At 63.3% G+C, this 57,671-nt stretch carries 36 protein-coding genes (1 of these 36 running past the window's edge); 28 read left to right on the plus strand and 8 right to left on the minus strand.

Annotated elements, in window-relative coordinates; translation table 11 throughout:
- Positions 1-66: 66 nt before the first annotated feature.
- Positions 67-1,461, minus strand: a complete 1,395-nt coding sequence (locus D2E23_RS09870; RefSeq protein ID WP_126030741.1) for an NAD-dependent succinate-semialdehyde dehydrogenase — start codon at positions 1,459-1,461, stop codon at positions 67-69.
- 423 nt (positions 1,462-1,884) lie between these two features.
- Here D2E23_RS09870 and D2E23_RS09875 point away from each other — a divergent pair, with 423 nt between their 5' ends.
- The gene (locus D2E23_RS09875) at positions 1,885-2,658 is read left to right on the plus strand and encodes a sulfite exporter TauE/SafE family protein (RefSeq protein WP_240541617.1); all 774 of its coding nucleotides are present in this window, start codon (positions 1,885-1,887) and stop codon (positions 2,656-2,658) included.
- Positions 2,659-3,035: 377 nt separating this feature from the next.
- Here D2E23_RS09875 and D2E23_RS09880 read toward each other — a convergent pair whose 3' ends face one another.
- Entirely contained in the window at positions 3,036-5,090 is a 2,055-nt protein-coding gene (locus D2E23_RS09880; RefSeq protein WP_126030743.1) for a hypothetical protein, read from the minus strand.
- 557 nt (positions 5,091-5,647) lie between these two features.
- On the opposite strand from D2E23_RS09880, the gene D2E23_RS09885 reads away from it, so the two are divergent.
- Both D2E23_RS09885 and D2E23_RS09890 read left to right on the plus strand, forming a co-directional pair.
- Complete coding sequence (locus D2E23_RS09885) at positions 5,648-7,525, plus strand: glycoside hydrolase family 13 protein (protein WP_126030744.1); 1,878 nt, start codon at positions 5,648-5,650, stop codon at positions 7,523-7,525.
- A 354-nt stretch (positions 7,526-7,879) separates the two neighbouring features.
- A complete protein-coding gene (locus tag D2E23_RS09890; RefSeq protein ID WP_126030745.1) occupies positions 7,880-9,055 on the plus strand; it encodes a LacI family DNA-binding transcriptional regulator in 1,176 nt (391 codons plus the stop codon).
- 12 nt (positions 9,056-9,067) lie between these two features.
- Here D2E23_RS09890 and D2E23_RS09895 read toward each other — a convergent pair whose 3' ends face one another.
- Positions 9,068-9,253 (minus strand): hypothetical protein, encoded by a 186-nt coding sequence (locus D2E23_RS09895; protein WP_126030746.1) that lies wholly within the window; start codon positions 9,251-9,253, stop codon positions 9,068-9,070.
- A gap of 461 nt (positions 9,254-9,714) precedes the next feature.
- Here D2E23_RS09895 and D2E23_RS09900 point away from each other — a divergent pair, with 461 nt between their 5' ends.
- Positions 9,715-11,343 carry an MFS transporter gene (locus D2E23_RS09900; RefSeq protein WP_126030747.1) on the plus strand — a complete coding sequence of 543 codons (1,629 nt, stop codon included), beginning with the start codon at positions 9,715-9,717 and terminating at the stop codon, positions 11,341-11,343.
- A 34-nt stretch (positions 11,344-11,377) separates the two neighbouring features.
- Here the strand turns inward: D2E23_RS09900 and D2E23_RS09905 are convergent, their stop codons facing one another.
- Positions 11,378-12,793, minus strand: a complete 1,416-nt coding sequence (locus D2E23_RS09905) for a glycoside hydrolase family 88 protein (protein ID WP_206432037.1) — start codon at positions 12,791-12,793, stop codon at positions 11,378-11,380.
- A 589-nt stretch (positions 12,794-13,382) separates the two neighbouring features.
- On the opposite strand from D2E23_RS09905, the gene D2E23_RS09910 reads away from it, so the two are divergent.
- The 6 genes from D2E23_RS09910 to ilvC (D2E23_RS09940) all read left to right on the plus strand — a co-directional run bounded on the left by D2E23_RS09910 (position 13,383) and on the right by ilvC (D2E23_RS09940) (position 26,512).
- Positions 13,383-17,957, plus strand: coding sequence for a 3-keto-alpha-glucoside-1,2-lyase-like domain-containing protein (locus D2E23_RS09910; RefSeq protein ID WP_126030748.1), 4,575 nt, complete (start codon positions 13,383-13,385; stop codon positions 17,955-17,957).
- Between the two features lie 208 nt (positions 17,958-18,165).
- On the plus strand, positions 18,166-19,851 hold the full coding sequence (locus D2E23_RS09915) for a SpaA isopeptide-forming pilin-related protein (protein ID WP_126030749.1): 1,686 nt from the start codon (positions 18,166-18,168) through the stop codon (positions 19,849-19,851).
- Between the two features lie 494 nt (positions 19,852-20,345).
- Positions 20,346-21,305, plus strand: coding sequence for a class C sortase (locus D2E23_RS09920; RefSeq protein WP_241227279.1), 960 nt, complete (start codon positions 20,346-20,348; stop codon positions 21,303-21,305).
- A 630-nt stretch (positions 21,306-21,935) separates the two neighbouring features.
- The gene (locus tag D2E23_RS09930; RefSeq protein WP_126030752.1) at positions 21,936-23,297 is read left to right on the plus strand and encodes an MFS transporter; all 1,362 of its coding nucleotides are present in this window, start codon (positions 21,936-21,938) and stop codon (positions 23,295-23,297) included.
- A gap of 324 nt (positions 23,298-23,621) precedes the next feature.
- Positions 23,622-24,674: a ketol-acid reductoisomerase gene (gene ilvC, locus D2E23_RS09935; protein WP_126030753.1), complete on the plus strand. Its 1,053-nt coding sequence runs from the start codon at positions 23,622-23,624 to the stop codon at positions 24,672-24,674.
- A gap of 785 nt (positions 24,675-25,459) precedes the next feature.
- Entirely contained in the window at positions 25,460-26,512 is a 1,053-nt protein-coding gene (ilvC, locus tag D2E23_RS09940; RefSeq protein ID WP_093960918.1) for a ketol-acid reductoisomerase, read from the plus strand.
- 182 nt (positions 26,513-26,694) lie between these two features.
- Here ilvC (D2E23_RS09940) and D2E23_RS09945 read toward each other — a convergent pair whose 3' ends face one another.
- On the minus strand, positions 26,695-27,852 hold the full coding sequence (locus tag D2E23_RS09945; RefSeq protein ID WP_164520776.1) for a CdaR family transcriptional regulator: 1,158 nt from the start codon (positions 27,850-27,852) through the stop codon (positions 26,695-26,697).
- Positions 27,853-28,070: 218 nt separating this feature from the next.
- Between D2E23_RS09945 and D2E23_RS09950 the strand changes: the two genes are divergently transcribed.
- The 3 genes from D2E23_RS09950 (at position 28,071) to D2E23_RS09960 (ending at position 33,767) form a co-directional block, all read left to right on the plus strand.
- Entirely contained in the window at positions 28,071-29,381 is a 1,311-nt protein-coding gene (locus D2E23_RS09950) for a GntP family permease (protein WP_126030755.1), read from the plus strand.
- 89 nt (positions 29,382-29,470) lie between these two features.
- On the plus strand, positions 29,471-30,649 hold the full coding sequence (locus D2E23_RS09955; RefSeq protein WP_126030756.1) for a glycerate kinase: 1,179 nt from the start codon (positions 29,471-29,473) through the stop codon (positions 30,647-30,649).
- Positions 30,650-31,031: 382 nt separating this feature from the next.
- Positions 31,032-33,767 (plus strand): S9 family peptidase, encoded by a 2,736-nt coding sequence (locus D2E23_RS09960; protein WP_241227281.1) that lies wholly within the window; start codon positions 31,032-31,034, stop codon positions 33,765-33,767.
- Between the two features lie 201 nt (positions 33,768-33,968).
- Here D2E23_RS09960 and D2E23_RS11655 read toward each other — a convergent pair whose 3' ends face one another.
- Positions 33,969-34,106: a hypothetical protein gene (locus D2E23_RS11655; protein ID WP_164520777.1), complete on the minus strand. Its 138-nt coding sequence runs from the start codon at positions 34,104-34,106 to the stop codon at positions 33,969-33,971.
- Positions 34,107-34,350: 244 nt separating this feature from the next.
- Here D2E23_RS11655 and D2E23_RS09965 point away from each other — a divergent pair, with 244 nt between their 5' ends.
- The 5 genes from D2E23_RS09965 to D2E23_RS09985 all read left to right on the plus strand — a co-directional run bounded on the left by D2E23_RS09965 (position 34,351) and on the right by D2E23_RS09985 (position 43,499).
- The gene (locus D2E23_RS09965) at positions 34,351-37,335 is read left to right on the plus strand and encodes a prealbumin-like fold domain-containing protein (RefSeq protein ID WP_126030758.1); all 2,985 of its coding nucleotides are present in this window, start codon (positions 34,351-34,353) and stop codon (positions 37,333-37,335) included.
- Between the two features lie 22 nt (positions 37,336-37,357).
- A complete protein-coding gene (locus D2E23_RS09970) occupies positions 37,358-39,415 on the plus strand; it encodes an isopeptide-forming domain-containing fimbrial protein (RefSeq protein WP_126030759.1) in 2,058 nt (685 codons plus the stop codon).
- 121 nt (positions 39,416-39,536) lie between these two features.
- Positions 39,537-40,673, plus strand: coding sequence for a hypothetical protein (locus D2E23_RS12050; RefSeq protein ID WP_126030760.1), 1,137 nt, complete (start codon positions 39,537-39,539; stop codon positions 40,671-40,673).
- 128 nt (positions 40,674-40,801) lie between these two features.
- On the plus strand, positions 40,802-42,337 hold the full coding sequence (locus D2E23_RS09980) for an amino acid permease (protein WP_126030761.1): 1,536 nt from the start codon (positions 40,802-40,804) through the stop codon (positions 42,335-42,337).
- A 91-nt stretch (positions 42,338-42,428) separates the two neighbouring features.
- Positions 42,429-43,499: an AEC family transporter gene (locus D2E23_RS09985; protein WP_126030762.1), complete on the plus strand. Its 1,071-nt coding sequence runs from the start codon at positions 42,429-42,431 to the stop codon at positions 43,497-43,499.
- A gap of 144 nt (positions 43,500-43,643) precedes the next feature.
- On the opposite strand, the gene D2E23_RS09990 is transcribed toward D2E23_RS09985, so the two are convergent.
- On the minus strand, positions 43,644-44,939 hold the full coding sequence (locus D2E23_RS09990) for a zinc-dependent alcohol dehydrogenase family protein (protein ID WP_206432038.1): 1,296 nt from the start codon (positions 44,937-44,939) through the stop codon (positions 43,644-43,646).
- Between the two features lie 241 nt (positions 44,940-45,180).
- On the opposite strand from D2E23_RS09990, the gene D2E23_RS09995 reads away from it, so the two are divergent.
- The 4 genes from D2E23_RS09995 (at position 45,181) to D2E23_RS10010 (ending at position 49,747) form a co-directional block, all read left to right on the plus strand.
- On the plus strand, positions 45,181-45,870 hold the full coding sequence (locus D2E23_RS09995; protein WP_164520778.1) for a response regulator transcription factor: 690 nt from the start codon (positions 45,181-45,183) through the stop codon (positions 45,868-45,870).
- 33 nt (positions 45,871-45,903) lie between these two features.
- Entirely contained in the window at positions 45,904-47,367 is a 1,464-nt protein-coding gene (locus D2E23_RS10000; RefSeq protein ID WP_126030764.1) for a hypothetical protein, read from the plus strand.
- Between the two features lie 454 nt (positions 47,368-47,821).
- On the plus strand, positions 47,822-48,373 hold the full coding sequence (locus tag D2E23_RS10005) for a hypothetical protein (protein WP_126030765.1): 552 nt from the start codon (positions 47,822-47,824) through the stop codon (positions 48,371-48,373).
- A 462-nt stretch (positions 48,374-48,835) separates the two neighbouring features.
- Complete coding sequence (locus D2E23_RS10010) at positions 48,836-49,747, plus strand: alpha/beta fold hydrolase (protein ID WP_164520779.1); 912 nt, start codon at positions 48,836-48,838, stop codon at positions 49,745-49,747.
- A gap of 322 nt (positions 49,748-50,069) precedes the next feature.
- Here D2E23_RS10010 and D2E23_RS10015 read toward each other — a convergent pair whose 3' ends face one another.
- The gene (locus D2E23_RS10015; RefSeq protein ID WP_126030767.1) at positions 50,070-51,542 is read right to left on the minus strand and encodes an amino acid permease; all 1,473 of its coding nucleotides are present in this window, start codon (positions 51,540-51,542) and stop codon (positions 50,070-50,072) included.
- 342 nt (positions 51,543-51,884) lie between these two features.
- Here D2E23_RS10015 and D2E23_RS10020 point away from each other — a divergent pair, with 342 nt between their 5' ends.
- The 6 genes from D2E23_RS10020 to D2E23_RS10045 all read left to right on the plus strand — a co-directional run.
- A complete protein-coding gene (locus tag D2E23_RS10020) occupies positions 51,885-52,346 on the plus strand; it encodes a MarR family winged helix-turn-helix transcriptional regulator (RefSeq protein ID WP_126030768.1) in 462 nt (153 codons plus the stop codon).
- A 134-nt stretch (positions 52,347-52,480) separates the two neighbouring features.
- On the plus strand, positions 52,481-54,280 hold the full coding sequence (locus D2E23_RS10025; RefSeq protein WP_126030769.1) for an ABC transporter ATP-binding protein: 1,800 nt from the start codon (positions 52,481-52,483) through the stop codon (positions 54,278-54,280).
- A gap of 56 nt (positions 54,281-54,336) precedes the next feature.
- Positions 54,337-56,178 (plus strand): ABC transporter ATP-binding protein, encoded by a 1,842-nt coding sequence (locus tag D2E23_RS10030; protein WP_126030770.1) that lies wholly within the window; start codon positions 54,337-54,339, stop codon positions 56,176-56,178.
- A gap of 534 nt (positions 56,179-56,712) precedes the next feature.
- The gene (locus D2E23_RS10035; RefSeq protein WP_241227280.1) at positions 56,713-57,066 is read left to right on the plus strand and encodes a type II toxin-antitoxin system RelE/ParE family toxin; all 354 of its coding nucleotides are present in this window, start codon (positions 56,713-56,715) and stop codon (positions 57,064-57,066) included.
- A complete protein-coding gene (locus D2E23_RS10040; protein WP_206432039.1) occupies positions 57,044-57,355 on the plus strand; it encodes a helix-turn-helix domain-containing protein in 312 nt (103 codons plus the stop codon). Before D2E23_RS10035 ends, D2E23_RS10040 begins: the two co-directional genes overlap by 23 nt.
- Positions 57,356-57,529: 174 nt before the next feature.
- Positions 57,530-57,671, plus strand: the start of a protein-coding gene (locus D2E23_RS10045; RefSeq protein ID WP_126030772.1) for an aldo/keto reductase. 860 nt of this gene lie beyond the right edge of the window; only the first 142 of its 1,002 coding nucleotides appear in the window; the start codon lies at positions 57,530-57,532; the stop codon falls past the right edge of the window.

Raw genomic sequence — 57,671 nt, forward strand, 5'->3', positions numbered from 1 at the left:
CTCCGCGAACCGCGGATCCTGCGGGACGCACGCCCGCGCCCGCATCGTCGTAACGTCTGCCGCGCGCTACCCGTTGATCACGACCTTCTGGTTCACGAACTCCTTGAGTCCCAGATCGATCAGTTCGCGGCCATATCCGGAATTCTTCACGCCGCCGAACGGGATGTCCGGACCGGACGCGCTCGCACGGTTGATCGTCACCATGCCAGTGTCGAGTCGCCGCGCGATCTCCTGCGCATGATGCACATCCGCGCTGAACACCGAACCGCCCAGGCCGTACGGCGAATCATTCGCGATGCGGATCGCATCCTCCTCGTCGGCAGCGCGATACAGCTGCGCCACCGGTCCGAAGATCTCCGTACGCGCGGCGGGCGTGCCCTCCGGAATATCCGTGATCAGCGCCGGCGGATAGAACGCGCCCTCGCCGGGCGTACCATCGGCGTGCCAGCCGGGCACGTCCGCCAGATACTCGACCGACGCGCCCTGCGCCACGATATCCGCCACCTGACGCTCCACCTGAATACGCGCGCCCACGCTCGACAGCGGCGCCAGCGTGGTCGCCGGATCCGCCGGATCGCCGGCCACGAGCTTCGCGGCCTCCGCGCGGTACCGTTCCACGAACTCGTCGTATACGTCGTCGACCACGATGAACCGCTTCGACGAGACGCACACCTGACCCGCGTTGCGGCAGCGTCCACGCACGGCCCACTCCGCCGCGGCCGCCACATCCGCATCCTTCAGCACAATGAACGCGTCCATGCCACCCAGTTCGAGCGTGCTCTTCTTCAGATGCTTGCCGGCCAGCGACGCGATCACCGCGCCCGCATGCTCCGACCCGGTGAGCGCCACGCCACGCACGTACGGGCTGGCGATCACATGCTCGGTCAGCTCGTGCGGCAGATACAGGTTCGTGAACACGCCGTCCGGCGCACCCGCCCTGCGGAACAGGTCGGCCATGAGCGCGGCGCACTGCGGCACGTTCGACGCATGCTTAAGCATCACCACGTTGCCGGCCGCCAGCTGCGGCGCCGCCACGCGAATCACCTGATAGTACGGGAAGTTCCACGGCTCCACGGCGAAGATGATGCCCATCGGATCGTTCACCAGCTGCACGTTCGTGTCGCCGAACCCGGCGGTCGGCAGCAGCTTCGGTGCGAGCAGCGTTTCCGTGTGCTTCACGTAGTAGCGCAGAATCGCCACGCATACGTTGACCTCGGCCATGGCCTCGCTCGTGATCTTGCCCATCTCCAACGTGAGCATCGACGCGAACGCGCCGCTCTCGTGCTCGAGGATGTCCGCCGCGGCCGACAACACCTTCGTACGCTCCGCGACCGGCTCGTCGCGCCACCATTCGAACGCGTGATGCGCCACGTCGAGCGCGGTGTCCACCTCCTCGAACGTGGCCATGGGGAAGGTCTTCAGCGTTTCCCCGGTGTATGGATTGGTCGTTGCGTATGCCATTGCGGTCTCCTCTCTGAGAACCTGCCGTGCGACTGCCGATCGTTGCCGACAATGTTGCTGATATTGCCATACCGTCGGCGTCGATACGTTGCCATTATCTCTCGGGCCGGGGGATTCGGGAAGGAATGTCGTGGGGGATTGGGGCAGGATTTACCGGGGATTTACAGTGCGAATGCGGCATTTCGGCCGGGGTGGGCGACCGGCATCGGCGATTGCGACGACCGAATGACCGACGTGAAATCCGCCCGATCGGAGGGAACGACGGAGAGTAATGTGTCCGACGTGAGTGAGGCAATGAACGAAAAGAACGTTATGAACAACGAAACGGTAAACGGCGTGACGTTTGTGAAGTCCGACAAGCCGGCAGACAATGGCGAGGGCTCCGCCACGCTTGGCGAGGGACGGCCCGCGAGCCACGTGTGGATGATGCTGGTGGGCGTGGGCATTCTGTCCGGATTCCTGTCGGGCCTGTTCGGCATCGGCGGCGGCACGGTGATCGTGCCCGCGCTGGTGTTCCTTGGACTGTCGCAGCGCCACGCGGCGGCCACGTCGCTGGCCGCGATCATCCCGACGTCCATCACCGGCGTGATCTCGTATGCGACCGGCAACGACGTGGACTGGATCGCCGCGCTGCTGCTCGCATGCGGACTTGTGGTCGGATCGCAGATCGGCAGCTGGCTGCTCGCGCGACTGCCCGAAGTGGTGCTGCGCTGGGTGTTCGTCGTGTTCCTGGTGTTCGTGATCACGTCGCAGATCGTGTTCACCCCGTCGCGCGACCATACGATTCACATGACCGTGGTCACCGGCGTTCTGCTCGCCCTGCTCGGCGTGGGCATCGGCACGCTCGCCGGCCTGCTCGGCATCGGCGGCGGCGCGGTGATGGTACCGGCGCTGTCCGTGCTGTTCGGCGCGAGCGATCTGATCGCGCGCGGCACGTCGCTGCTCGCCATGTTCCCCAGTTCGATCGCTGGCACCATCGCCAACACCAAGCGCAAGCTCGTACACCTGCGCAACGGTCTGACCATCGGCATCACCGCGGCCATCATTGCGCCGTTGGGTACGCTTGCCGCCGGTGCGGTTTCGCCGCGCATGGGCGCCAACCTGTTCGCGCTGTACCTGTGCGTGCTGCTGGTGCGCAGCCTGTGGACCGCGGTGAAGATCACCCCGGGTCTGCGCGAGCGCTTCGTGCGCAAGTAGGGAGTGTGCCCGGCGTTTTGGCATATGGGTAGGGGCCATGACCATGCCTATCGGGCATATGGTGGTGGCTTTCATGCTCATATAGGGTGATATCCCCGCTTTGCTAGGTGGTTCAGCCTTGTTGCGCGAGTCTAACCCCTGTTCGCTAGGTCCTTGCCAAAGAAGGCCTTCCCGATAGGATTTCGGTTTGTGGATTTTCGGGATAGTTTTTGCAGAATGGCTGCTTGTCTTTGATCGTATGGGGCAGTTGGCTACTCAGCCAACAACCTAGCGAACGATGGTTAGACCCCGCATGAGGCGAAAAAGAACCTAGCGAAGGGCAGATATCCGCCGGGCGAGGTCTCCCGGGCGTATATCTGCCCTACCGCTGGCTGGTCCTACTGCTGGTTGGACTGCGTTGAGGTGCCGGTGCTGCCCTGTGCGGTAGAGCCTTGACCGCTGCCGCTCTGGGAGGAGCCGCTGTTGCCGCTGCTCGACTGGTTGTTCTGGTTGCTGTTGCTGCTGTTGCCGCTTTGGCTCGGATTCTGGGTCTGGTTCTGGCTCGAACCCTGATCGCCCTGCTGGCTCTGCTGCGTGGTATCGCCCTGCGTCGAGCCGGTGTTGTTCTGCGTCGGGTTGTTCGTGCTGTACTGGCGGCGGTTGTAGCTGTTGCCTGAGTACCGGTTGTTCGACGAGCTGCCGGAACCGTTGCCGTTCGAGCCGTTCGAGCTGCTTGAACCGTTCGACGACGAGCTGTTGGATGAGGAACCACTGCTCGACCGCCGTCTCGTGGAGCTGCTGCCCGAACCGGACGAACCGGATCCGCTGCCCACCGTCGACTCCTCGCTCGGCATGGAATCCTCCACGTTCGTCTTGGCCGTCTCCAGCGCGCTCTTCGCCTTCTCCAGCTCGGCCACCGTGGCGCCGGACTTCTTCTCCACCTTCTGCGCCTCATCGATCGCGGACTTCAGCGTGGAGCGCGTCACGTCGTCAACCACGCCATCGCTGTTCTCGTACGCCGTCTGCGCGCCAGGCAGCAGCGCCGTGATCTGCTGTTTGAGCGTGCTGATCTTCTGCGCGTCCTGACTTGCAGACACCTTCTTGGCGGCCGCGTTCACGTTCTTGGCCGCCTTGTTCGCGGCGGCGGCGAGCTTGGCGTTCGCATCCGCGGCCGCCTGCAGTTCCGCCGTGGGCATGGAGTTGCGGCAGTCCCGTGCCGTGCCGGACACGTTCGAGTCGCTGATCGTCTGCTTGAGCGCGCTGACCGTTGTCGCATCGGACACGTCTCCGGCCGCGGTGGACGCCTCGTCCTGCGCGTTCTTGATGGCCGTGCTCAGCTGCTTCTTGGCCTTGTCGTAGTCGCTCGACGACGTGGAGCAGTCCGTCATTGCCGTGGCGTGGGCCTGATTGTCGCTTATGTGCTTCCAGACGAGTGCGCCGGCGATGATTAACACGATGGCCGCGATGGCTGCGACCGCCATGCGCAGGCGACGCTTGCGCTGCTTGGCGCCGCCTCTGAGACCGCGCTTCTTGCCGGTGCGCTTCGCTCCGGCGGTTGGGGGATTTGCGCCCGCACCATTCGCATTTGCTTCGGCACCCGGCTCGATCTTCGGCATGATCACGGTCTCCGATGATGCATCGGGGCCTGCCGTATCGGCTGCCGCTCCGGTTGTGTGTCCGTCGTCAGTAACGACCGTGGTGGGCTCGTTCGTCGGCTGATGGGCTTCCTCGGTCGGCGCGAACGCCGGCGCGACGGGCGTGGTGGCGCCGTCCGCCACGTCGCCCGCAGCCGCGATCGGCGTGCTGAAATCATCCAATGTTGCGGACAGGTGGTCCAACTCCGCCGGCAGATTGCCGATCACCGCGGTGTCGGCATTCAGATCCGACTCCAACGAATCGGGGATGCTATTCGCCCCGGTTGACGCAAAGACGGATTCGTCCGGGGTCGCATCGGTGGCGGCCGGCGTGCCCGGAGTCTGTGTAGCCGTGACCGGTGTGTCCGAAGCCGCGTGCGACGAGATTGCAGTCGGTGCGGCCGGTCCATCCATCGATGGTGCGGTCGTCGTTTCATCTGCGCCGGACGTTGCGGAGCCGGCGTTCGGCACGGTATCGACGGTCGTTGCGGAAGATGTGGAGTCGTTGGCCGGCGATGATGTGATGTTCGTCGTCGCTCCCAGTGTTCCCAGATCTGGTATCGCGTGACGGTCGGCCTTATCATGATCGGCTTCCGTAGATGATGACGTGTCGATTGATGATGCGCCGTCCGGTTCGGGAAACGTCAGATCGGGAATGTCCCACGAGCCGGACAAAAGATCAAAGGAGTCGGACGATGACGTACCGGCGTCTGCCGCGTCGTCGTGTTGTGCCTTGATGCCATTACTGTCGTTTGCCTTGCCGTCGATGCCATCGTTGTCGATATCGTCGCGATCTTCGCTGTTTCCGCTGCCGGTCATGTCTTCACTTCCCCACATAACCGGGTCGGCCGTTCCTCGTGCGGTCGCCCGTCCCTCGTGTCGGATTCCAAGTGCCTCATCTTAGGCCCGTTTTGTGCCGGAGACACGAGTGTTTCGCAGAAAGATCGTCTGATCGGCGCGCCTCGCCGAGGTCTTAGGCGAATCAAGCCTCCTTTCTGGCTCACCTCTCTTTGAGGGGAGCTGTCGGCGGAGCCGACTGAGGGGAGTGCCGGCTCATGCTTCGGCTGGTTCCCTCCCCTCAGTCCGCCGGCGGCAGCCAGCTCCCCTCCCATGGAGGGGAGCCAATCGGGATGCATGCTGTCTGTGCGACGAACAGCTTCCCTCGGCGAGGGGGCCAAGGACTGTGCCGCTTCCCGCGGTCGGCGTTTTGAACGTTAAAATGATCACGGTGGTACGTTCGTCCATATCGCGACGGACGCGTGACGGACGGCACCGCCAACGAACGCCTCGTCAACGATCGTCAGCAGTCGACGATCGACGTGAAACGGGCGGACGCGGACGACAGACAGCACGAAACAGGACAGACAGGAGCGACAATGACGACCGAACAGCGCAAACCGCTACCCGACGCGATCCGTACGAACGGCGCCGAACAGAACCCGTGGTGGTCCAACGCGGTGGTCTACCAGATCTACCCGCGCAGCTTCCAGGACACCAACGGCGACGGCTACGGTGATCTGCCCGGCATCACCAGTCGTCTCGACTATCTCGCCGATCTGGGCGTGGACGTGATCTGGCTGTCACCCGTCTACAAGTCCCCGCAGGACGACAACGGCTACGACATCAGCGACTATCAGGACATCGACCCCATGTTCGGCACGCTCGACGACATGGACGAACTGCTCGCCGAAGCACACGACCGCGGCATCAAGGTGGTCATGGATCTGGTGGTCAACCACACGTCCGACGAACACGCATGGTTCCAGGCGTCGCGCGACAAGAACGATCCGCACGCCGACTGGTACTGGTGGCGCCCCGCCAAGGAGGGCCACGAGCCGGGCACGCCGGGCGCCGAACCGAACCATTGGGGCTCGTACTTCGGCGGATCGGCATGGCAGTACGACCCCAAGCGCGGCGAATACTACCTGCACCAGTTCTCCAAGAAGCAGCCCGACCTCAACTGGGAGAACCCCGAAGTGCGCGCCGCCGTGTACAAGATGATGAACTGGTGGCTCGACCGCGGCATCGACGGCTTCCGCATGGACGTGATCACGCTGATCTCCAAGCACGTGGACGCCAACGGCGAACTGCCGGGCGTGGGCGCGAACACCGACTCCGACGGCCCGATCGGCCCCGACGGCTACTCCAGCCCCAACCCGTTCTGCGCCGACGGCCCGCGCCAGGACGAGTTCCTCGCCGAAATGCACCGTGAGGTGTTCGACGGCCGCGAAGGCACGATCACCGTGGGCGAGGCGCCGGGCATCACCGCCGAACGCAACCAGCACATCACCGACCCCGCCAACCGCGAGCTCGACATGCTGTTCCTGTTCGACCACGTGGAGCCGGGCGGCGGCCAGTCCAAGTGGACCGCCGAACCATGGAAGCTCGCGCACCTCAAGCACTGCCTCGCCGGACATCAGCATGCGGTGAAGAAGACCGGCTGGACCAGCCTGTTCTTCAACAACCACGACCAGCCGCGCGTCGTCTCGCGCTGGGGCGACGACTCCACCGACGAGCTGCGCGTGCGCTCCGCCAAGGCCATCGCCCTGCTGCTGCACATGCACCGCGGCACCCCGTACGTGTACGAGGGCGAGGAGCTGGGCATGACCAACGCCTACTTCGATTCGCTCGACCAGTACCAGGACCTCGAGTCGATCAACATGTACCATCAGCTCACCGAGGCCGGCGTGATGACCCCGGAGGCCATGATGGACGCGCTCAAGGCCATCAGCCGCGACAACGCGCGCACGCCCATGCAGTGGGACGCCACCAAGTACGCCGGATTCACCGCGCCGTACGCGCCCACCGCCCCGTGGCTGCCGGTCAACGAGAACCGTGACGTGGTGAATGCGAAGAAGGAGCAGCGCGACCCCGACTCCGTGTACAACTTCTACAAGAAGCTGATCGCGCTGCGCCACGAGAACCCGGTGGTCGCGGCCGGCGAGTGGGAAATGCTCGACGCCGACGATCCGCAGGTGTACGCGTTCGTGCGCACGCTGCGCGAGGACGGCGTCGGCGGCGGCATCGACGGGTCCGGCGAGCGCAGGATCGTGGTGGTGGTGAACATGTCGAGCGAGTCGGCAAAGATCCCGGCCGAGGCCGCGGATGCGCTTGGCCTTGGTCTCGCGGGCACCACGCTGGGCGGCGTGAGCGCCGACCGCATCCTGATCAGCACCTATCCGACCGAGGACACCGCGGCCGACCTGCTCTTCGGCAAGCTCGCCCCCTGGGAGGCCTTCGCCTACGAGCTGTAGGACCGACTGTACCGGCTCCCCTCCAGAGGAGAGGGGAGCTGGCGGCGTTAGCCGACCGAGGGGAGGGGTCAGCTCCTCGCAGGTTCGATATTCCGCTGGTGAACGGATATCGGAGGTGAACGCTCGGGGCACCTCATCAGTCAGCCTGGCGGCTGACAGCTTCCCCTCGAGGGGAAGCGGGGGAGCTGTGCTTTCCGTCTTCTTCACCACCATTGCCCATCCGTTACAATGAATCGTTGGCGGATGCGATTTCCCGCCGACGATGTTGACGTGCGGTGAAACGACGCGATCCCCATCCGACACCGATCGGACTCCGATCGCGCCCGGGCGAATCATGCTTGCAGGAGGTTGCGAATGGTCGGAATGCGTGACGTGGCACGCAGGGCCGGAGTCTCGTTGAGCACCGTCTCCCTGGCGGTGAACGGCACCGGATACGTGGCCGAATCCACACGCGCACGCATCGAGGCGGCCATGGCCGAACTCAACTACGTGCCGAACGAACTGGCCCGCAACCTGTTCCGCGGTCGCACCAATCTGATCGGCGTGACCATCCCCACCGTCGCCCACCCGTTCTTCGCGCAGCTCACCGCCAGCCTGCAACGCCATCTGCACGACGCCGGCCTGCGCATGATGCTGTGCTCCACCGCCGACCAGGAGCGCGGCGAAAGCGAATACATCGACATGCTCAAGCGGCAGATGATGGACGGCATCATCATCGGCTCGCACACGAACCAGCGCCCCGAATACTGGCAGGGCATCGGCCGGCCGATCGTGGCGTTCGACCGATTCCTCGGTGAGGAGATCCCCTCCGTCTGCTCGGATCACGTGCAGGGCGCACATTTGGCCGCGCGGCAGTTCCTCGAATCCGGCGTACGGCATGTGGTGGAGATCGGTGGTCCGCGCTCGCAGTTCCATGATCTGTCCGAGGCGCAGACCGCGGACGGCAGTTTCGAGTCGGTGCTGTCGGCGGCCGCCGACGTGGCTGCGGACGTGGCGGCGGATGTGAATGATACGACGTTCCCCACGGTGCGCTATCACCTGACGTTCGAACGGGAGATGGCGGCGGCCGGCGTGCGGTGCGACTACGTGGCCGTGGAACATGTGAGCGATACGTCGCTGTTCGAGCGTGCCGCCGAGGAGGTGTTCCGCCGATTCCCCGACGCGGACGCGATCATCGCGCCCGATCTGGCGGCCGCGCATTGCGTGCGTCTGGCGCTGCGAGAGCTGCGTGACAATCACGACACCGGCCGTCGTATTCCCGACGATCTGCAGATCATCGCCTACGATGGCACGCCGGTCGCCGATCTTGCGGGATTGCGCATCACGTCGGTGCATCAGGATCTCGACGCGATCGCCGTGAAGCTGGTGGAACGCATGAAGGAGGCCATCGCCGACGATCACGCGTCCGCGTCGGCCTCGTCCGCCGATGAGGTCGCCGGCGCCGATGGCGTCTCCGAAGCCCCGACTTCAGTCGCCGCATCCTGCGATCTGGTGCCCCTCACCCTGGTGCGCGGCGAGACCACGCGCTAGGCACTGATCGTGTCAGTCATGCTTTATTCCGGGGAAGCCAAAGAGCCCGGCGGCAGCGGCGATCGTCAATAGCGAGAACGTCAGCCACAGAAAGTCGGTGGTGAGGAACACGATGATGCCGACGATCAACGCCACCCAGATCACCGCCACGCGAATCCATCCCCGTCGGGCGTGGTCGTTCGGTTTCTTCATTGTCATCTCGAGCCTCCTTGCTGCGCCGTCATCTTCCATGTAATCAGGGAGTTGAGACTCATACAATGGCTATCCGCCGTTCCTTAGGTGGATTACCGCTGCTGTGCAGGTCTAACTCTCGTTCGGTAGGTACTTGCCAAAGTAGACACATCGTCCTCGCGCTCCGATGTCATGTACTTGAAGATAGTTGTTGTTAAAAAGCTATCTCGACTGACTTCCGGCGTAGGTGCCTCTATGTCCCGAACCACCTAGCGAACGAGGGTTAGACCAGCGCCGAGGCGCTCAACCACCTAGCGAACGGGGAATAGGTCCAAAATCGGCCTCGTGCCGCCGAAACCCGCATCGTTTGGACAAGTGCACGGTCTAATATGCGAAGCGGAAGTAGGGAGTACGTGCGCGCGAGAGTGGTATGCGCGTGTGCGTGACGTGCGCATGAGCGTGCGGAAACGAGAAGGAAAGAAAGACCCATGAACGAGGATTTCAAACGTCCGGGCATCGATGACAAACCCGACCCCGACAAGGTGCTGACCGCCGAAGACAAGGCGTCGATCGCCCGTCTGGCCGTACTGCCGGAATCCGCCGAACCGGAGGCGAGCCGTACCGAGGCCGCCGTGCAATCCACCAAACTCGCCGCCGAGGCCGCCGCCCCCATGGCCGCCGCGGCATCGATCGCCACGGTTGACGCCGCCGTGCCCGATCCGAACTCCGCGTTTCTCGACATGCGCGACCCCATGGTGGCCGCCGACGGCACCCGCCCGAACAAGCTCGCCATCACGCGCCTGACCATCGCATTCACGCTCAGCGCCGTGCTGTGCGCCATCCCGTGGATGGCCCTGAATTCGGTGGTGGTCCCGGAGATCCTCGACCGCCTCGATCCGGCCGGCCGCGAAACCATGTTCGCCGCGATCAACGCCGTGGGCGCGGTTGTGGCCTTGGTCTCCAACGTGCTGTTCGGCGCGCTGTCCGATACCACGCGCACCCCGTTCGGCCGCCGTACCCCGTGGATCGTGGGCGGCGGCGTGCTCACCGCGCTGTTCACGCTGCTGCTTGGCGCCACGCACGCGTTCCCGGCGATGCTGTTCGCTTGGTGTGGCATGCAGTTCGGCTACAACATGATGCTCGCCCCGTTCGTGGCCGCCATGGCCGATCGTCTGCCCGACAAGGTTCGCGGCCGTGTCTCGCGCTGGTACGGCACCGGCATCGCCGTCGGTCAGATGCTGGGCCTGATCGTGGGCGCGGGAGTCCTCGCCAGGGTCGGCGCCACGCCGCTGAACGCGCCGGCAGGCCCGGGGGCCAATGCGGTCGCCAATCCGCTCGATCCCGCCGATCTCGCCGTGCTCGGCTCCGTCTTCGTGCCCTCGGCCATCCTGTTCGCGCTCATCGGCCTGGTCGTCGTGCTGATCTGGCCGCGCGAACCCTCCAGCGTGGAGCAGGCCAACACGCGCTTCGACATGCACGCGCTGCTCGCCGACTTCCGCCCGCCGCATCACGCGCCCGACTACTACCGCATGCTCGTGGCCCGTACGCTCATGATGGCCGGCTACGGCATGATCCCCATGTACGAGCTGTACATCCTCAAGTACTATTCGCTGGCCCGCGTGATCGCCGGACCGGGCGCGTTCGTCACGTCCGCGCCGGCGCTGCTGCCGGTCGCCGTCGTCATTGCCGTCATGGCTGTGATCGCGTTCGTGGCGTCGCTGATCGCCGCGTTCGTCGCCGGCCCGCTGGTCGACAAGTTCGGCGTGAGCCGCAATCTGGTGATGGTCTGCTGCCTGCTGTGCCTGATCGGCGTGATCCTCCCGTGGATCCTGCCGAGCGGCCTTGGCATGTGGCTGTTCGCCGCGATCGCCGGATTCGGCTACGGTCTGTACAACGCCGTCGATCATGCGCTGAGCATGACCGTGCTGCCCGACCCGTCAGACGCCGGCCGTGATCTTGCCGTGCTGAACCTGACGAACACGCTGAGCGTGGTGGTCGCCGCCGTGGTCGGTGCCGTCGCGGTGGTGTTCGGCGGCTACTCGTGGCTGTTCATCAGCGCGCTGATCATGATCGCCGTGGCGGTCGTGCTGTTCTCCTCGCTCAAGTCCGCTCATTGAGTTCCGTTGATCGCACGGTCGGACACCGAACCGCCTACCACCACAGGTCGGCGGCGATGCCCTTGAGTCGCAGCACGGCCTCGAGGAAGAAGTAGTCGGCGTACACGATCGGAATGTGAATGCGTTCGGGGTCGTGATACTCCACCGAGCACAGCTGCACCAGACCGTCGCGGTCGGGATCCCAGTCGCAGGCACGGTCGTCCACGGCGTGCAGCATAAACATCGCGTTGGCAAGGCACCAGTCGGGCGTGAGTTCGGTGGCCGACCCGGTCTCGGCGGCATCCGAATCGGTTTCGCCGGCCTCCTTCAATGCGCGGGCCAGCTCCAGCAGTCCGTCGGCGGCCACGCACGATGCGATGGCGTCGTAGTAGAGCGGTTCGTCGGGCTGACGGAAGTCCAGTCGCGCCAGACCGTCCGTGACCTTCACCTGTTCCACGAAATACCGCGCCACGCGGCACGCGGCGTCGAGATACCGACGATCGCCGGTGTGACGATAGGCGAGCGCGAATCCGTAGATCGCCCAGCTCTGGCCGCGGCTCCACGACGATCCCGCCGCATATCCCTGACCGGCGGGCGCACCTACGAATTCCCCGGTCTCCGGGTCGAACTGAACGATGTGGTTGCACGAACCGTCGTCGCGCACGATCGTGCGCAGCATGGTGTCGGCGTGCATGCGTGCGATGGACGCGAAGCGCGGATCGTTGGTTTCGCGGCTCGCCCAGAACAGCAGCGGCAGGTTCATCAGCGAGTCGACGATCGCCCATCCTTCGCGGCCCGGCTCGTTCCATGCGCGGATGAAGCGTCCCATGGGGTTGAATCGGCCGGCGAGCATGGTGGCGGCGTGCAGCGCGTGCGTGCGTGCGGTCGGGTTGCCGGTGATGCGCCAGTCGGCCACGCCCGACAGCAGCCAGACGAATCCGAGATCGTGGTCCACGCGTTCGTAGTCGGCGAGCACCTGGTAGAGCACGGTCTCCTCGATCTCGCGTGCCGGCGCGGCGAACGCGAACGAGCATGAGGGCAGTCGGGACAGGCTGCCCGGTTCGTGCGGGTCGCGTAGATCGGCAAGACGGTCCTTCGGGTCGGCCGGATCGTCGCCGGAGACTCGGACGCGTTCGGAACGGCCGAACAGCACGGCGTTCGAGGAATGATCGACGGTCGTGTTCACGGTCCCGTCCGTCGTGCCTTGGGGCGCTTTCTTGTCGAGGCAGGCGGTGGCGACGGTCATCTGCCAGAGGATGCCGGGCCAGAATCCGTTCACCCACCAGCCGGGGAACACTTCGGCCATGTTCTCGTCGTAGCGGCCGTCGTGTGCGATGTACGGGATCTGCGCTCCCACGCGTTCGCGTTCGGCGGCGAACTTCTCGACCAGCCGGTCGGTCGTCGTATTGATCCATGTGGATTCCCCATCAGGCAGCTGTGCACCGAACACGCCGCGTGCGTCGAACGTCATCGTCCCTCCTTTGGGCCGTTATTCACATCACATCATCACGCGCACTTCCGTTGTGGATGGTCCATTGTGCACGTGAACATCCTGCCAGACATTGTACAATCAATTCAGATCAAAGTTGATCATTTTTGATAGTTATGTAAATCGTTTACCGGTAATCGTTGTCGATAATCGATATTTGCCGGATGGTTTCGACGTTGTGTGCGCCGCCCACCTTCCTTTTGGTTGCACCGAGAACGAGGATTGACATGACGGGGTGGCGGAGCCGTCCGTATGGCACCCCTAACTCCGCCGTGTCATGAACTCTGTTTGCGCAAACATGCGTAGATATGATCGTTCTGCCCCGCCTGCCATGCCTCACCCCCCACTGCCCCCTACCTCCGCAAACGCCTGTAATTTGAACGCACAGCGACATTGTGCTGTTTGCCAAAGTGAATGTTTTACGACTATCCTGAACGCTAACGATTACTGACGATTGAGGTTGATCGGCTCTGATCGTAATGAAAGACGAAGGCACATTGAGGAGCGTGTCTTCGCCCTACACGAGGAGGTGAAGTATGCGTATGCATACCAATCAGGGGAGGGGGATCGTATGAGCAAGCATAAGCCCAGGCGTTTCTCCTCTCCCAAGAAACTTGCGGTGGCCGTCGCATCCGTGGCGATGTTCGCCCCGTTCGTGGCGGTCGGAACGGCATCCGCCGCGCCGACCGACCCGGTCGAAGTGGTGGTCAACGGCAGTGACGTCGCGGCCGCCGCCAAGAACCGCAACGGTCTGACATTCAAGGGCTTCGGCGTGCTGAGCGCCAACTCCACCAGCGCCCTGCTGATGGACTACAAGTCCCAGAACCCCGAGGCCTACTGGGATCTCATCACCACGCTGTTCGGCGGGGACAACCCGATCATGAACACCGTGAAGATCGAGATGGGCAACGACCAGAACAACTCCACCGGTCCGAACGCCGCCACCATGCGTTCCTCCGACGAGTACCCGGACGTGGCGCGCGAGCCCGGCTTCCAGCTGGCGGCCGACGCCATGAAGGTGAACCCGAACGTCAAGGTGAGCATCCTGCGCTGGCGCAGCCCCGCCTGGGTCAAGAGCAACGACGACGTCTACAAGTGGTACAAGAACACGATCCTCGCCGTGTACCGCCAGTATGGCTACATGGTCGACTCCGTGAACCCGCACATCAACGAGACCGGCCCGAACTTCAGCTGGACCAAGGACTTCGCCAACCGCGTGAAGACCGATGAGGTCGGCTTCATCGGCGCCGACACCACCAAGGATCTCAACGGCAACGACGTGCCCGCGTGGAGCAGCGACGAGGAGAAGGCCGCCTTCCACAAGATCCGCACCGTCATCTCCGACGAGGTGAGCACCGGCTCGTTCGGCGACGACATGATCAGCGATCAGGCGCTGCGCGACGCGGTCGACATCGCCGGCTACCACTACAACACCGCCGATCAGGGCAACAACTTCAAGACCCTCGCCGACAAGTACGACAAGGAGATCTGGAACTCCGAGGCCCAGGCCACATTCTCCGTGGGCGCCGACCGGCCCAACAACACCATGAACCTCGGTTCGGGTGAGGGCAACGGCACCAACAACGGCAAGTACGACGGCACGTCCGGCACCGGCATCGGCGGCACCAACTCGCCGCTCGAGATGGCGAACACCTTCGTCAAGGGCTTCACCAGCTCCCGCCGCACCAACTTCGTGTACCAGCCCGCCATCGGCTCGTTCTACGACGGCTTCCAGTACTCCTCCAAGGAGCTGGTCTCCGCCCGTGACCCGTGGAGCGGCTGGCTGCAGTACGACACCGGTCTGAGTGTGCTCGAACACGTCTCCGGCTTCGCCAAGACCGGATACGAGACCAACGCCGACGACGTGGACGCCGACGGCATCTGGCGCGGCATCCCCGCCGCCTCCAGAAGCGACATCACCGACGGCAACCCGCCGGGACGCGGTACCGGCAGCAATCGTTCCCGCGGTGGCGCCACCAGCTACATGACGCTGGCCGCCCCCGACAAGTCCGCCTTCTCCACGGTGATCGTCAACGACAGCCAATACACCAAGACCTACAAGATCAAGGCCACCGACATGAACGTCGGCGACACCATGGAACTGTGGGAGACCAAGGCCTCCGGCGCATCCGGCAGCTACGCCTCCAACTACATGAAGCCCGTGGCCGAGACCAAGGCCGACGCCGACGGCTACTACACGTTCACCATCGCCCCGTGGTCCATCGCCACCGCCACCACGCTCGACAAAGCGACCAAGAACGCCGACGGCGCCCTCGTCGCCAAGGACGGTCAGGGCAGCCGCGTCGCCGCGTCCAAGGAATACACCAACGGCGCCGACCAGGCAGTGCTCGACACCGACGAGTCCGGCGACGAGAACGGCGTGACCTGGGACAATACCCTGTACGCCGACGACTTCGACTACAGCGGCAAGACCGTACAGTCCTACGATCCCAAGTCCGGCAAGATGATCACCGAGGACTTCCTCAAGTCCCGCGGCGGCGACACCGGCGCGACCCCGCTCTACACGAACGACACCAACGGCGCGTTCGAGGTCGTCAAGCGTTCCGACGGTAACTACGTGCTGCGTCAGCAGCTCTCCGCCGGCATGCAGAACGGCGGCTGGAACGGCGGCGCATGGAACAGCGGCGATCCGATCACCACGATCGGCGACAACCGCTGGGCCAACTACAAGGTGTCCACCGACGTACTGTTCGAGGACGGCTCCGGCCGGTACGCCACGCTCGGCGCCCGCGAACAGGGCAACAGCAACAGTGGCATCGGCATCTCCGCGGCCGAGATCCGCATCGATCCCGACGGCAACTGGACGCTGCGACGCTTCGGCGCCACCGTCGCTTCCGGTAAGGCGACCGACGTCGAGGGCGTGAACTGGAAGGCCGGATCCAACCAGTGGAACAACATCGCCGTACAGGTGGCCGGCAACGTGTACACCGCGTACGTCAACGGCGTGCAGGTGGCCGAATACAAGGACGCCAGCCCGCAGGCCACCGGACGCATCCAGATCGGCAGCGGCTACACCAACGTGCAGTACGACAACCTCAAGGTCGAAACCGTGGATGGCTACACGCCGTACTACACCGACCTGATCGACAACATGCACATGCGCAGCTGGGACGACGTGGCCACCCCCGTGCTCCAGTACAACGACAAGTGGCAGCACCTCAACGGTCAGGGCATGTACATCTACAAGCGCTCGATCTCCAACTCCACCGGCAAGGGAGCCCAGCTCACCTACAAGTTCACCGGCACCGGACTGGACATCAACGGCGCCAACAACGGCAAGGCCAAGCTCAACGTGACCGTGGACGGCAAGAAGATCGTCGCCTCCGGCAAGACGCAGAGCGCCAGCAACATGCTCACCACGTACGAGCTGCGCGGCCTGTCCGACGGCGAGCACACGGTGACCTTCGAAACCGCCACCGACGACGCGATCTCCGTCGACACCGTGGGCGTGATCCAGAACACCGCCGCAGGCGACGTGGACACCACCGCCCTCAAGACCGCCGTGGACTCCTACTCCGGTCTGAAGGCCACCGACTGGAACATCAAGACCTGGCAGGTGTTCGAGAACAACCTCAACGACGCCAAAGCCGCGCTCGCCGATCCGGCCGGCTACGGGCTCGACGCCGAGGGCGCACAGGCGATCATCGATCGTCTCGCCGCCGCCCGCGACGGACTGGTCGACGGCTCCATCTCCGAGGACGTGCAGGAGCTCGGCTTCACCGGAATCGCAGTGGACAAGACCGACGTCTCCAAGCTGCCGGCCAAGCTGGCCGTGAAGGACGGCAAGGAGACCGCGGTGACGTGGGACTCCGACGCCAAGACCGCGCTGGCCGCCGCCGCGGACTACGGCAAGGTCAAGCTCTCCGGCATCACCACCGACAAGCAGGCCGACGGCAACAAGTACAAGTTCACGATCGAGGTGGAGGCCATCCCCGCGAACGTGCAGTACTTCATCGATTCCGGCACGAACGGCAAGGACTCCCCGGAGTACATGGCCGTGAAGAACGCGGTGAAGGGCCTGCTCAACGACAAGGTGGACCAGACGTCCGACGGCTCCACGTGGGGCTACGACACCAACGCCATGAGGGTCAAGGGCAGCACCGACATCAACGACAAGCAGTCCACCGGACTCTACTCCGATGACGACGACGTGGTCTACTACCTGCCGCTCAAGGCCGGCAAGTACAAGCTCACCGCCGGATTCCAGGAATGGTGGGGCATGGACAACCGCGAGTCCGCGCAGTCCGTGGTCGCCGCCGACGGCACCGTGCTCGCCACCGGCGACAACGTGAAGCTGGGCAAGGCCAACCCGAGCCTGACCGGCACCGTCGAGTTCTCCGTGCCGACCGACCAGACCGTCAAGTACGTGGTCTCCAAGGTGGGCGACGCGCAGAAGCCCGTCATCGGCTGGCTCGGCGTGGCCGAGACCGCCGACTACGGACTGGCCACCGCCGTGGTCAAAGGCGCCGATCTGCCCAAGCAGGTCAGCGTGGACGGTCTCACCTTCGACGTGAAGTCGTGGGACAAGTCCGCCACCGAGTCCATCGCCAACGCCGCGAACTACAGCAAGGTCAAGGTCTCCGGCATCAAGGCCAACGGCAGCGCCTTCACCGCCGAGGTCGAGGTGATCCCCGACGGCGTGCAGTACTTCATCGACTCCGGTACGAACGGCAAGGACTCCCCGGAGTACACGGCCGTGAAGAGCGCGGTGAAGGGCCTGCTCAACGACAAGGTGGACCAGACGTCCGACGGCTCCACGTGGGGCTACAACGCGGACGGTCAGAACACCTACGGATCCGGTGACATCAACGACAAGTCCTCCACCGGTCTGTGGGCCGGCAAGGGCAAGTCCACGACCTACTACCTGCCGCTGAAGGCCGGTACGTACGACCTGTCCGCCGGATTCCACGAGTGGTGGGGCGTCAGCCGCAACATGAAGGTGATCGTGACCGCCGCAGACGGCACCGAACTGTCGAACGGCAACGCCGATCTGTCCTCCGACGCGGTGGACGTGACCTCAACGAGCACCATCACCCTCGACAAGGACCAGACCGTCACCCTCACGGTGAGCGGCGTGAGCGCCGACCCCGTGATCAGCTGGGTCGCCGTCGCCACCCACAAATAACTGAACAAGCCGGGCGCCTTCTCGTGCTCCCTCCGGGGGAGGGAGCTGTCCGGCAGCGCCGGACTGAGGGAGGGATCCAACCCAAACAAACCCCTCCCTCAGCCCACCCAAACCAACACTTTCACGGACCGCCGCGTTCCCCGGAACGCGCGGCCCGTCGGGGAACAGACCACACAGACATCTGACAGCAACAGAGGAAAGGAATCAGATGAAGCGCAACATAGTCTCCCGCACCCTTGCGGGCATGGCCGCCGCGGCGATCTCGCTCGGCTGCTTCGCGCTCGGCGCCGGAACCGCGCAGGCCGCGGACACCGACCCCAACGACGCCACGATCACGCTGAGCGGCGAGGTCGCCGGTCACACGTTCAAGGCCTACCAGCTGGCCACGTATGAGAAGGTCAAGTCCAACGGCACGGACATCACCTCCATGGAGCTCGCCACCGTGGGCGCCAAGGCCGACCTGATCAAGACCACCGCCGAAGCGGCCGCCACCGAGGCCGGCGGCGTGGGCGCCGACAAGGTCTCCACCCTGCCCGCCGCCTACACCGGCAACCCGGCCGGCTGGCTATCCAGCTGGACCGGCGCCGACGGCACCAACGACTCTACCGCCGTTCGTCTGTTCACCGAAAAGTACGTCGCCTCCGACAATCTCGGCGACCCGGCCGCCACCGTGACCGGCGCCGAAGGCGCCGACTCCGCCGTCTTCGACTTCGGCAACGTGGCCGCCAACGCCGGCTGGTTCGTGATCACCGACACCGACGCCAGCGGCGCCCAGCTCGGCTCCCCGATCCTCGTGGGCTCCACCTGGACCGGCAAGGTCTCGCTGAACGGCGTTGCGCTCGGCGAGGCCACGGTCAAGCCGTCCGAGACCGACACCGTCGCCGCCCCGACCAAGACCGCCGACAAGACGTCCGTGTCCGTGGTGTCGAGCACCCCGGCCAAGGGCGACGCCAACTGGATCACCTACACGCTGACCGGCGTGCTGCCCAAGAACGCCACCGCGGGCTACACCTACAAGTTCGTCGACGTGCCGCAGAAGGGCCTGACCGTCACCCCGAGCGGCTTCACCGCGCAGATCCAGTCCGTGGACGAGAACGGCAAGCTCAAGGTGGATGCCGACGGCAACCCGGTGTACGAGAACCTCTCCGCCACCTACGTCACCGCTCCGCGCCGCCAGGTCGTCGGCGACGGCGCCAAGACCTTCGAGATCGCGCTGAAGAACGTCGAGAAGCTCACCCCCGGCGCCACCGTCAAGGTGACCTACCAGGGCTACGTGACCGCCGAACCCGAGTACAACGAGGCCGGCGTGGGCGAGGTGTCCAACGCCGCGCACATCGAGTACGGTGCCGCTGCCGCCTCCACGCAGTCCGCTGAGACCGCCGCTGCCGCGACCGTGAAGTCCACCGAGTCCGTCGCCGCCACGGTCAAGGTGTTCAAGGGCGGCCAGTTCACCAAGATCGGCGCCGACACCAAGAAGGCGCTGACCGGAGCCACCTTCTCCCTGAAGCTCAAGGACTCCACCTCCACCACCGCCCTGCGCACCGTCACCACTGGTGACAACGGTGTGGTCGCCTTCACCGGCCTGGGTGCCGGCACCTACGTGGTGACCGAGACCAACGTGCCGGACGGCTATTACAGCGAGATCAAGCCCAGCTTCGAGATGACCGTCAACGACAACGGCACGGTCGTCTTCGGCAAGGACGCCACGTGGGATCTGGTGAACAACGCCGATCAGGCCAACGTCACCGTGACCAACGTGAACAAGGTCACCCAGCTGCCGAGCACCGGCGGCATGGGCCTCGGCGTGATCACCGCCGCGATCGTGCTGGCCGCCGGCGGCAGCGTCTTCTTCGCCGCCAAGACCATCCGCAACCGCCGCACCGCCCGCATGTGACGGTGAGCGGGGTGCGGGAGGTATCGCTTGGGAGTGAGGTATCGCCCTGCGGGCGATGCTGATCTCCGTTCCCACTAGCGCGGAAACATCCCACCTCATCAGTCACGCTTCGCGTGACGGCTTCATCCGCAAGAATGGACGGCCTGCGGCCGGCGATATTCTGCTTGCCTGGCGGCTCGTCTTCGCCTATGAACAGTCCACTGGACTGTTCATTTTGACGGCTCAGCCTAAGGGGAAGCCGGCTTCTCCGACACTTGCCTTCCCCTTGAGGGGAAGGTGGCCGGCGAAGCCGGACGGATGAGGTGCCCGACCAACTAGCCTCACGCCCCCCACCCACAATCTCACAACGAATCCAAGCACCGATCATGATCTCAGCTGATCCACGCAATCCCCACGGATCCGACCGCCCGGACACCCGGCGCGGCGATCCCGGCGCGCCCGCCGCACAGCAACCATCGCAGGCGTGCCACGCGGGAACGTGGATCAGCGGGATCATGGCGGTGCTTTTCCTTATTCTCGTCATCGCGCTCGCCGGCTGGCTCATCAGCTCGCGCATGCAGGCCGACTCCACGCAGCGCCGCACTGCCGAACAGGCCAATCAGGCCGCATCCCAGCTCACCGGAGAGCAATCGTCGCGCGCGCTCAAAGAGGCCCGCGCCTACAACCACAAGCTTTTCGAAGACGGACAGAACGATCTCGGCGCCATCCAGGACCCATACGCCGCCATCCAACTACAGAAAGCGGCCGTCACCAAGGCCACGTCCGGAACCGACGGCAGCGGCTCCTCCAACGCATCTGCCCGCCGCACCGACGCCGAGGTCATCGCCGCCGATCAGGGCGAAAAATCCGCGGCCGACGCCGACTACAACCGACTCGTCAACATCGGCGACGGCATCATGGGATCCCTCACCATCCCGTCCATCAACGCCACCATGCCCATCTACCACGGCACGTCCAACGAGGCGCTGTCGTCGGGCGCCGGCCACCTGTATGGCACATCGCTGCCCGTGGGTGGCACCGACTCGCACGCCGTGCTCACCGCCCACCGAGGACTCGTCACCGCCGACCTGTTCACGCGCCTCGACGAGGTGCGCACGGGCGATACGTTCGCCATCCACGTGCTTGGCAACACCCTCAACTATCGCGTGGATCGCATCAGCGTGGTCGACCCGGACGATGTCAGCCAGCTCAAGATCACGCCCGGCGAGGACCGCGTCACGCTCGTCACATGCACCCCGTACGGCGTCAACACACACCGGCTGCTCGTCTCCGCCATCCGCACGTCCGACTCCGCGCCCGCATCGACCGGCGTATCCCCGGTGCGCATCCGCCACGCGTGGCAGTACGCCACCGGCGTGGCCGCCCTGATCGTGCTGCTGGGCACCATGTACCTGCTCGTTTCTCGCCCGCCTGACCTTCCCCTAGGCTCCCACCGCGCCTCCGCTGCGCGGTGACGTTCCGGATTCCTCCTCCGTGCGCGTTCCGTTCCTGCCTGAGGGGCCAGCCTCCATACCGTGGCTCCCCTCAGAGAGGGGAGCCAGACGATTTTGTCCGGGCACGGCGTTCGCCAGCTCCCCTCAGGGAGGGAACCTCAGCCTCAAACCCCTACTCCCGCAACGCCTCCGCGCCCTTACGATCGTATAGTGACCCCGACCCCGTCCACATAGTGGCCCCCGGGTGGCATCTGCCCCGGCACGGGCCTATCTTCTCAAGTGGTTCGGGTCGCAAGGCCCGTGGAAATGACTTTGATACCGAAGGGAGGTTCGCCATGATGTACGGAATGACCGCGTTTGCCGCTGTGTCCGGCCGAATTATTATTCCGTCTTCGTTGGCGGACTGATTCGGCATTCACACTGTTCGAGCACGCCAACGATTGGCGGGGCCCGAACGGACACAATCTGTTTTAGCCCTGCCAAAAGCGGGGCTTTTTTGATGCTCGGCAGATGTTTCACCGAGCGGAATCGTTCAGCAAAGTCAATAAGAACAGAAGAGAAATTACTGATTACCACACATGTGAGCGCAAACGTACGTCGTGGCAGCTCGGCGATGTTTCACGCGCATGTGATTAACAGGAGATTAGAGAAATGACAGCAGTCGACAAGACTGTCGCGGCGGACGCCGCGAATCCCGCCACCTTGGTGCGTGACTCGGTCAAGACCGTGATCGCCGCATCCATGGTCGGCACGGCCATCGAGTTCTACGACTTCTACGCCTACGGCACCGCCGCGGCGAACTACTTCCCGCACATCTTCTTCTCGGACAAGGCGAACCCCACGGTCGCCCTGCTGATGAGCCTGCTGACCTTCGCCATCGCGTTCATCGCCCGCCCGCTCGGCTCCCTCGTGTTCGGCCACTTCGGTGACCGCATGGGCCGCAAGACCACGCTGGTCGTCTCCCTGATGACCATGGGTATCGGCACGTTCCTCATCGGCTGCCTGCCCACCTACAACACCTGGGGCATCGCGGCGGTTGCGCTGCTCTGCCTGCTGCGCTTCGTCCAGGGCATCGGCCTTGGCGGTGAGTGGTCCGGCGCGGCTCTGGTCGCCACCGAGAACGCTCCTGAAGACAAGCGCGCCCTCTACGGCTCCTTCCCGGAGCTCGGCGCCCCGATCGGCTTCTTCCTGTCCAACGGCACCTACTTCGTGCTCGAGTCCTTCAACGACTCCGACGCCATGCTCGCCTGGGGCTGGCGCGTGCCGTTCCTGCTGAGCGCCATCCTCGTGATCATCGGCCTCGTCGTCCGAGTCCACATGGAGGAGACCCCGATCTTCCGTCTCGCCCAGGAGCAGAAGAAGGTCGTCAAGTCCCCGCTCACCGAGGTGTTCCGCAAGTCCTGGAAGCAGGTCCTGCAGGCCACGTTCCTCGTCGCCGTCACCTACACGCTGTTCTACACGCTCGCCACCTGGTCCCTCGCCTGGGGCACCAAGGAGAAGGGCGAAGGCGGTGGCAGCCTCGGCTTCACCAATCAGGAATACCTGCTCATGCTCATGATCGCCATCTGCGTGTTCGCTGCCTTCATCGTGATCTCCTGCGTGAACGCCGACAAGTTCGGCCGCAAGCGCGTGATCATCACCTCCTCCGTGCTGCTCGTCGTGTTCGCCGCCCTGTTCCCGTTCCTGCTGAACGGTGAGATCGTCGGCCAGCGCAACTTCGTTGCCAACATGGCCTTCCTGTGCATCGGCTTCGCTCTGATGGGCACCGCGTTCGGCCCGATCGGCGCGTTCCTGCCCGAGCTGTTCGACGCCAACGTCCGCTACTCCGGCTCCGGCATCGGCTACAACCTGGCCGCCATCGTCGGCGCGGCGTTCGTGCCGACCATCGCCACTTGGCTGAGCTCCCACTGGGGTGTGCACTCCGTGGGCATCTACCTCGGCGTGATGGCCCTGTGCTGCCTCGTCGCCGTGCTCTCCTGCCACGAGACCAAGAACGTCGACTTCACCAAGTAAGTCAGCCAATAAATTCACCAAGAAGTCATCTTTGACTCCTTGACCTGTGCCTTCTCCATCGGGGAAACTCGATGGGGGAGACATACGGTGGGAACGATCACATGTGACCGTTCCCATCCCCAGTCCGCAACCCGGGCAAAAACAATTCAATATTTGGACGCCGGCTTTTATGCCGGCCTCTGGAGGACTAGAACTAGTTCCCAGTGATCGATGACTTTCAACGTCTAGGACACAATCCTTCTCGCCGAAGGCCGTCAGCAATCTCAACCGATTGCCGGACGTCCAACGCTCGGTAATCACCAAACTAATAAAGGAGTGCCAATCATGGCAGCAACTATCTGGTACGAGAAGGACGCCGATCTGTCCGTGCTCGAAGGCAAGAAGGTGGCCATCCTCGGCTACGGTTCCCAGGGTCACGCTCACGCGCTGAACCTGCGTGATTCCGGCGTTGACGTGGTGGTCGGTCTTCGTCCTACCTCCAAGTCCGTGGAGTTCGCCAAGGAGCAGGGCCTCGAGGTCAAGTCCGTGCCGGAGGCCGTCGCCGAGGCCGACATCGTCATGATCCTTCTGCCTGATCAGTACCAGGCCGCCGTGTACAAGAAGGACGTTGAGCCGAACCTGAAGCCGGGCGCCGCTCTGGCCTTCGCTCATGGCTTCAACATCCACTACGGATACATCAAGCCCACCGAGGATCACCCGGTGTTCATGGTCGCCCCGAAGGGCCCGGGCCACATCGTGCGTCGTGAGTACGCCGCTGGCCGTGGTGTCCCGGTGGTCGTGGCCGTGGAGCAGGATCCTCGCGGTGACGGCTGGGCCATCACCCTGGCTTACGCCAAGGCCCTCGGCGCTCTGCGCGCCGGCGCCATCAAGACCACCTTCACCGAGGAGACCGAGACCGATCTGTTCGGCGAGCAGGACGTCCTCATGGGCGGCATCAACCACCTGTGCGACATGGGCTTCGATGTGCTGACCGAGGCTGGCTACCAGCCGGAGATCGCCTACTTCGAGGTGTTCCACGAGCTGAAGATGCTGGTGGACCTCGCCAACGAGGGTGGTCTGAACAAGGCTCGCTGGAGCTGCTCCGACACCGCTCAGTACGGTGACTACACCTCCACGGTCATCACCGAGGAGACCAAGAAGCGCATGCAGTACCAGCTGAAGCGCATCCAGGACGGCTCCTTCGCCAAGGAGTTCATGGATGACCAGGCTGCCGGCGCTCCGAAGTTCAAGAAGCTGCAGGAAGAGTACTCTCACCCGCACCTGGAGACCGTTGGCCCGAAGCTGCGCGCCATGTTCTCCTGGAACAACGGCCCGGCCAAGGACGCTGATGAGGCTGAGTCCTTCAACGGCAAGATCGCTCGTACCCAGGTTCAGTGATTGCCGCCGACCAACCGGTCGTGATTGCCGCTCCCCACTGAGGGTGGCAAGCCCAAACGCATAGAAGCCGCCGCTCCCGTTCATTCGGGACGGCGGCTTTTGCGTATCGCGACGCCCCATCCGCTCCGTCGTCGGTCTCCGTATCCGTCCGTCGTTCGTTTGCGTACCCATCCGTTGCAATACTCACGTCGCGTATCCGTCTCTTCTCGTACTTTCGCTGCGGGTTTGTCACACATCTCCAACGAACCCGCAGCGGGGGAGTCGTCATACTGCGGGTTTGTCGTATACGCGTGACAAACCCGCACTGAGGAACCCTCCAGACTGCGGGTTCGTATCGTCCGTATGACGAACCCGCAGTGAGGTGTGTCGTAGACTGCGGGTTCGTTATGTCGACGTGACGAACCCGCAGTAGCAGCAGATCGTGATGGATCGCAGCGGACGATGGGCGGAGATGACGGGCAGACGTGGACGATCCCATGGGTGAGGATGCCGGCGGTTGACGCTGCCGTACATTGTCGGCGCACACCGACGTGCGTCAAACGATGCAGGTTGAGCCGCGCCGACTCAGGAGTGCGCCCACGTTGTGGACGGGAATGTGACGAAAGCGACATTATCGGTAGGATAGTGGGCAGTTTGCAGGACAAAATCCTCAGATGAGCTCGTCTGGGTAAGTGATTCGGCCGGTCCAACGGGATCGCGGCAATCACGCATCGGACAAACGCGCGTCACGCGCGGCGCACTATGCGCAACCACAACAACATTCGCAGTAGTTAAGGAGTGCTTACATGGCTGCACAGATCTGGTACGAGAACGACGGCGATCTGTCCGTTCTCCAGGGCAAGAAGGTTGCCATCATCGGTTACGGTTCCCAGGGTCACGCTCACGCGCTGAACCTGCGTGATTCCGGCGTTGACGTGGTGGTCGGCCTGCGCCCCACCTCCAAGTCCGTCGAGTTCGCCAAGGAGCAGGGCCTCGAGGTCAAGTCCGTGCCGGAAGCCGCCGCTGAGGCCGACGTGATCATGATCCTGGCCCCCGACCAGTACCAGCGCACCATCTGGGCCAACGACATCGAGCCCAACATCAAGCCGGGTGCCGCCGTCGCCTTCGCCCACGGTTTCAACATCCACTACGGCTACATCAAGCCCACCGAGGATCACCCGGTGTTCATGGTTGCCCCGAAGGGCCCGGGTCACATCGTGCGTCGTGAGTACGCCGCTGGCCGTGGCGTCCCGGTCGTGGTGGCCGTTGAGCAGGATCCGCGTGGCGACGGCTGGGCTCTGACCCTGGCTTACGCCAAGGCTCTCGGTGCCCTGCGCGCCGGCGCCATCAAGACCACCTTCAAGGAAGAGACCGAGACCGATCTCTTCGGCGAGCAGAACGTGCTCATGGGTGGCGTGAACAAGCTCGTCGAGATGGGCTTCGAGGTTCTCACCGACGCCGGTTACCAGCCGGAGATCGCCTACTTCGAGGTCTGCCACGAGCTGAAGATGCTCGTCGATCTCATGAACGAGGGTGGTCTGAACAAGGCCCGTTGGTCCTGCTCCGACACCGCTCAGTACGGCGACTACACCAACACCGTGATCAACGAGGACTGCCGCAAGCGCATGGAGTACCACCTGGGCCGCATCCAGGACGGTTCCTTCGCCAAGGAGTTCATCGACGATCAGGACGCCGGCGCCCCGCACTTCAAGGAGCTGCAGGAGAAGTACTCCAACGAGCGCATCGAGACCGTCGGCCCGAAGCTGCGTGCCATGTTCTCTTGGAACAAGGATGGCGTGAAGGACGCCGACGAGGCCAACTCCTTCACCGGCAAGATCGCCCGCGCCCAGGTTCAGTGAGCACCGTTCGGTGAGCACCACGCCGTGAGTACTGCGCGGTGATTCACTGACCCGCTCGCCGATTCGTCGATCCAATACCGACTGACGAACCGTAGGCGTACCAAGCGCATCAAACCGCCGCCCCCGTTCATTCGGGTGCGGCGGTTTTGCTTTTCGCGCCCTGTGTTTCACGCCTGAAGCGATCACGCCCTGTGAAACACCAGATACCGGCGCAGCAGGAACGCGAGCGCCAGCCCCGTATGCTCATTGAGCGCGCGCGGATTGTATCCGGTACGGCGCGCCATGGCGTTGAGATGGTTCTGCAGGGTGTTCTTGTGCAGGAACAGTTCGTCGGCCGCTCTCGTAATGCTGCCGTTGTGCTTTGTATAGACGTCGAACGTGCGTTGCAGATCGTCGATGTCGGCGTCGGGGATGCCGGCGAACACATGCTCGACGAATCGTGCCGCGTCCGGCCGCGGAATGGCGGACAGCAGCAGTCCGTAATCGAGATCGTCGTATCCGATCGTGCTGGCACTGCCGGTGAACCGCAGCCAATCGACGGCTGTTTCCGCCTGACGATGACTGACCCAGTATCGGTCGGCCGTGCTCGCCGTGCATCCCAGTCCCAGACTGATCGGCCGGTTCAGCGTACGTTCCATATCGACTCGCATGGCATCCATCAGAGTGCGCGTTTCCGCGGAAGTGTCGGTTGCGTCAGCTCCGTCGCCCTCCCCGCCGGCAGGCACGAGCACGCAGAACCCCTGTGCGGAGACGGTGAACAGGGTTCCGCTCCGTCGTCCCAGATGCCGGTGCAGCACGTCGTATATCGCGTCCCGGCCGGAATGATCGGCGTCCTGCGCGGTGCATCGTCCCACGGCTACCAGTCGTGGAACGGTGAGATCGACGTTCAGTGCGTCGGCGAGATAGGTCACCAATCCATGGTCATGTTGTTCCGAGGTGAGTAGGCTGATGAGATTCGTGGTCATCATGCGCTCGTCGAATCGGTTGATCTGTTCCGTGTTTTCGCGCACCAGAATCTCGGTCATCTTGCGGATCACGTCGCTGAACGGCTCGACCTGCGCGCGCTCGCCGGTCACGCCGATCACGGCCACCACGTCGTCGTTGAGCAGCACGGGCGTGTTGATGCCGTGCCGTGCACCTGCGAACTGTTCGTTGTTGTCGACGGCGATGGTGCGCCGCTGCTGTGCGGCGAGCAGTGCCGCGTCGTGCCGCGTGCCGATGCGCGTCGGATCGGTGCTGGCGATCATGATGCCGTCGGGGGAGAAGAAGTTGATGTCGTGCCGGATGATGCCTTTGAGATTCTCCACTATGGTCTGTGCGATGCGCGGATCGATGTTCATGACGCTAGTGTAGAGGATTTTTCGGCATAAAAATAGTACGCATACCATTCCACTATGGTTTTTCTGCTGGTTTTCCGTTCCTTGGAATATGGAAAACCGTTGTTTTTTCTTAGAAAATAGAGCTATCAAGATCAATCGTGACGGATGGGCGTTCCAATGCGGGAGCGGCCTTTCGGAATCGATGTTGGTTCGTGTACTACAGTCAAAGGAGATTTCCCATGGTGGAGGGTGTGTCGATCGCATGGTGGGCTGCACTGGTCGGCCTTGCCGTCGCGATCGTGCTGATTCTGAAGAAGCTCAATGCCACGTACGCGCTGCTGCTGGGCGCGGTGGTCGGATGCCTGATCGGCGGCGCATCGCTTGCGCAGACGGTGAACGTGGTGGTCGCCGGCGGTCAGAGCGTGGTCGGCACCATCGTGCGCGTGCTTGCCGCCGGCGTGCTGGCCGGTGTGATGATGGAGTCCGGTGCGGCGGACCGCATCGCCAAGACCATCGTCGCGAAGTTCGGCGAAAGCCTAGCGATTTTTTCGTTGGCGTTCGCCACGATGATCATCTGCGCGGTCGGCGTGTTCATTCCCGTGGCGGTGCTGATCGTCGCCCCGATCGCGCTCGAGGTGGGCAACCGTCTGGGCATCTCCAAACTGGCGTTGCTTGTGGCGCTGTCCGGCGGCGGCAAGGCCGGCAACATCATCTCCCCGAATCCGAACACCATTGCCGCCGCCTCCGGTTTCGGCATCCAGCCGTCCGCGGTCATGGTGGGCAGCTTCATTCCGGCCGTCTGTGGTCTCGCCATGGCGGTACTGCTGGCCACGCTGCTGCGCAATCATGGCGCTGCGCCGACTCTCGCCGAAGTCGGCAACGGCAATGCTGATGCCGCCGCCGAGTCCGCTCGTGAACTGCCGACGATCGGCCGTGCACTGGTCGCGCCGGTCATCGCCATCGTGTTGCTGCTCGTCAACCCGATCGGCAGCGTGCTGGGCATCGGTCTGCTGACGCGCTTCCAGGTGGATGCCATGTACATTCTGCCGTTCGCCGCTGTGATCGGACTGTTTGTCATGGGTCAGGGCCGTCATCTGCTCGACTACACCAAAGCCGGCCTCGCGCGCATGACCGATGTGGTTCTCATCCTGATCGGCGCCGGCGCGATCGGCGGCCTGATCACGAACTCGGACCTGTCCACGCAGATCGTGAACCTCATCAAGGCGTGGGGCGTCTCCGGCTCGTTGCTCGCTCCGCTGGCCGGCATACTCATGGCGGCGGCCACGGCATCCACCTCCACTGGCGTGATCCTCGGCAGCAGCTCGTTCGGCTCGTCGATTCTCGACTTCGGCGTGACTCCGGTCGCCGCGGCCGTGACCATGCAGGCCGGCGCCACGGTGATCGACCACCTGCCGCACGGCAATTACTTCCACGTCAGCGGTCAGGCGATGAAGATGACGGTCGGTGAGCGCATGAAGAGCGTGCCGTTCGAATCGATCGTCGGTCTGACGATGACCATCGTGGCCACGCTCATCTACACCCTGTTCTGACTGTTCCGACTGTTCTGAGCAGCCGCCCCCTGTTCTTTTTACCCAACTTTGCCATTGAACATCAATCGTTGAAATCAAAGGAGATCGTCATGAAGTTCGTTATCGCGCCGGATTCGTTCAAGGGATGCATGACTGCCAAGCAAGCCGCCGAGGCGATGCGCACGGGACTGCGCCGCGTGTTTCCCGACGCCGAGTATGTGATGGTGCCGATGGCCGATGGCGGCGAGGGCACCGTGCAGTCGCTGGTCGATGCCACCGGCGGCACGCTGCACCAGGCGCGTGTACTCGACCCGCTGCAGCGCGAGACCGTTGCGGAATATGGTCTGCTGGGGTCTGCCGCTGATGCCGATGCCGATGCCGACGACAGTGCCACCGGCCCCACCGCCGTCATCGAAATGGCCGCGGCCAGCGGCATCCAGTTCGTGAACGACGACACCAAGAATCCGCTCGTCACCACCACGTACGGCACCGGTCAGCTGATCCGCGCCGCGCTCGACGACGGCGCCCGCACGATCATCCTCGGCGTGGGCGGATCCGCTACGAACGACGGTGGTGCCGGCATGGCCGAAGCGCTGGGCGTGCGCTTCCTCGACGCGGACGGCAACCCGATCCCGCGTGGCGGCGGATTCCTCGACCGACTCGACCGCATCGATGCGTCCGGCATCGACCCGCGCATCGCGCAGACGCGCATCCTCATCGCCTCCGACGTGACCAACCCGCTCGTCGGCCCCAAGGGCGCGTCGGCCGTATTCGGCCCACAGAAGGGCGCCACCCCGGACATGGTCGCGCAGCTCGACGCGAATCTGACGCACTACGCCGCCATCATCAAGCGCGACCTCGGCATCGACGTGGCCCACACTCCGGGCGCCGGCGGCGCGGGCGGACTGGGCGCAGGACTTCTCGCCTTCACGAAGTCGACCATGCGCTCCGGCGTCGAGATCGTCTCGCAGACCGTGCGACTGGCCGATCGCGCGGCCGACGCCGACTACTGCCTGACCGGCGAAGGCGGTATCGACTTCCAAACCCAGTACGGCAAGACCCCGATGGGTGTGGCGCAGGCCGTGCGCCGCGGCAATCCGAACATCGGTGTGATCGCGCTCGCCGGATACGTGGGCGAAGGCATCGACCAGCTGTACGATCTCGGCATCGACGCGGTATTCGGCATCGTTCCCGCCGCCGTCTCCCTGGAACGCGCGCTCGCCGACGGTCCGGCGAACCTCGAACGTACGGCGGAGAACGTCGGCCGACTGATCGCGCTGCCCCGCTGACCTGACGGCGTCAAACGTTCCGAAATCCAAGGTGATTTCTTCCCCGGCCGATCGCAATGCCGAGTTTTGTGGTTTTTCTCCGCGCCTATTCGAGGACAGAGCCTCATGTGAGCCCTCACTATATGACGACGTATCCCGGAAAACCACAAAACTCGGCATCCCATTGCGAATCACCGGTTTCCTGACGAAAAAATCCGGCGAAAAATAACGCGTCCGCAGTCTGAAGGCGAGTGTCCGACGACACGTTGGCGAGGCCGACACGGCATGTTCGGCAGGGGCGTCGTTCATCCATCCGTCACGCATAATGGTTTGGGGTCCACTTATATAGAGGTGCGTGACTATGACGGAACAGACGACTGATGATATGACGACCGACGATGCGATGGCAGCGCCCGAGAGCGCCGCATCATCGTCTGAAGCGATTCGTGCCGCGATCGCCGCATACCCGCGGGCCAAGGCGCGTACCCAGCGGTTCTCGCTCGGCGCGCCACGCTCCGCAACGGTGCTCGACGACGGTTCCCACGCACTGTTCCTGCGTTCGCGTGGCCCCGAAGACGACGTCACCTGCCTGTGGCTGAGCTGGTTCGACGCCACCGGCAATCATCACGAGACGCTGCTGGCCGACCCGAGTGCGCTGCTGGACGCCAACGCCGACATTCCCGACGAGGAGAAGGCCCGCCGCGAGCGCGCCCGCGAATCCGCCGACGGCATCGTGTCATACAGCGTCAACGATTCCGGCAATCGCGTGGTGTTCACGGTCGGCGGCCGCCTGTGGCTCACCACGTTCGTGTTCGACGGCGACATCGAATTCATCGCCGACGTCGAGCCGGAGAACACCAGCGCGGACATCGTGTTGGAGAACATCGACTTCCCGGGTGCGCGTTCCGATGCCGCGCGCTCCGGCTCCGCTGGTTCCGCCTGTCGCAGCCCGGTGCGCGTGACCGTGGAGGATGGCGAACTTCACGCCGTGACCCGTGAGCTCGGCGACACCTGGTACGTGTCCGCAATGGCGGTCAGCGGTCACCGCGGCCGCCTGTTCCGCCCGGTGCTCAATCCGCGCATCTCCCCGAACGGTCGTCTGGTCGCCTACACGACCGGCCGTATGATCAACCTCGTCGTGATCGGCGAGAACGGTCAGCCGGACGACGAACGTTCGATCTGCGGCGTGGCCGACGATCCGAACATCACCGTTGGTCTGGCGGAGTTCGCCGCCGGCGAGGAGATGGACCGGTACGAGGGCTTCTGGTGGTCGCCCGACTCGCGCAGCCTGCTCATCGAACGTGCCGACGAGTCGCCCGAACCGCTGTGGCACATCTCCGATCCTGCCGATCCGACCAAACCCGCACAGTCCCGTCACTATCCGCAGGCGCTTACGCGCAATGCCGACGTGCGTTTGTTCCGTTTCAACATCGGTTCCGCCGAGTATCGTGCCGGCAACATGGCGTTCGCCAGCGTGGAGGACCTGCCCGAAGTGTGGTGGGACCGTCGTGGCTACGAATACCTGGCCGACGTGCACTGGAGTCGCGGCGGCGACCCGCTGCTGCTCGTGCAGAACCGTCGCCAGACCGCCGATCAGGTGCTCGCCGTGAAGCCCGAAGGCAGCGATCCCCACGTGGGGTACGCGTCGCAGCACAGCATCCTCGACGGGTTCGCGCTCGCCGACGACAACGGTCTGCTGGCGAACGAGGAGGCGCGCAAGCGTTGGCTGCCGACGAGTACGCTGACGGTGAGCGGCAGCCGGTATTGGCTGGATCTGATCCATGGCTGCCCGGCGTGGACGCCCGGCGGCCGTCTGATCACCGCCATGCCCGACGAGGAGACCGATACCATGCGTCTGGCGGTTGACGGTCATGCGTTCACCCCGGTCGGCTGGCAGATCCTTGACGTGCTTGACGTGACCGATCACGACGTGCTCGCCCGTGCGACCCGTGATGCGCGCGCCGTGGACGTGGTGAGTTTCACACTGCCCGAGGAGGGCCAGGAGTTCATCGGCTCGTATTGGCAGGAGCTGACCGTCGACAGGCACTTCGACGCGCAGAACGCGTGCGGTGCCGGGCGGCAGACATCCGATTCGGAGGATCAGGGCACGACGAACGGTGGTTTCGGCAATCGTTTCGCGGCCGATTCCGCGTCCGGCGGCTGTCCCGAACCGATCGTGCTGAACCCTGAGACCGGCGTGTGGACAGCCTCGCGATCCGGCAATGGTCTGGTGTTGACCGGCCGGACCATGCACGACGATCGCAGCATGATGCTGCACATGTTCGGTGCCAACGCGGACAGCGGATACTCCGCGACGGTGACCAACCATGCGGCCGTCCCCGGATTCGCGCCCCGCACCGAATTCGTGCGACTGGGCTCGCAGGGCATGTACGCGGCGATCACGCTGCCGTCCGAATCCAGTCCGTACGCGCACGCGGAGAAACTGCCCGTGCTGATGAAACCGTACGGCGGTCCGATGCATCGTGAGGTCATGTTCAGCCAGGCGTACTACTGGGATTCACAGTGGTGGGCCGATCAGGGCTTCATCGTGGTGGCGGCCGACGGTCACGGCACCGGCGCGCGCGGTCTGCACTGGGATCACGCCATGTTCGAACGTTTCGACATCGCGTTAGACGATCAGGTCGACGCCGTTCACGCGCTGCCCGAGGCGATGGCCGCGCTTGGCGCGTCGAAGGGCTTGGCAGTGCCCGCGCCCGACCTCGATCATGTGGCCATGATCGGCTGGTCGTACGGCGGATATTTGTCGGCCTTGGCCGTGCTGCGCGCGCCCGACGTGTTCCACGCCGCCTGCGCCGGCGCTCCGCCGACCGATTGGACGCTGTACGATACGCACTACACCGAGCGGTATCTCGGCCTGAACCCGACCGTGTACGAACGCAACAGTCTGATCAAGGACGCGCCGAACCTGCGTCGCCCGCTGCTGCTGATCCACGGTTTCGCCGACGACAACGTGACCGTGGCGAACTCGCTGCGACTGAGTTCCGCACTGCTGGCCGCCGGCCGTGAGCACACCGTGCTGCCGCTGACCGGCATCACGCACATGACCAACGACGAGACCGTGGCCGAAAACCTGCTGCTGTTCCAGCGCGACTTCCTCCGCAAGGCGCTCGCCGAGTAGTCGGGCGTGCGCGCCGAGTGGTTTCGCCAAGTAGTCGGGCGCGCGGCGTGGCGTAGAGGGCCTCTTCTTGAGAGGGGCGCGCTGCGTGATTGTGTTTCCGCTGGCGCGAAAACAGTCACCTCATCAGTCACGCTACGCGTGACAGCTTCCCCAGGGGAAGCCGGCTGCGCCACATACCGGTCTTCCCCTTAGGCTGAGCCGTCAAATGAACAGTCCAGTGGACTGTTCATAGGCGAGGACGAGCCGACAGGCGAGCAGAATATCGCCGGCCGCAGGCCATCCATTCTTGCAGATGAAGGTGGCCGGCGCAGCCGGACGGATGAGGTGACGATGCTTCACCGCGACAGGATTCCTTCTCCGCGCTCGCCCGCTCTCTCAATACCCCCTTCCATGGGTGCTGTGGCTTTGCCTGCCAATGTGGTCAAATGGAACCCCCTCCATCTCACCAGTTGCAATCATTGCCCTCGATCCTCCGCCTTCATTGCTGATTCCTCCCCTCACACCCCTACGGGGGTATGGCTCCCGAAACAGGGGCCATACGATGGGCCGTACCTGAACGAGAGATCAGCAATGGAGGCTGGATATGAAGGGTTTTCTCATTGTGACAAGATGCGTCACGCTACTCACCGCATCGCTTGGCAGCATGATCGGCAAACTGATCGCCGCGTTGTTGCTGTTTCTGGCGGCGTTGGTCGCTCCTCCCGGCACCTACGATGACTCGCGATCGATCTCCATACGGAATGATTCCGGAGGCGATTCCAGTCAAACCCAGGTCGACTCCGCAACGACGCGGGTCGCCAACACTGGTAGCAAGCGCGTGCACATTTCCAGCAGCCGGTTCATCGTCGCCAAGATCGAACCGGACGCGGTGGGCTTCGACGATGTGGCCGCCGCCTCGAAAAACCACGCCATCAATCCCGACGGCACCGTCGGCGTCCGGAACGGTGGCGTGCAGTTCGTACTCTGGCCCGAATACCATGCCGCCAACGGCGCCTGGTACGTCTACGAGCAACGCTTCACCGAGCAGAACGGCGATGGCACGTGGAAGGACGAGGGGCGCTGGTATCAGAGCACGCTGAGCGCCGATGGGCTTGAAGGGGAGGCGTGGATCGAGACTGATGCGCCGAATCTCAAGGATGGTGGATCGTGGTCGCCAATGCCGCAGGGGTGCGACGGCGAACTGGACAACGGTGCCCGATACTGTACGGCCTCGCAAATGGAGGAAATGGAATACGCGTATTGGGGGAGCGACGGCGCTACCTCGAAAGTGTATTTCCCCGTCGCAGTCGACGATTACACGCAACCATATGAGGCTCATCAGTTCAAATATCGCGTGACCATGTCCCGTCCGTCACCTGACGAGGAGAGCAAAGGCAATGTGTTCTTTGGGCGGGATATTTCGGAAGTGATTACCGAAGTGAGTCATAAAGCTGATTCCTATTGGAGAGTCAATAGTTCATTTGTTACTCAATTGACGGATATCACAGGTCGTGACATCATCACTCCTTTGGAAGATTCTCCGATGAACTTTGAAGATGCAGCACCGGATAATTTGTCTGAGTCCGAAATGTCTTTGACGGATTCGAGTGAGGGGAACAGTCAGAGTGCGGTGTCGGCCGGCGGCATCGTCTCCCCGCAGGTTTCCAACATCGACTCGATCACCGTCAATCCCAGCAAGCTCATGGTCGGTCGCGCGCAGAAGCCTGGCGAGTTCAAGCTGCTGCTGACCGCGCTGCCGAACGATCGTGATGGTGTACACACCTCGGCCGAGATGACGCCCATGCCGAACCGCGGTTTTCTGATCAACGACGATCGCACGACGATGGGCGAGGACTGGTACGGCGCCAACGATCAGTCCTTCGCCTTCTCGATCAATCCCGGCAACGCTGAAGCGGCTTCCGGCGCTTCGCCGAACGTTTCGTCAGACGCCTCAGCCGGGCAGAACGGCGACACTCGCGCGAATTCAACCGCCGAATCCCATGCCGCAAGCCATCTGAGCGCACACCTCACCATCGCCTACACCACATACGATGTCTCGCCGGGATACGGCTCGTCATCCTCCCGCTGGTTCTCCTACCAGCTGTGCGAGCAGGGGCCGAGCGGCGGCTGCGTCACCCAGCAGGACAACACATCCAACGTCAATGCCGTCACCTACGATCTGTCCCGATACGTCATCTGGGTGCGCGGCGAGATCGACGAACGCAACGCCATGCGCCTGACCGCCGACAGTTTCATCGTCAAAACGCACGACCGGAACGGCAACGATCTGACCAATAATGGCGCTACGGAAGGCGAGCGCGGTCGGTTCGACGCAGAAACGCTCACGTTCGCACCTCGATTCGTCAACTCCATACGAGGGAACCTGTCGTTCACCAAGCAGAACGAGCAGGGAACGCCACTGCCCGGCGCGGAGTTCACCGCCGACGACCTGTCCGTTACCCAATCCGGCGACAAGCCGGGCACATACCGGTACGTGAACGGGAACGCGCCCAACGCCTCGCATGGTATGACGTCGGGCGCTGACGGTCGGGTGCATGTCACTGACATCGATCTGATCGACGTGTTCGGCTACGACGATGATCCGAATTCGGACCGATACGGGCAGCTGCTGAGGGAGTCCGTCAGCTATACGATCACCGAAACCAAGGCGCCGCCCGGATATGTGCTGCCGGTTGGCGAAGCGCCGAAGTTCAAGGTGATTCTCTACGCGGATGGCACGCTGAACTATCGTTCGATCTCGGACCGCGCCGGCGCGTTTTGCGAGAACGACGATGGCAATACCAACGGCGATTGTCGATTCATTGTGGTGAACTCCGGATTCCGTTTCCTCAAAGTCGATGACAACGGCAACCCACTGCGCGACGCCATATTCCGGATATTCGAAGGCCGGCAACTGCCGGACGCCGACAATGATGACGGCACGATCCCCGCGAAACCGCTGGTCTTCACACCGGTCGCAGACAGTGCCGGATCCTACAACCACACGCCCGCCGGCAGCGTCGACAATACCGGTGACGCCGGCAAAACCGACGGTGCCGACGCCATCGTGATCGATCTTGCCACCGATGAGCATGGCATGATCCACGTGCACAATCTGCCCGACGGCACGTATACGATTCGTGAGATTCGCGCGCCGATCGACGCCGACGGACGGGAGATCTACGCCAACAAACAGGACGTCTGGTTTCTCGTCGTCGTTCGTGACGGTACGGTTCGTCTCGCCGAACAGTCCGATCACGCCGATCAGTCCGGCGGAACCGCTCAGCCCAATGGAGTTCTGGCTGCGGACGGTCCCGCGACAGGCCCCGACGTCGCCGTCGGATGCACCAACGCCGTAACCGGCATGATCGCCGCCGACGATATGCCGACCTCACCGGTCTGCGTGGCCACCGCCACTAACCACCGCGTCAACCAGGTGGTGGAACTGCCCATGACCGGCGGCAGCGGAGGCCTGATACCGTGCGTGCTCGCCGGTAGCGGACTTCTCGCCCTGGCCGTCGGACTCCGTGCCGCCGCCATACGACTGCGAAACAAGCAGACGCACGAAACACAGAGTTCGCATCAGTAATCGTCAATCAAGGAGCATCATCATGAATCGTCTCACACACGTCACTCGCCTTATGCGTTCCATACTGGCCGTGCTCGCCATCGCACTGGTATCGATCGGCATGGTCAGTGCAGTCGCTCCGCCGGCTTCGGCCACACCTGGCGAAGACGCCGACGCCACCGCGGACCATCCGGTCGTCGGCACCTCGATCACCATCACCGCCGATACCAGCGCGCAGATTCGCGGCCACACGTTCGCCGCCTATCAGCTCGGCAACTACGACATCCTGCAACATTCCGGGACCGCGGGACTGAAAACCGTCACCGAACCGGCATCCGCCTACCAGCACATTCAGAACGCCATGGCCCAAGCGAATCCGGCATACGACGCGGAGCGTGACGGCGACCCGCTCGCCTGGGCCGTACAGGTGGAAGGCCGTCTCGATCACAGCGCCGCCTCGCCCTGGACAGGTCTCACCCGCGCGCTTGCCACCGCGCTCAACCCCAGCGAACTCGGCGAACCCGCTACCGTCACCGCGAATGATGGCACCATCGTCGCCACCGGAGAGCAGGTCACGGTCACGCTTGACGGACTCGACCCCGGTCTTTATCTGATCGTTGATGTCAGTGTACGGCAAGCGCAATCGCCATCATCGTCGCAAACGGATACGGACTCAACGTCATGGACCAACTCCATCCGCATGGTGGCCGGCACCCGGCTCACGGTCTGGGACGCCGCCACGAACTCGTCGACCACGCTCGCCGATGGCGTCATCAACCTCAAGAACCAGTCCGTTCCCATCCACAAGCAGATCGTCGACCCCGACGGCAAACCGCAGCCCGAACCCGACTACACGATCGGTGACACCATCCACTACGAAATCACCTCGACCGTGCCCGCCTACACCGGCTACGCGCCCACCGGCCGCATCTACCGCATCCTCGACACCATGAGCCAGGGGCTCACCTACGTCGGTGTCGCCTCGGTACGGATCGGCGAAACGACGCTCACGGAGGCGACCGGCGACGGTGCCGGCGATTACACGATCAGCGTGCGCGCGACCACGTATGAGTCCCGGCAGGGCGCGGCCGGTCAGGTGCCCGACGCGCTGATCGGCCAACCCGCCACCGAGATCACCGTCGATCTAGGCAATTACGTGAACCAGGCCAACAACGCCAATCCATTGCAGGAGGGCGCGGACGTGACCGTGCTGATCGTCGCCACGCTCAACGACAACGCCGTCGTCTCCGATCCGGGACTGCCGCAGGGCAACCCGAACAAGGTGGATCTCGTCTATTCGCACAATCCCGAGGACCTGACCGATCAGGCCACCGTTCCCGGCGGCGAAGTGAACGTGTACACGTTCCGGTTTCGCATCCGCAAGACCGATCTCGGTACGGGCCAGCCGCTCGAGGGCGCTGGGTTCATCGTGAAATCCGCGGACCGTGGATATCTCAAGACGTACGAGTCTGCGAGCGCCGAGCGTGCCGGTGAGGGCGTGAATGCCGATCAGGCGGGCAACGACGCCAGGTCCGGCGGATGGATATATACATCGAACGAATCCGACGCCATGGTCTTCACGTCCGACGCTGACGGCATGATCGACGGATTGGACGGCTTGGATGCCGGCACGTATACCGTGACGGAAACCAAGGCGCCCAACGACTATCAGAATGCCGTGCTGCCCACGTTCAGCTTCACCATCACCGCCGCGTATCAGCAGGATTCGAGTTCCAAGCCGGACGGCGCGGACGCGTGGGGCGACCATCATCTCGGAACCGTGACCTTCGGCGCGCCCGAGGGGGATGTGTGGAAACTCGTGCAGCAGGGTGGTGGCGTCGCTGGAGACGGTAACGGCTCGGGGAATGCAGGTGGTTCGGCGAATGCGGGAGACGCGGACGGTTCGGGAGACGCGAACGATGGCGTGCCGACCTTCCAATACACCGTCGGCAATGTGCGCAACGTGTCGGCACTGCCGAAGACCGGTGCGGCCGGCGTGGTGATGCTCGTCCCGATCGTGGCGCTGCTCGTGGCCGCGGCGATCATCTCCTACCTGCACGGGCGGGCGCTGCAGCGCAACGGCATGCACCTGCAGGAGTAGCATCGCCGGCCACAGCGGTGCCGGCATCGTAGCGGTGCGGCCGCAGTCGGACGGCGCCAACTTCGCTTATACCGATACTGATTCACCCATAACAACCCAACACCGATCAAAGGAGATCGTCATGTTCACCGCAGAGGAACGCCAATATCTCAGCTCACTGCCGGCCGTGTACTATGCCGGCACCGAACGCATCCTGTACACCGACGAATTCAAGTACGCGTGCATCGCCCGGTACATGGACGGCGAATCGCCCGTCGCTATCTTCCGCGAGGCCGGGCTCGATCCGGAACTGGTCGGACGCAAGCGCATCGAACGCTGCTTCGCCCGCTGGCGCGATTCGGAGGGGATCCGTCGCCGGCTGTCGGTGGACCGCATCCGTATGCAGCAGGAACGTGACGGCGGTGCAGCGTCGGCAGCGTCGATTGGCGTTACACCGATCGGTGAGACGTCGAATGATGGAGCGGGTTCGCCGTCGACTGGCGGGACAACGGCGCGGCCGGTCGGCGTAACGGGATCGATCTGTGGAATGCCTGCAAGCGTCGCCGCGGTTTCGGGCATGCGTGTCGGAATGACTTCGGTCGGTGGAGCGATGACGTCAACCGATGCGCCCAACGGAGTGATTGCGGCAGGACTGATGGCAGGCGGCGCAGCGTCATCCAGCATCGGCACCACGGCAACGGCCGAGGCGGGCCTCTCCGATCCCATTGCCAATGGTGTCCTCAGTCGTTTCCCTGATCACGCCGACTGCACTGACCACGCCGATGATACTGACACCGGTGTTGGCACCGACGATACTGACTGCACCGACGGCACCGACGGCACCAACACCGGCACGGCCACTGCCACCGATCCCGCCGCATCCCGCACCGTCTGCATGACGCACGACGACGGCTGTCTGCACACCAGACTACCGGGGGAGCCGACGATGATGTCCAAAGGTGACGTGCTCCGCATCCGCAGGGAGGCCGTGGCCAGTGCGGTCCGCGGCGAGAATATGTCCGGCCTGTGGAACGGCGGCAGACCAGATGCCCGCGAACTACTGCTCGATCAGCAGACCAGGCGCATCGACGAACTGGAACGCGAGATCGCACAGCTACGCGGCGTCGTGGCCCGTTCCACCGCCGTCATGGAACACGCCTTCGCCCGTCATGCCGCCCGACCGTCGACCTCCACGTCAACAGCGTCCACGTCACCGTCGTCCGCATCCGCGCGTGCCGAGTCCCGTGCCGCCCACCCCGCCGGCGGCGCCAGGCCGTAGCTTTCCTCCCGTCCGCATCCACTACCTCCGTTACATAAAGTTCCCGTAGGTTCTGTAATCTAAAACAATTGCCATATTGCGAAGAATCGCACGAGGAACCGCATCGTATCGCGATTGCCGCCGCGCACATGGCGGGAAATGAGGAGTGTATGCAAGACGTCGAGGAACTTGACGCGGAAAACCAGATGAACCGTGGCCTGAAAAACCGCCACGTGCAGTTCATCGCCATCGGAGGAACCATTGGAACGGGCCTGTTCCTCGGTTCGGGCAAGTCGATCTCGCTCACCGGTCCGAGCATCGTGTTCGTCTATATCGCCGTGGGCATCATCATGTTCCTGCTCATGCGCGCCATCGGCGAGATGATGTACCGCGATCCGAGCCAGCACACGTTCATCAACTTCATCACCCGCTATCTGGGCCGCGGTTGGGGGCACTTCGCCGGCTGGACGTACTGGATCGTGCTGATCCTCATCGGCATGAGCGAGATCACGGCCGTGTCCACATACTTCGTCACGTTCTTCGACACGTTCGGCATTGATCTCAGTCATTGGAAATGGCTGATTGAGCTGTGCTTCCTCGTGGCGCTGTCCGGCATCAATCTGATTGCGGTGAAGGTGTTCGGCGAGGCCGAGTTCTGGTTCTCCATGATCAAGATCACGTTGATCTGCGGCATGATCGCCACCGCCGTGGTCATGCTCGTGATCGGCTACCACTACCCGGCCGTGCAGATCACCGGCTCCGACCACATCAGCCCCGCCGGCCACGTGAGCTTCTCCAACATCACCGACGGGTTCTCGCTCGCGCCGAACGGCTGGCTCGCCCTGCTTATGAGCTTCCAGATGGTGTTCTACGCCTACCAGATGATCGAGTTTATCGGCGTGACCGTGTCTGAGACGCAGAACCCGCGCAAGGTGCTGCCCAAGGCGATCAACGAGATCATCCTGCGCGTGCTGATCTTCTACGTGGGCGCGCTCGTGGCGATCATGGTGATCGTGCCGTGGCGCAACTTCCAGCCCAACGCCGACGGATCGTTCGCCTCCCCGTTCATCATGGTGTTCAAGTACGCCGGTCTTGACTGGGCGGCCGCGCTCGTGTTCTTCGTGGTGATCACCGCCGCGTCGTCCGCACTGAACTCACTGCTCTACTCGGCCGGACGCCACCTCTACCAGCTGGCCAAGGAATCGCCGTCGCCCGCCATGCAGCGGCTCGGCGTGGTCTCGAAGAACCACGTGCCGGCGCGCGCGATCGTCGTGTCCGCGTTGATGATCGTGCTGTCCCCGATCATCAACGCGTTCCCGCAGGTTTCCAGCGCGTTCGTGCTGTTTTCGTCCGCGTCCTCGGCCGTGATCATCTTCATCTACACGCTGACGATGATCGCCCACCGTCGCTACCGCGTGAGCGGTGACTTCATGGCCGACGGCTACGTGATGCCCGCCTACAAGTTCACCAATACGCTTGCCATCGCGTTCTTCGTGTTCGTGTTTTGCACGCTGTTCATCTCCGATGACACGCGTGGCTCGGCCATCGCCGCGCTCGTGTGGCTGATCGTGTTCGGCGGATTCTGCCAGTGGCGTCAGCACTTGGAGGACCGCGACCTCAGGTCCGCCGTGAACAAGGTGGACCGTTCGCGCAGGAGCCGGCCGAAGGTCTCCGCCGACAAGTAGAACAGACTCGGTATTTGACGCCCCTCGGCCGATCGGTTGAGGGGCGCTGTCACGTCATACGTGATCGGGGAGCAACGGAAAAGGCGGGAGCATGTCGCAGTTCGATATCGTGGTCGGGCAGATCGTCGGTTTCTTCATCATGATGATGATCGGCTACGGGTGCGTGCGGCTGCGGTTCTATGGCATGAAGACGCTCGACGGCATGTGCATGCTGCTCACCCGTGTGCTCATCCCGCTGCTCGTGTTCAGCAACGCGGTGGACGGCACCACGCGTGCCGACCTGGTCGGCAACTGGGGCATCATGCTGCTCACCGCCGCCATGTACGGGCTGCTCATGCTCGTGTTCTTCGTGACGGCATGGGCGATTCGGCTGCGGGGGAGTCGCAGCCATCTATTCCAGGCGGGGTTCATCTTCGGCAACGCCGGATTCATCGGCATTCCGCTCGTGCTCGCGCTGTTCCCCAAGCACGGGGCCATGTTCATCGTGCTCATGTCGATTGTGGATCAGGCGCTGCTGTGGACGTACGGCGTGTGGCTGTGCGAGCCGGTGAGGGATGCATCGGAGGCCAAGGGCGGGGCCGGTGCGTCCGGTGAGTCTGGCGAGAGGGTGAAGGCTCCCGGTGTCGCTTCCGGTGCCCCGGATGCTGCCGCATCTGCCAGGTCGTCGCATGGCTTCGGCAAATCCGTGCTCGCGCTGCTCAAGCGTTTCGCCAATCCCGCCATTGCGGGAATCCTCATCGCGCTCGTGATCATCATCGCAGGCTGGCGGGTGCCGCCCATGGTCCTCACTCCGCTGCACACCATCGGCCAGATGGCCACGCCGCTGTCGCTGTTCTATCTCGGTGGCCTGTTCGCGCTCACCAAATGGTGGGGCGTATTCAAACGCTATGAGCTTTACGTGGGACTTGTGGTCAAGATGCTCGCGTTCCCGGTCGGCTTCTACTTCGCCATGAGCGCGCTCGCCGCCGTGACGCCGCTGCCCATCACGCACGAGATGATCCAGATGATGTCGCTGATCTCCGGCCTGCCCACCATGACCACCGTGGCCATGTTCGCCGGACGGTCCAAGAACATGCCCGAATACGCGGTAGGAGTGGTGCTGGTGAGCACCTTGTTCTCGCTGGTGTCGCTTACCGCCATCTCAACGGTCATTTTCGGGTAGCTTTATATCTCAGGATATTAATTCTTGCAATCTCTTGCTTCTTGGCGCTGATAAAAATCGCACAACTGCAAAGTACGGAATCCGGGGCGTTGCAATTCCAGCGCTCCGATTTTGCTACTTTGCAGTTATGCGATTTTTCCTGAACTACTGTTCCGTATTTCCGGGCATGAGCACGGCCGCGCCGGTGAACGCGCCGGCCTTGAGATCCTTGAGCGCGCTCTGCGCCTGATCCAGCGGATACGGGTGCGCGTCGATCTTGATCGGATGCGTGGCCGCGAACGCGAGGAACTCACGCCCGTCACGCCGCGTGTTCGACTCCACCGAGCGGATCTCCTTCTCATGGAACAGATGCTGCTCGTAGTTGAGCGGCGGTACGTCGCTCATATGAATGCCCGCCAGGCTCAGCACGCCGCCCGAACGCAACGCCTCCAACGCGGGCGGCACGATCGCCCCGACCGGCGCGAAGATGATCGCCGCATCCAGAGGCTCATCCGGCTGATCGTACGCATCGTTCGCCGATGCACATCCCAGATTCAGCGCTAGGCGCTGCGCGTCGCGGCCGCGCGTCAGCACATGCACGCGCATGCCCAACGCTAGCGCCACCTGCGCGGTGATATGCGCCGAACCGCCGAACCCATACAATCCCAATGCCGGACGATGACCCACGATCTCGGCGATGCGCTCGCGAGCGCGACCGGCCTCGATGTCGGCGAACGTGACGCCGTCGAGCAGCCCGGTGCGCTTCAGCGCGCGATAGCCGATGATGCCCGCGCACATGAGTGGAGCCGCGGTCTCCAGCGAATACCCGCTGTTGAGCAGGCCGTCGAGCGGGTAGATGTAGTCGTCGGGCGCCACCATGTATTCCGCATAGCCGCCGTTCGCATCCCAGCCGTTGTACAGAGAATGCCGGCACAGGTTCTCCTTGCCGGACACGCAGTAGTCGCATTCGCCACACGTGTGCCGCAGCCAGGCCACGCCCACGCGCTCGCCCACACGCAGCTCCACACGCTGGCCGTGGATGTCGACGCCCTGATCGGCGCCAAGCGCCACGATCTCGCCCACCACTTCGTGACCGGGGGTCACATGAGGCAGATGCGCGGGCAGGTCGCCTTCGGATACGTGCAGGTCGGTGCGGCACACGCCGCAGGCGAGCACGCGGATTAGCGCCTGACCGGGGCCGGGCTTCGGAATGGGCTTTTCGATCCATTCGAGCGGATCGTCCTCGATCGGTCCGGGGTTCTCGCGCACCTGCCATGCGTGCATGGTGGTGACGCCGGGCGTGATCATCGGAGCTGATGCCGGCGCGTTGGAGGTCGCCGCTTCAATGGCGCTCGGAGTTGATGTCGTGTTGGTGTTGGTGTTTTCGGTGTTCTCGTTTGTGGTGTTCGGGGTGCCGTTGGCGTTGTCGCCCGTCATCGGGCTTGTCGTCTCGCTTGTCATACCTGTTGTCTCGCCTTTCCCCAACTGTTTGTAGTGCTCACTTCTTCGTCCATTCTTTCGCCCCTGATGCGCCGTCATGTCAGACTTCGACATGAGACGACGCACTGTCTTCTCTAGGTCTAGCACAATTCGATGTCCCACACGGGAGGCCCGCGGCATTACTCATCGTCGGTTCCCTTCCTCTGATAACCTCTCCAAACCTCATATACTGCTTGATGATCGGACGAGCACAGGAGGCGGTATGATCGACCCGAAGACGCGCGGCAATGCCGCCGGACATGGTGATATACGCGTGGCGATCGTTGATAACGATTCGATCACACTGACCGCGCTCGCCGGCCTGCTGGAGCAACGATTCCGCGCCGTGACCGTCATCTGGACGACCACGGATGGTCGCGAGTCGATCGTCAAGGTGCTGGACCCCAACACGGCTCCCGACGTGTTGCTCGTGGACATGTCGTTGTCGGATATGTCGGGAATCCGCGTATGCCGGGAAATTCGCCGTCGTGACGGGCGGACCCGATTGCTGGGAATCACGTCGTTCCCTCTGAATCTTTACACGCGCAAGGCAAGCGAGGCCGGAGCGCAGGGACTGGTCGGCAAAGAATCCATGAAGGCGCTGTTTGAATCGCTCGGCCGCATACTGTCCGCCGGTGTGGATCTTCCGAAATGCGGAACGGAATTTGAGACGGCCGAAGCGACGCATCGCCGATTGCGCGAGACTCCGCCGCAAGGCGTGGACGCGTTGTCTCCCATGGAACTGCGCGTGCTGCAGGCATGCACCGAAGGAAAGAATCAGGAGCGGATCGCCGACGAGCTCGGCATCGCATCCGGTACCGTGCGCACGCACGTGAAGCGCATCAAGGCGAAACTGCACGCCGCCACCCTGAGCCAGGCGGTCATGTTGTGGATCACGATGCGGGACGAATAGGGAGTGGTCATGCTGGGTAGAAGCGCTTTGGATATGAGTGAGACCACGAAGAGCGAAACGGCGAACGATGACCGATCCGAAGTGAATACGGCTGCAAAACCCATCGCTGATTTCGCTCGAACCCACCGTTTGCGATTCGCTGCGCTTGCGCTCGCTATCGTGTTCTCCCTGTTGGATTGGTATCCGATGTGGGCTGCCGGAGCCGGTTTGCCGGGGCCCGAGATCTCGGTGATGATCGCGCTGATCATGTCGATGCTGATTGCCATGGTCGACCTCCGCCGGGGTGCCGTGCTGGCCGCGCTCGCGATGATGGCATCCGTGCCTACAGGCGGTGTGCTGGGAACGTCGTGGGCGGACTGGGCTCAGTATGCGCTGATCGGCTTACTGGCGTTCGAGGTCAACGCCGCTTCGGCCGTGGCGTTGGGAATGATCGCCATCGCGTCGGCCACGGGATTCGTGAGCCTGCATACATGGATGCTGACCATGCCGTTGGCGGGCTGGGTGGGCGATGTCATGATGACCGCCACACCTTTATTTATTGGTTTAACTTTCCGCTGGCGTGCCGATGCACAGGAAGCGGAGACGCGATTGCGGCTACGGGAACGAGAGCTGGCGCAACTGCAGCGAGACCTGCAATTGGTGCATGTGCTTCACGACACGGTCGCCGGACGTCTGGCGTTCGTCTCCGCGTTCAGCGAGCAACGTGCAAGTTCACAAGCGGGTGCCGACACGCAGAATGCTGACACGCAATCGTGGAAGTTGGTCAATGAGGAGACGGCCGATGCACTCCACAGTGTCTGGCAGGCCGTGCGAGTGCTGTCCGCTGAATCATCGCGGTCGTCCGAGAAAGGGACCGCGGCGGAGACTGCCGCCGTTGATGATGGGCCGGATGCCTGCATGAACGACTGCGTGAATGTCTGTGCAGGTGGGCATACGAGTGCCGTGCCTGATAGCGTGGTTCACCGAATGACTTGGGTCTCCGAGGACTGGAGTCACCGACTTGACCTGTTGAATCTGCATGGCGCGGTACGGATCTCCGGGAGCGCTGCGAGATGCGATGAGAAAGTCGGTGAGTTGGCCGAACAACTTCTCGGCGAACTGTTCGTCAACATCCTCAAATATGCCAAGCGCTCGGAACACGCTTCCGAATATGTTGAATGGTCGGACAAACGATTATGTGACGATTATCTGATCGCGATCACCTGCTCCGACAGTGGCATTCACATCACGCAGACCAACGCCATTGCTCCGGACGATGGCCGGTCGAATCGTGTGCGTATCGGTAATGATGACGATACCGTTGCCGGCGGTGACCTCGACAACGGTGATGGTGTTGACGGTATTGGCACGGGTATTGGCACCGGCGCACAGGCCGGGCTGCCTTATTATCAGCGGCGATTGCAGGACATCGGCGGTTCTCTGTCATATGCCGCCATCGACGACAGCTGGATGCTGCAAGCCGCCATCCCCACTCATGCCGCCGCCGTCCACATTTGAGGACACCCACGTTGCCGTCCACATATCCGTCTTTCTACCCTGAACGAGTTGAGATACGTGCTCCTCTCGGGAGAGCGCCGCAATGTTGCCGTGGAGTCGGAAAGCCGAGAACCGGACAGGTCTCGAGAATCCACGCGGCGAGGAATCCCGGTGAAGGGAAGAAAACCGACAGGGACACGGATTTGTAATGCTGAAGAGTAGTCGCGTGCTCCCTCCATGGGAGGGAGCTGGCCTCCGAAGGCGGACTGAGGGAGGGCACGTCCCGTACGAAAACGGCGGGCGGCAACCGTCTATCCCCACCCACCGGAAAGGAGAGTCCATGACCGGATTCCGCTTTACCGTCGCCCGTAACAACGGCCCACACGCTTTCAGGAACCACCATCGTCTCCGGCACGTCCTCGCCGCAATCGCGCTCCTGCTCTGCGCTGCGCTGACCGGGTGTGGGAGCGCGCCGGTGAGGGGCGTATCGTCGCGGGGGAGCGAGGCGTTCACGCGGGATACGGTTCGGCTGGCGTCGTCGCAGATGCGGGAGCTGAAGCAGATACAGGAGCGGACGCATTCCGCCATGATCGCCGACATCATGAAGGACGGTGTCATTACGGCGCAGGAGATGAACGATCTGCAGCGTCAGCAGATGGACTGCTACGCCGCGGAAGGCTACGACATCCTGTACGACGATGATCTGACGGCGACTGTGATCCCGCGCGACGCGAACGGCGAGGGCGAGACCGAGGCGGTGGCTCGTAAGTGCGACACTAATCAGGGATTCGCCGACGTGTACAACGTCTATTTCGAGGCGCTGCGGAACCCGGACGCGCGCGACATGACGAAGGCGACGATCCAGTGCCTGATCGACAACGGTCTGGTCGACAAGACGTATTCGAAGGCCGATTACGAGCGGGATTCCAAGAACCGTACCGGTCCGTATACGCCCGACCCCGAGACCGGTGGCGTGAACGATCAGGTCTACACCTGCGGTCGGGACCCACTCGGCAATCTGGAGTAGGGCTAGGCCTGCTCAGGCTCTCGACTCCCCTCAGAGAGGGGAGCCACTGGATTCGGCTCCCCTCGCTGAGGCCGGGCCCGTGAAGCGAACGCTGGTGGCGTTCGCAGGGCTCGAGCGAGCCGGCAGGCGAGCAAGGTAATGCGACCGCAAGGTTGTCCGTTCTTGCGGGACGAGCTGTCACCGAAGGTGACTGAGGGGAGTGGGCGGGTAAATATCTGGTTGGTGTTTGGGAGCCCTCCCTCTGTCGTGACAAAGTCACGACATCTCCCTCCTAAGGAGGGAGAACTCTGGTGTGTGGCTTGTACTGGTTTGTTCTCCCTCCGTGGGAGGGAGATGCCACGGCGGGCGCCGTGACAGAGGGAGGGGCCCGAGCGCTTAAGCCTGAGATTCCCCTCAGAACATCGGGCTGGGATGTCGCCGAATGTGATACACCATAAGGTGATATCACCAAGGAGATGCGTCATGGACGATAAGCTCAGATTCCCGCGATTTCCGCGGGTGCCGCAGTTCGGGCCGTTTGATACGCCGGAGTTCATGCGCACGTTCGGCATCGACTGCTCGGTGGGGCGCCTCACGGCCATGGCGTCGCGCAATCTCGACACCGCCAGGCGCGTGGCCGTGTTCATTCCGGGATTCACCGGGTCCAAGGAGGACTTCATTCCGTTCTTTCCGTATCTGTGGCGCGAACTGTGCTCGACCGGTCATGACGATTTCGCCATCGTCGCGTATTCGCAGCGCGGCCAGGCTGATTCCGCGGCGCCGAACGACCGGAACTCCTATGCGCTTGACGATTTCGTGGCCGATGGCTGCGAGGTGTTGGAACGACTGGGCGCCGATGATCGTCCGATTGATCTGGTCGGTCATAGTTTTGGGGGAGTGGTGGCACGGCGTGTGGCGCTGCGTCGGCCGGAACTGCTGCGCTCGCTGACGGTGTTCGATTCCGGCGCGGTGCCCGTGAAACTGTCTCCGGTGATCAAGGCGGGGCCTGCGATCATTCGTCTGCTCGGACCGATGGTCATGTACTGGGCGTATCGGCCGAAGCTGCGCGACGAGCCGCAGGCCGATCGTCTGGCTGAGCTGTTCCGTCAGTGCATGCATGCGTCGTCGAAGTATCATCTCGCATCGGTCGCCGATTTCATGACGAAGTTCGACGATGTGACTGACGAACTCAAAATGTTTCACGTGAAACATGACGTGCCGATCAATATCATGTATGGCAAAAACGACGACGTCTGGCCGAACGATGTCTATGACGGCGAGGCCGCCGCGCTTGGCATCACGCCGATCGCGTTCGATAACGCCGGTCATCTCGCCCAGGACGATCAGCCCGAGCCCTTCGCCAAGGCGCTGGTGCGCTTCTGGGACCGGTGCTGAACAAGGTTCCGAGTGCGATGCCACCGCGCACCCCTCGCGATTCACAGCGCCAAACACCCGTCCGACCCTACCGCAAACTTCCGTTTGATGCTGTGAATCGCACGGGACGTCGATGTTCCGGCGGATATGACAGTGCCCGGACCGTCGGGGGCGGTTCGGGCACTGTTGGATTTGATTATGGTGGCGAAGGCCCTCCCTCAGTCCGCCTAACGGGCGGACAGCTCCCTCCCTAGGAGGGAGCACGAGCGGGTATGGGCATGTTGCGTATCTCATGCCTCCCGGTTCATGCCCCTCCGGGGAGCGCAACGGGGTCGAGCGTCCTTTACTTCTTCACCTGGGTGAGCTGGTAGCTGACGAACAGGATCGCGAGCCAGATCACGCCGGCGATCACGGCCACGCGGTAGCTCGGCGAGAAGCACATGAGCACCACCACGAGCGCGAGGAACGCGAGCACCACCCACGGGGTGACCTTGGCGAACGGCAGCTTGAAGTGGATCGCGGCGAGCGCCTCCTTGCCGGAGAGTCCGTGCAGCGCGGAGTCTTCCGGCGCCTTGCCGGCTTCTGCCACGCGGCGGAACTTCATCTCGGTGATCATGATCATCGTCCAGTTGATCACACCGGCGATGGTGGCGATCGACATCAGGTAGTTGAACGCGAACTCGGGCCACAGGAACACCACGACCACGGCGATGGCGGTGATTACGGCGGAGGTGAGTACGCCGGCCACGGGCACACCGTTCTTGTTGAGCTTGCCGAGGTAGGCGGGGGCGTTGCCCTGCTTGGCGAGCGAGTACAGCATGCGGGAGTTGGCGTACAGGCCGGAGTTGTAGACGCTCATCACGGCGGTGAGGCACACGAAGTTGAGGATGCCGGCGGCCACGTGCACGCCCACGGAGTCGAAGATCTGCACGAACGGGCTGGACTTGCCGTCGATCGTGTTCCACGGCACCACGGCCATGATCACGCCGAGCGCACCGATGTAGAAGACGAGGATTCGCCAGATGATGTCGTTGGTCGCACGCGGGATGGTGCGGCGCGGATCCTCGGTCTCGCCGGCGGTGATGCCGATGAGCTCGGTGCCGCCGAAGCTGAACATCACCACGACGAGCGCCATGAGCAGGCCGGTCCACGAGCCGTCGGAGGACTGCGACATCAGACCGTTCGGGAAGAATCCGCCGTCGATGTTGAACCAGTTGGCGAAGCTGGCGGGTACGCCGGAATCGGTGGGCAGCGCGAAGACGATCACGGCAAGGCCGCCGAGGATCATGGCCACCACGGCCACGATCTTGATGATGGCGAACCAGAACTCGAACTCGCCGAACTGGCTAACGCCAAGCAGGTTGGCCGCCGCGATGATAATGAGGAACGCGGCCGCCGACACCCACGTCGGGATGGCGGGGAACCAGTAGTTCACGAACGAGCCGACCACGGACAGCTCCACCATCGACACGAGGATGTAGTTGAACCAGTAGTTCCAGCCGGACACGAATCCGGCGCGCTTGGACCAGTACTGGGTGGCGTAGTAGCTGAAGGCGCCGGCCTTCGGATCCTCTACCGACATCTCGGACAGCGCGCGCACGATCATGAAGATCGCGAGGCCGCCGATCAGGTAGGCCAGCAGGATCGACGGGCCGGCGAGCGCGATGGATTCGGACGAGCCGTAGAACAGGCCCGTGCCGATGGCGCCGCCGAGCGCGATGAGCTGGATGTGGCGGTTCTTCAGTGATTTGCGTAATGATGCGGGGACCGGCACGTCGTCGGTCTCGCGCGGCTTGGTCGATTGGTTTTCGGCCATGGCGTTTCCCTTCCTCTCTGAGTCTTGCGGCATGCTCCGCGTGGGTCTGGCTGCTGTTGGCAAATGTTCCACGTGAAACGTGCGGTACGGGTGCCTTCGCCGATGGTGTCGGTGCCGGCATCGTTCGGTCAACGTGTACCGAGGGTAGTCGTACCGCATGTCACCGGCGGGATTCTGTCCATCGAAACCGAAAGAGCCGGTGCGCCCTTCCGTGGGGAACGCCGATATTTGACACTATAAAATATTGGTGGTAGAAAATATCTCGGAAGCCGCAAGGGGACGACGGGTCCGGCAGCAATGCCGGCGCGATCGCAGAAGCGGTGAATCGAGAAAGGGAATGCCATGGGATTTGCCGAGGATGCGGTCGCGGAGATGTTCGCGCTCTCGATGCGCACTCGCGGCAAGGCAATCGACAAGGTCAGCCGCGGGGCCAAGGGCGAGATGCCGGCGCTGCACATGCTGGCTGTGTCGAGCGTGCCGCTGACGCCGGGGCGTATATCCGATGCGCTCGGCGTGAGCCCGGGTCGCGTGTCCGCGATCCTGGACCGGCTGGAGAAAAAGGGGATGATCGTACGCGAAACCGATCCGTCCAACCGTCGCAACGTGCTGGTGAGTGTCACCGACGCTGGGCGCGAAGCGGATCGTGAGGCCTTTACACAGATGCATGACCGTTTCATCCGTGTATTCGAGCACATGGGGGAGGAGCATACCAGGCAATTTCTCGACCGATGCAAGGAGTTCGCCGGCTACATGCTTGACGAAGGCTTTCCGTCGCCGCCCGAAGGGCCGCCGTGTGCGCTCTGACCTGACGGCACTGCCGTGACGGCATGACGGCGACCCCGGTGCGTCCGGGGTTTCCTTTTGCCTCATCTTGAACACTGTAAATAATGACTACCCAAAATAAAAACCGCAAGGAAAGAAACCATAGGGGAACAACCGTGATCAGAATTAGCAAATACCTATCCAAGGCCGAATGGGGGCAGCTGTTCGTCGGCCTGCTGCTCGTCATCGCACAGATCTGGTTCAATCTGGAACTGCCCGACTACATGGCCGACATCACCCGACTTGTCGAGACGCCCGGCAGCGAGATGCACGACATCTGGGTGGCCGGCGGCAAAATGCTTGCCGTCTCGCTCGGCGCCGTCGTGTGCATGATCCTCGTCTCGCTGATCACCGCGCGCGTGGGCGCATCGTTCAGTCAGCGTCTGCGCTCGCTGGAGTTCAAGCGCGTCGAATCGTTCGGTCCGGCCGAGATGAACCGGTTCTCGTCGGCCAGTCTGATCACCCGATCCACGAACGACATCACGCAGATCCAGATGTTCGTGACCATGGGTCTGATGCTGCTCGTGCAGTCGCCGATCATGGCCGTGTGGGCCGTGTGCAAGATCGCCGGCAAGGGCTTCGAATGGACCGTCGCCACCGGTGTGGCCGTCGCGATCCTCATGGTCGCCGTCGCAATTCTCATGGCGCTGGTCATGCCCAAGTTCAAGGCCATGCAGACGCTCACCGACAACATCAATCGCGTTTCACGTGAAAACCTCACCGGCCTGCGCGTGGTGCGCGCCTACAACGCCGAGGACTATCAGGAGGCCAAGTTCGACAAGGCCAACACCGACCTGACCGAGACACAGCTGTTCACCAACCGCGCGATGAGCGTGATGATGCCGCTCATGAACACCGTGATGAACGGCCTGATGCTCGCCGTGTACTGGATCGGCGCCTACCTGATCGACGCGGCCGACATGACCGACAAGCTCACCCTGTTCTCCAACATGGTGGTGTTCTCCAGCTACTCCGTGCAGGTGATCATGAGCTTCCTCATGATGAGCATGGTGTTCGTGCTCTGGCCGCGCGCCGACGTGTCCGCCAAGCGCGTGCTCGAAGTGCTCGACACCAAGCCGACCGTGACCGACGGCACCCGCACCGCCGGCGAGCGCGACGCCGCCGGCAACGAGCTGCGCGGCGAGGTCGAGTTCCGCGATGTGACGTTCACGTACCCCGATTCGCGCGAGCCGATGCTCGAACACGTGAGCTTCAAGGCCGAGCCCGGCCAGACCGTGGCGTTCATCGGATCCACCGGCTCCGGCAAGTCCACGCTCGTGAACCTCGTGCCGCGCTTCTACGACGCCACCGAAGGCCAGGTGCTCGTCGACGGCGTGGACGTGCGCGACTACGAGCTCAAGGCGCTGCGCGACAGGATCGGCTACGTGCCACAGCGTTCCGTGATGTTCAAGGGCACGGTGGCCAGCAACGTGGCGTACGGCGATACGACCGCGGCCGGCGTGGACACCGCCTCGTCCGGCGCCGTCGACCCCGACTCCGTGCACGCCGCCATCGACGTGGCCCAGGCCGGCGAGTTCGTGAACAAGATGCCCCGCGGCATCGACTCCGAGATCGCCCAGGGCGGCTCCAACGTGTCCGGCGGCCAGAAGCAGCGACTGTCCATCGCCCGCGCGGTATGGCGTCACCCGGAGATCCTCGTGTTCGACGATTCGTTCTCCGCGCTTGACTTCCGTACCGACCGCGAGGTGCGCGAGGCCCTCGCCCGCGAATGCGCCGACTCGACCAAGCTGATCGTCGCGCAGCGCATCGGAACGATCATGCACGCCGACCAGATCATCGTGCTTGACGACGGCCGCGTGGTCGGCCACGGCACGCACAAGGAACTGCTCGAAACCTGTGACGTCTACCGCGAGATCGCCGAATCCCAGCTTTCCCAGACCGAGCTCGCCGCGTAGGGGAGGAGTCGGCCGAGCAAAACGCTTCAACTGCATATAGAACTTAAGGAGAACCAATGCCAGGACCAATGGGACCGCGTACCGCGGTCGAAAAACCGCAGGACTTCGGCAAGATCATGGGCAAACTCGTCCGCTTCTGCAAGCGGTATCTGCCCGCGATGATCATCGCGCTGATTCTCGGCGCCGCCGGAACCGTCTGCCAGATCATCGGACCGGACAAACTCAAGGACGTCACCAACGAGATCACCAAGGGCCTGCCCGCCATGGTCAACGGCCGTCCGGTCATGAACTCGATCGACATGGACGCCGTCACGCGCATATGCGTCACGCTCGTGGTGCTCTACGTCGGCTACGCGCTGCTCACCTACGTGCAGAGCTGGATCATGGCCAGCGTCACCCAGCGCACCGCCCAGCGTCTGCGTGACGAGATCTCGAAGAAGATCAACCGTCTGCCGCTCAAGTACTTCGACAAGGTCAGCTACGGCGACGTGCTCAGCCGCATCACCAACGACGTGGACGCCATCGGCCAGACGCTCGGCCAGTCGTTGGGATCGCTCATCACCGCGGCCACGCTGTTCGTCGGATCGCTCGTCATGATGTTTTATAACAACGTGACCATGACGCTCACCGCGATCGGCGTGAGCGTGATCGGCCTGATCATCATGATGATCATCATGAAGGCGTCGCAGAAGTACTTCACGCTGCAGCAGCTCGCGCTCGGCGAGGTCAACGGCCACGTGGAGGAGATGTACGCCGGCCATACGATCGTCAAGGCCTACTCCGGTGAGGATTCGTCGATCGACCAGTTCGAGAAGTACAACGACCGTCTGTACGTGTCCGGCTGGAAGTCGCAGTTCCTGTCCGGTCTGATGATGCCGATCATGCAGTTCGTGGGCAACCTCGGCTACGTGGCCGTGTGCGTTGTGGGCGCGGCGCTCGCCATGAACGGCGACATCGAGTTCGGCGTGATCGTGGCGTTCATGATGTACATCCGCCTGTACACGCAGCCGCTGTCGCAGTTCGCGCAGGCGTTCCAGAACCTGCAGCGCTGCGCCGCCGCGTCCGAGCGTGTGTTCGGCTTCCTTGAGGAGCCGGAGATGAGCGACGAGACCGCGCTCGAGGGCCGTCACATCACCGACGAGGCCGGCGACGCCAACGGTCTGCGCGGCGACGTGGAGTTCGACCACGTGCGCTTCGGCTACAAGCCGGGCGAGCCGGTGATCCACGACTTCAGCGCCAGCGTAAAGGCCGGGCAGAAGGTGGCGATCGTGGGCCCGACCGGCGCCGGCAAGACCACCATGGTCAACCTGCTCATGCGCTTCTACGATCTCAACGGCGGCGACATCCGCATCGACGGCGTCTCCACCGCGTCTGTGCCGCGCGCCGAAGTGCACGACCAGTTCGCCATGGTGCTGCAGGACACGTGGACCTTCGAGGGCACGATCCGCGAGAACATCGTGTACTCCAAGAAGGGCGTGACCGACGAACAGGTGCAGGCCGCCTGCCGCGCCGTGGGCCTCGACCGCTTCATCCGCTCGCTGCCCGACGGCTACGACACCGTGCTCAACGACAACACCAGCCTGTCCGCAGGCCAGAAGCAGCTGCTCACCATCGCGCGAGCCATGATCCAGGACGCGCCGATCCTGATCCTCGACGAGGCCACTTCGTCCGTGGACACGCGCACCGAGGAGCTGATCCAGAAGGCCATGGACCAGCTGACCGTGGGACGTACGTCGTTCGTGATCGCACACCGCCTGTCCACGATCAAGAACGCCGACATGATCCTCGTGATGAAGGACGGCGACATCATCGAACGCGGCACGCACGACGAACTGCTCGCCGACGGCGGCTTCTACGCCGACCTCTACAACAGCCAGTTCGCCACCCTCGCCGCGTAGGCGTCGGAGCGGTCTCGACGGACCTGTGCTGGGTGTCGGCGACCTCGATGCTTAGTTCGGAGCGGTCGGCTCCCCTCAGTCGGCTGCGCCGACAGCTCGTCCTGTGATAATGGATGACCGTGCCGGTCGCGGATTCCTAGCTCGCCTTTCGGCTCGCCCGAGCCTTAAAAACGCCGCCGGCGTTTTCTAACGGCCCCGGCCTCAGAGCGGGGAGCCGCGATCCCAAATCCGACAGGGGCGCATCCGGTGGCTCCCCTCTCTGAGGGGAGCTGTCCGCCACCGGCGGACTGAGGGGAGCCGCGGCAAAAACTCAATCACCGCAGCACAACTCAACCCGCTATCGGTGACTGAGGGGAGCCACGCCCTCTATACCCCCAAAAAGGAACCCGCAGGGGGCCGCACCGGCGCACATTCGTCGCTTCCTCTTACGCTTCCCATCCATTCCTCCGCAATCTGAACACGTCAACGACGACGCGAACAGAAACGGAGGATATAATGAAAACGTTATATTCACGCAGAAGACAACGATGGGTGGTGCGACTCGAACTCATCGGGGACTGGCTGCTGTCCTTGGACGAGGAAACCTATGCACAGGTCATGGCCTCTCTGGAAATACTGGGGGAGCGTGGACCTATGCTGGGACGGCCTTTGGTGGATTCGATCCGGTACTCATCCATTCACAATCTCAAAGAACTACGGCCGCCATCATCCGGAATCAGCGAAATCAGAATGCTGTTCGCATTCGATCCCGAACGACGAGCTGTCATGCTGGTGGCGGGAGACAAACGGGGAAAGTGGGATGCATGGTACAAAACCAACATCCCTCTGGCCGAACAACGATGGAACACGTATATGGAGGAACGCAATGAAGCCGATGACCATCGATGACATTCTGAAAATCCGTCCGGTCGACGAAGCCGCCGTGGAACGCGAGAAGAAGCGCATGATCGCCGAGATCCGCGCATACAAGCTCCGCGAACTGCGGCGAAAACTCCACATCCCGCAGCAGGCGCTGGCACGCGCGCTGCACATCTCCCAGCCACGCATCTCACAGATCGAAAACGGCGAAATCGACTCGATCAAGGTCGGCACGCTGAAACGCTACGTGGAGGCCGTCGGCGGCCATCTGCGCATCGAGATCACGGTGAACGGACACACCACGCTGCTGGATTCGTGACCTCGGCGGCCACTGCGCTTCGGGAAACGCAGATCGTGCGAAGCGTATTCACCCGCTAAGGTGGAGGGTTGAGAGACGACGGAGACGATCGTGAGGATAACCACGTCCCGCGTGGCGCAGCAACGCCCGCGGCGCAACGTATGACCGCCCGCCGGGCAGTGAAAGGGGACTCGCATGGCACAGCTGGCAGGATTCGAGACACCGAGACTGGGCATGGGCACGATGGCGCTCGCCATCGAAGGACGACCGACGGGCCGGCGCGAGGCCATCGACACGATCCACGCGGCGCTCGACGAGGGCGTGCGCTACCTCGACA

The organism is Bifidobacterium callimiconis, from assembly GCF_003952005.1.
Taxonomy (GTDB): domain Bacteria; phylum Actinomycetota; class Actinomycetes; order Actinomycetales; family Bifidobacteriaceae; genus Galliscardovia; species Galliscardovia callimiconis.

Excerpts from the sequence above, each read along its gene's own strand:
- D2E23_RS09970 (WP_126030759.1), top strand. The coding sequence starts at position 37,358 with ATGAATCGTCTCACACACGTCACTCGCCTTATGCGTTCCATACTGGCC.
- D2E23_RS09915 (WP_126030749.1), top strand. The coding sequence starts at position 18,166 with ATGAAGCGCAACATAGTCTCCCGCACCCTTGCGGGCATGGCCGCCGCG.
- D2E23_RS09900 (WP_126030747.1), top strand. The coding sequence starts at position 9,715 with ATGAACGAGGATTTCAAACGTCCGGGCATCGATGACAAACCCGACCCC.
- D2E23_RS09950 (WP_126030755.1), top strand. The coding sequence starts at position 28,071 with ATGGTGGAGGGTGTGTCGATCGCATGGTGGGCTGCACTGGTCGGCCTT.
- D2E23_RS10020 (WP_126030768.1), top strand. The coding sequence starts at position 51,885 with ATGGGATTTGCCGAGGATGCGGTCGCGGAGATGTTCGCGCTCTCGATG.
- D2E23_RS09985 (WP_126030762.1), top strand. The coding sequence starts at position 42,429 with ATGTCGCAGTTCGATATCGTGGTCGGGCAGATCGTCGGTTTCTTCATC.
- D2E23_RS10015 (WP_126030767.1), bottom strand. The coding sequence starts at position 51,542 with ATGGCCGAAAACCAATCGACCAAGCCGCGCGAGACCGACGACGTGCCG.
- D2E23_RS09890 (WP_126030745.1), top strand. The coding sequence starts at position 7,880 with ATGGTCGGAATGCGTGACGTGGCACGCAGGGCCGGAGTCTCGTTGAGC.
- D2E23_RS10040 (WP_206432039.1), top strand. The coding sequence starts at position 57,044 with ATGAAGCCGATGACCATCGATGACATTCTGAAAATCCGTCCGGTCGAC.
- D2E23_RS09870 (WP_126030741.1), bottom strand. The coding sequence starts at position 1,461 with ATGGCATACGCAACGACCAATCCATACACCGGGGAAACGCTGAAGACC.
- D2E23_RS09945 (WP_164520776.1), bottom strand. The coding sequence starts at position 27,852 with ATGAACATCGATCCGCGCATCGCACAGACCATAGTGGAGAATCTCAAA.
- D2E23_RS09910 (WP_126030748.1), top strand. The coding sequence starts at position 13,383 with ATGAGCAAGCATAAGCCCAGGCGTTTCTCCTCTCCCAAGAAACTTGCG.
- D2E23_RS10000 (WP_126030764.1), top strand. The coding sequence starts at position 45,904 with ATGAGTGAGACCACGAAGAGCGAAACGGCGAACGATGACCGATCCGAA.
- D2E23_RS09960 (WP_241227281.1), top strand. The coding sequence starts at position 31,032 with ATGGCAGCGCCCGAGAGCGCCGCATCATCGTCTGAAGCGATTCGTGCC.
- D2E23_RS10010 (WP_164520779.1), top strand. The coding sequence starts at position 48,836 with ATGGACGATAAGCTCAGATTCCCGCGATTTCCGCGGGTGCCGCAGTTC.
- D2E23_RS09995 (WP_164520778.1), top strand. The coding sequence starts at position 45,181 with ATGATCGACCCGAAGACGCGCGGCAATGCCGCCGGACATGGTGATATA.
- D2E23_RS12050 (WP_126030760.1), top strand. The coding sequence starts at position 39,537 with ATGTTCACCGCAGAGGAACGCCAATATCTCAGCTCACTGCCGGCCGTG.
- D2E23_RS09885 (WP_126030744.1), top strand. The coding sequence starts at position 5,648 with ATGACGACCGAACAGCGCAAACCGCTACCCGACGCGATCCGTACGAAC.
- D2E23_RS09875 (WP_240541617.1), top strand. The coding sequence starts at position 1,885 with ATGATGCTGGTGGGCGTGGGCATTCTGTCCGGATTCCTGTCGGGCCTG.
- D2E23_RS09880 (WP_126030743.1), bottom strand. The coding sequence starts at position 5,090 with ATGACCGGCAGCGGAAACAGCGAAGATCGCGACGATATCGACAACGAT.
- D2E23_RS09905 (WP_206432037.1), bottom strand. The coding sequence starts at position 12,793 with ATGACGTTCGACGCACGCGGCGTGTTCGGTGCACAGCTGCCTGATGGG.
- ilvC (WP_093960918.1), top strand. The coding sequence starts at position 25,460 with ATGGCTGCACAGATCTGGTACGAGAACGACGGCGATCTGTCCGTTCTC.
- D2E23_RS09955 (WP_126030756.1), top strand. The coding sequence starts at position 29,471 with ATGAAGTTCGTTATCGCGCCGGATTCGTTCAAGGGATGCATGACTGCC.
- D2E23_RS10030 (WP_126030770.1), top strand. The coding sequence starts at position 54,337 with ATGCCAGGACCAATGGGACCGCGTACCGCGGTCGAAAAACCGCAGGAC.
- D2E23_RS09965 (WP_126030758.1), top strand. The coding sequence starts at position 34,351 with ATGAAGGGTTTTCTCATTGTGACAAGATGCGTCACGCTACTCACCGCA.
- D2E23_RS09895 (WP_126030746.1), bottom strand. The coding sequence starts at position 9,253 with ATGACAATGAAGAAACCGAACGACCACGCCCGACGGGGATGGATTCGC.
- D2E23_RS09990 (WP_206432038.1), bottom strand. The coding sequence starts at position 44,939 with ATGACAAGCGAGACGACAAGCCCGATGACGGGCGACAACGCCAACGGC.
- D2E23_RS09980 (WP_126030761.1), top strand. The coding sequence starts at position 40,802 with ATGGCGGGAAATGAGGAGTGTATGCAAGACGTCGAGGAACTTGACGCG.
- D2E23_RS09920 (WP_241227279.1), top strand. The coding sequence starts at position 20,346 with ATGGCGGTGCTTTTCCTTATTCTCGTCATCGCGCTCGCCGGCTGGCTC.
- D2E23_RS09930 (WP_126030752.1), top strand. The coding sequence starts at position 21,936 with ATGACAGCAGTCGACAAGACTGTCGCGGCGGACGCCGCGAATCCCGCC.
- ilvC (WP_126030753.1), top strand. The coding sequence starts at position 23,622 with ATGGCAGCAACTATCTGGTACGAGAAGGACGCCGATCTGTCCGTGCTC.